The following is a 41,200-nucleotide window of genomic DNA, read 5'->3' as shown; positions in this document are numbered from 1 at the left end:
AAAGCCGTTTGTCTCCACCCGCGTAGCGGGTGGTTTAAAGCTGGCCGCTGCGCGGCCAGCAGACTAAAGTCTTGAAATGAGAGGGCGCTGACCTTCTGGTCGCGCCCTCGAAATTGAACGTCAGATTGGCGTGAATGCGGCCCGCGCAGCGTCGGCAGGTCCGCCGTTCGGCAGAACGGCGGAACGACAACTACTCTACTGTGACGCTCTTAGCGAGGTTACGGGGCTGATCGACGTCGCAGCCGCGCAGGATGGCGACCTCGCGGGCGAGCAGCTGCAGCGGGACGCTCGCCGTGATGGGGCTGAACACGTCGCGGACGGCCGGCACGCGGATGATGCAGTCGGCGATCTTGTTGATCTCCTCGTCGCCCTCGGTGGCAACGACGATGACCTTGGCACCGCGCGCCTTGCACTCCATAAGGTTCGACACGGTCTTGTCGTAGGTGGCGCTCTTGGTGGCCACGGCGATGACGGGGAAGCCCGTATCGATCAGCGCGATGGGGCCGTGCTTCATCTCGCCGGCAGCATACGCCTCGGCATGCAGGTAGCTGACCTCCTTGAGCTTGAGTGCGCCCTCGTAGGAGATGGCAGCACCCATACCGCGGCCCACGAACAGCGCCGACTGCGCATCCTTGCACAGCAGGGCGGCCTCGTGCACGGCCTCGGTCTGCGTGTCCAAAATCCACTGGATCTGCTCGGCCGTATCGGAAAGCTCGCGGAACATCATGCGCGTCTGCTTGGTGGTCAGACGGTACTTGACCTGCGCCAGCAGCAGAGCCAGCAGCGTCAGGCTCACAACCTGGCCGATGAAGCTCTTGGTCGAGGCGACCGCGATCTCCTTGTTGGCCTTGGTGTAGATGACGCCGTCGCTTTCGCGCGCCACCGGGCTGCCCACCACGTTGGTGATGCCAAAGACCTTGGCGCCCTTGATACGCGCGTCGCGAATGGCGGCGAGGGTATCGGCCGTCTCGCCCGACTGGGACACGGCAACGACGAGCGTCGTCGGCGTGATGATGGGGTTGCGATAGCGGAACTCGCTGGCAGCCTCAACCTCGGTGGGAATGCGAGCCCAGCCCTCGATAAGGTTCTTTGCGATGAGGCCGGCGTGATAGCTGGTGCCGCAGGCGATCACGTAGACGCGGTCGATATCGTTGAGCTCCTCGAGCGAAAGACCCAGCTCGTCGATATCGAGCTCACCGGCGGGGGTCATGCGGCCAACCAGGGTATCGCGCACGACGCGAGGCTGCTCGTGGATCTCCTTGAGCATAAAGTCGGGGTAACCGCCCTTTTCGGCCATGTCCAGGTCCCAATCGATATGGGTGATCTTGGGCTCAATCACGTTGCCGGCCTCGTCGGTGTACTCGACGCCCGCAGGCGTAAGCTTGGCAAACTGACCGTCCTCGAGCACCACGACATCGCGGGTGGCATCGATAAGCGCGATCACGTCGGAGGCAACGTAGGAGCCGGTCTCGCCCACGCCGACCACAATCGGAGAGTCCTTGCGGGCCACGGCGATCACGCCGGGCTCGTCGGTGCACATGGCGGCCAAACCATAGGCGCCGACCACGTGGGTGCAAGCCTCGCGCACGGAGGCCATCAGGTCGTGCGTCTCGACATAAGCTTCTTCGATCAGATGCGCGAAGACCTCCGTATCGGTCTCGCTCTTAAAGTGATGGCCGCGGCTCTCCAGCTCCTCGCGCAGCTCGGCGAAGTTCTCGATAATGCCGTTGTGGACGATGGCGATACGACCGTCGCAGCTGGTGTGGGGATGAGCATTAACGACGGAGGGCTTGCCGTGGGTGGCCCAACGGGTGTGACCGATACCGCAGGTTGCGTCGCTATCGATATTGGAAAGCTCGCTCTCCAGACCCGCAACCTTACCCACGCGGCGGATAACGTCGAGGTGCGCCGCGGCGCCCTCGCCCACCTCGAGCGCGACGCCCGAGGAGTCATAGCCGCGATACTCCATGCGCTTAAGGCCTGTGACCAGGATGTTCTTTGCAATATCAGATCCGGTGTAGCCGACAATTCCGCACATAGGATAAATCCCTTCGTTCGCGTGACTGCAAGACGTCCACGCGCAGGGGGCGCTGAGACGTATAACGTTCGAGTATTGTACTCACGCAAGCGCAAGCTGATATACCAGAAGTGGTATCTCAACTTAGATACCACCCGATGCACACATGCCCAAACCATCACGATGGGGACAGGCGCCTTTGCGGTGGCTTGACCGGTTCTAGAGGCGCAGATGACGCTCGAGCCGATTACCCAGGGCAGTGAGCGCCATGACAATGACGTAGTAGACCACGGCCGCCACCAAAAACGGTTCAAAGGCCCGATAGGTGAGCGCTTGCACGCTCTGGGCGGCACACATCATGTCCATCAGGCCGATGGTTGCCACCAGCGAGGAGCTCTTGAGGACCGTGATCACTTCGTTGACCAGGGCGGGGGCAATCGAGCGCATCGCCTGCGGAACAACGATCTTGCGCATCATGGGAACATAGCGAAGCCCGATGGCCCGAGCGGCATCGTCTGACCCCGGTCAACGCCCTCGATACCACCGCGTACCGTCTCGGACACCGTCGCTGAGCCGTTAAGCCCCAGCGTAATGACACCGGCGGCAAACATCGATATTTTAAAACCCGTGAGCTGCGGCGTCGCAAAATACGCCAAAAAGAGCAGCACGATAAGCGGAACGCCGCGAAAGATAGAGGTGTAGAAGCTGAGCACCGCACGCAATGGGCGACAGGGTAAAACCTTGAGCACGGCAATGAGAAAGCCCAGGGCAAGCGCTATAACCAGAGCGGCGGCCGTCACCTGACAGGTCGCGACCAGGCCGCTCATAAACATCGGTATATATGGTTCTAGCAGTTCAAACTTCATCAGCATGCCCTTGGCGCGCGCCGCATCGGCTCGCTATTTTCCGGCAACCGTCGACGTGCCGGAAGCGGAATAGTCGCCGTTCCACATAAAGTCGGCGCCCACATACTGCTTGATATAGCCGTCGATGGTGCCATCCTCGAGCATCTCGCCGATGCACTCGTCAAGCGCCACGACAAAGCCGGCACCCTTCTTGGCCATCAGGCGGTACACGCCCACATGACCGCTCGTCTCGGAACGATCGAGCAGGCCCAGCACCAGGCCCTTGTTCGCATCGCGCATGGACTGGCCCTCGGCGCCGTCGCACAGGTAGGCATCGATGCGCCCGGCGAGCACCTCTTGCAGGCACTGGTCGCCGCCGTCGTACGTGTGAATATCGGCATCGGGCATGACCTTGGCGATGAACTTGTTCTGCACGGTGCCGGTGGTGCAGGCGATGGACTTGCCGGCAAGGTCCTCGACGCGCTTAACAGGATCGCCGCCAAGTGTGAGAACGCCTACGAGCGGCTGATAATAGCCGCGCGTGAAGTCGTACGTCTGCTCGCGCTCTTCGTTGGAGCTCATCGCCATGGTAAAGGCCTTGTCATCGCTCTGCACCGATGCGAGCGTGGCAGCAAAGTCCTGCGGCTCAAAGTCGTAAGAAAAGCCCAGGCGCGAGGCCATCTCATCGGCAATGGCGATATCCAGGCCGACAACCTTCTGCTTGCCATCCGACTGCGTCTCCAGATAGCGATAGGGCGCGAAGGCATCGTCGCCCACAAAGGTGAGCTTGGCGCCTTTGATATCGTCGCCTGCACCCGCAGCAGAACCAGCGGCAGAGCCCTTGTCAGCGCCATTGCCAGCGCAACCGCTCGCCGCAACTAATGCTGTACCGGCAAGCAAACTCAGGAAATCACGACGAGAAACAGAGCGAGTCATACCAAAGCCTTTCAATCTACGTTCAAAACGGCTTCTATTGTAGACACTCCACTGTTGAGCGCGCAGCCCAGCCGCATCAAAACCACTACAAAGGGGGACAGGCACCTTTGTGGTGGTTTTGGCTCCAGCGTTTCCCCAGATAAAACCTGCCAAAATAAACCTGTCCCTCATTGGAAGGTTTTGACACCCTAGGGGCGGGCGATGCTACAATCTGGCTTGTACTTGAAACGCATCAAAGGGGCCGCTATGGCAAAGGTAAAAATCAGCGACGTCGCGCGCGAGGCGGGGGTCTCGCTGGGCACGGTTTCCAACGCGCTCAACCACCCCGAAAAGCTGCGCCCCGAGACCCTCAAGCTCATCAACGAGACCATCAGTCGCCTTGGCTACCTGCCCAACCAAAGCGCCCGTCAGCTCGCGGGCGGCACCACCAAGTCCTTTGGCCTGGTCCTCCCCCGTCTCGACCACGGCTTCTCGCTCCAAATTGCCAGCGGCGCCCATAACGAGGCCCGTAAGCACGGTTACGACCTACTCATCGCCAACGCCGATAACGACGATATTCTCGAGGACCATTACCTGCGCTATTTTATGGGCACACAAATGTCCGGTGTCATGGTTCAGCCCATGGCGTCCCCCGACTGGCACGCCGCCATGGCCAAGATGCCCGTGCCGATCGTCCATCTGGACATCCACTGTTCCGAGCCCGGTTATTACGTGGCCGCCGACAACGAGGCGCAGGGGCGCATTATCGCCGGGCTCGCCATCACCCGCGGCGCACGCCATATCACCGTTGTGGGCAGAGCGGCATTTATGCAGCTCACCCTGCGCGTGCTTGGCATTCACAAGGCCCTTGCCCTGCACCCCGATATCAAAATCGAAGTCATCGACGCCGGCGAATGGAATACCGCTGCCGACGGCTACGGCATTGGCGCTCAGATTGCCGGGCGCCCTGCCGACGAACGTCCCGATTTTGTCGTCGGCCTGACCGACGTGTTGGCCTCGGGCGTTATTTCAGCATTGGTCGACAAAGGCATCTCCGTCCCCGAGCAGATTCGCGTGGCCGGATGCGACGGCAACCCGCTTGCATGGAGTGGGTCGGTCCCCCTCACCACGGTGGCACCCCCGGGCTACGAAATTGGCCGCAAGGGTGTCCAACTGCTGCTGGAGCAAATCGAGAACAAGGTCCCGACAAAGACCAAACATATCCGCGTCGGCTCTGCCGCGCGCCCCGTCACCGCGGTCACGGCCGCCGAGGACATCAACCGCCAAGAACTCGTACGGCCGTTCCTCCTCGAGCGCGCCAGCACCCAGGCAAGCAACCACGCCGAAGCCACCGCCATCAACCTCGGCGCCTACCTGTAGCAAAAAGCGCCGCAGCGGAATCAACCCCGCCGCGGCGCTTTTTCCGGCCCCACGCCCATTAGCCAGGGCTACAGCTAGGGTTATTTATGGAATGCAATCCATATTTTCATGAGTTATTTTGATAAAATGGATTCAATTCCATATTTTTTGTAATTATACATAAATATTGATTTTGTTCCAATATTTTCAGACCCAGGGAGAGGCTTTATGGATTTGATTGACCGCAAACAGTACCTCGACTGGCTCATTTCGTGGAAAGACTCGCATGTTATCAAGGTCGTTTCGGGCGTGCGTAGGTCAGGCAAATCGAAGCTATTCGAGATTTACCGTGGTCATTTGCGCGACCATGGAACCACAGATGCCCAGGTTATATCCCTCAACTTTGAAGATCTGGAGTTCGAGTCTCTTACGTCGTATAGAGCACTCTACGACTACGTTTCCGCCAGACTCGTCCCCGATAAGATGAACTATGTTTTTCTGGACGAGATACAGCATGTCGAGCACTTCGAAAAAGCCGTCGACAGCCTATTTATCAGGGATAATGTCGATCTCTACATAACCGGTTCCAACGCCTATCTGCTCTCGAGCGAGCTGGCAACCTTACTATCCGGTCGCTACGTAGAGCTTAAGATGCTGCCCCTCTCCTTTAAAGAGTTTTGCTCGGCAAAAACCAATGGCGGAAAGGCTCCTACCCAGCTGTTTGACGAGTACATCACCCGGGGCTCCTTTCCCTTTATCGCCGAAACGGGTATCCAGGGCCCCCAGGCGCGTGATTACCTTATGAGTCTCTACGACACCATAGTCATACGCGACGTTATCGAACGCTTGAAGGTCTCGGACGTCTCGACCCTGCGCGATATCACCAAGTTCCTACTCCATAACATCGGAAGCCGAACCTCGGTTAAAAAAATCTCCGACACGCTCTCGTCCAACGGCAACAAAACCGATCAGAAGACCGTCGCCAAGTATCTCAAAGGCTTAACAGACAGTCTCGTACTGTATTCAGCGCCGCGCTACAACGTACGCGGTCGACAGCTTCTAACAACAAACGGCAAATACTACGCCGTTGACCTTGGACTTAGAGGCGCTCTCGTCAAAACTCAGAGCAGCGACATCGGTCATATTCTCGAAAATGTCGTCTATCTCGAGCTTCTACGCCGCGGATACGACGTCTACGTGGGCGATATCGATGATGGGGAGATCGATTTTGTTGCCCTAGGCTCAGACGAGACGGCCTATTTTCAGGTTTCAGCCACTACGCTCGACGAAACCACCCTCAACCGCGAGTTGGCCCCCTTTAAGAAAGTCCGAGACAACTATCCCAAGACGCTTCTTACGCTCGACACGCTATTTGCTGACGCAAACTACGAAGGAGTTCGCAAGCGCAACGTAATCGACTGGCTCTTGGAATAACTCGTAACGTCCAAAGCCCCGCCAACCTCTTGCCAAGGCGGCTGCCTCGATTATTTAAAGCACAAAGCCCCTCTTATCGGCCAAAACTGCAGTCTTGGCCGATAAGAGGGGCTGGCCGTATCAGCGCTTCCGCGCGGGCGCCGCTGTCGTCACCGCTAGCGGCAGACAACGCCCACGGGCGCAATCGGGATCTTGGATATAGATGCGGACACCCAGCTAAGCGGTTGGCCGCATCTTTAAAATGCTATTGAAATGACTCGGGTGCAAACGCTAACGCACGGCCTTGACCGCCGGCGTCAGATCGAACAGCGTATCGAGCACGGCCTCGCAGCCATCCGCCACGTCCTGCGGCAGCGGCACGATATCGGGGACGGCAAAGACGTGGCAGCCGGCCGTGATGCCCGAGACGCAGCCGTTGCGCGAATCCTCGACCACAGCGCATTCCTCGGGGACAAAGCCCGCGCGCTCGCAGGCGAGCAGATACATCTCGGGGTCGGGCTTGCCGTGCACGACGTCCTCGCCACAGGTCACCGTTTCAAACTTGTCAAAGAGACCGACCATCTTAAGGTTGCGCTCGGCCGTGACATGGCGCGATGACGTCGCAAGGCCCACGTGATAGCCCGCAGCCAGCAGCTCATCCAGGCACTCGGCGGCGCCGACCTTAAGCTCCAGATCGGTCTTGACCATCTCGTCGCGAATCTCCTTGTGGCGACGATAGATCGCCTCAGCGGTTTCTCTGCTGCCGTAATGTGCCTCAAGGATGTCCATAACATCGGGCAGCGTGCGACCGATAAACTGATGGATCAGCGCATCATCAATCGCGAGCCCCAGCTCAGCAGCGGGCGCTTTCCATGCCATGATGCCCAGACGCTCAGTATCGACCAGCGTTCCATCCATGTCAAAAATAACAGCCTTGATCATATCGGTCCCCCATCGACTCTCGCTGTCGCATTGCCACAACTCTACCGCATTTGACAACTTGTATATAACGTATATACCATATTGCGCTTTCGTTACATAGGTAGAAATCTTATGACAGGCAGCTCGGTAGGATTATAGTTTTCGACCGAGTACATATTGGTAAGGAACGTTTCATGCTTTCAGACACCACCGCACCTGCAGAGGAGCTTCAAGACAAACTCGCAGCGCTCGAACAGCTGCTTTTGGCATACGGACGCGTCGCCATCGGCTTTTCCGGTGGCGTCGACAGCAGCTTTTTAGCCGCGGTCTGCGCCCGCATCATGCCGGCCAGCACGCTTCTCGTTCACCTCACCACGCCGCTCATCGGCACGCCTGAACAGGCTTCGTTTGAGCGGTCCGTTGACGGGCAAGCCAATGAGGAGCCGCATTTTAAGCTCCCTGTGCTCAATCTTTCGGTCGATCAGTTGCAGCTCCCCCAAGTAGCCTGCAACGATGCCAATCGCTGCTACCACTGTAAGCAGGCCGGCTTTACCGCCATCGTCAACCACGCCAAGTCGCTCGGCTTTTCCACCGTCATCGATGGCAGCAATGCAAGCGATCGCGGTGACTACCGCCCTGGCATGCGCGCCGCAGAAGAGCTCGGCGTACGCTCCCCTCTTATGGAGGTCGGCTTTACCAAGGACGAAGAGCGTGAGCTGTTGCGCGCATGGGGCTATCCCGTTTGGAACCTGCCGGCGGGAGCCTGTCTTGCCACGCGCGTCCCCACGGGCGAGGAGCTTACGCGCGAGAAGGTCTCCCTGATTCGCGTCTGTGAGGATTACCTGCACGATCTCGACCTGGCGCAGGTACGCGCGCGCTTGGTCGGCGGCTGCATGCATATCGAGGCCGCGCCCACAGATGTCGCCAAGATCGCCGCCCTCGGCGGTGCTGCCGTCGACGGCGAGGGCAAGACCCCGTTGCCCGCTGCCATCGAGTCCGCGCTGCGCGAGCTGGGCTGCGCCCACATCTCCCCCGAGGTCACCCCCTACATCCACGGCAACATGAACCAGTAGCGTATCCCGATAAGTTGCGGTGGAATAGTTCCCGTTTTGCGGCCTATCGGGCCAAAACAGGAACTATTCCACCGCAACTCCGTTTGGCGAGCATGGACCCGCAGACCCGCCAAAAAGGACAGGTTTATTTTGGCAGGTTTTATCTGGGGAAACATCGCAAGACAATCGCCCCTCTAGCACCCATCCGACTTCGAGAGACACTAGAGGGGCGACCCGGCTGCATCTACTTCCTCCGATATCGGCGATTGCGGCTCGTCGATGAACCCATTACCTCAATGAGTCCTTTATCTGCCATTTTTGGCAGATGGTAGCTGACGGACGAATTTTGGCATTCCGTCTCTCTAAAACAATAGATTTATCTCTCTAACTTTAGAGAGATAAGCGCCTTGTTTTAGAGAGACATTTAGAGAGATGTATCGAATTCGCTGCTAGATTGCCTAATGCTATCTCTCTAACCAACCTTCTCTTTAGAGAGACATTTAGAGAGACGAGCGCAATCTCTCTAATCAAGGGCTCCACTCTTTAAGGTGCACACTTCCTAACCGCGCCCTAAGTTGCGGTGAAATAACTCACGATTAGCCTGCCAAAAAGGGACAGGTTTATTTTGGCAGGTTTTATCTGGGGAAACGCAAACAGGGCCGCGACACCTATATGGCGTCGCGGCCCTTTTCCTTGGAGAAGGATCGATTGATTGAACGGGATGACCGTCCTAGTCTTCGAGTCCGCTATTGATGAGCTCCGCAATCTCAACGGGATCGGTGCTCGCGCGCACCTTGTCGCGGAAGCCGGCGTCCATCAGCATTACGGCAGCCTTGGAGAGCAGGCGCAGATGCGTGGTTCCAGCCTCGCCGGCAGGCACGTACAGCGCGAGCGCAACATCGACAGGTACCCCATCGAAGCTCGGCCATTCAACGGGCTCGACCAGTTTAAGCACGGCAACGCCCGGCGTATGGATTGCGTCGCTTTTGGCATGCGGAACGGCAAAACCGGCGACAAGGCCGGTCTCGGCCTCGTTCTCGCGAGCAATGAAGGCAGCCTCTACGGCAGATGCGTCATCGGCAAAGCCGAGCTCGATGGCCTGCTCGGACAAATAATGCAGAGCGTCCTCGCGCGAGGCGGCGGTATACCCGATCGTCACTTGGTTGGCAGATACAAATCCCATGGAAACCTTCCTTACAACACGGACCTAACCGCAGCTTCGATGCCGTCGGCGTCCAAACCGTACTTGTGCAGCAAATCGACCGCAGGGCCGGACTCGCCATACACATCGCGCACGCCGACGCGTCGCATCGGCACCGGATGCTGTTCCGCGAGCACCGAGGCCACGGCCTCGCCAAGACCGCCGATAATCGAATGCTCCTCGGCGGTGACCACACGACCAGTCTTCTTGGCGCTGGCAACCACCAGGCGCTCATCAAGCGGCTTGATCGTGTGCATGTTGATGACCTCGGCATCGATACCATCGGCAGCGAGCGCCTCGGCAGCCTCAAGCGCCTCGGCGACCATAAGGCCACAAGCGATGATGGTCACATCGGACCCCTCGCGCACGACCACGCCGCGACCAATCTTGAACTCATAGTCCTCGCGATCGTTGATGACCGGTGTTGCCAGGCGGCCGAAGCGCATGTAGACCGGTCCCTCAAACTCATAGGCGGCGCGCACGCAAGCGCGAGCCTCGATGTCATCGGCGGGAACGATCACCGTCATACCCGGGATCGTGCGCATGAGCGCGATGTCCTCGCAGCACTGATGCGTGGCACCGTCTTCACCGACCGAGATACCCGCATGCGTGGCACCGATTTTGACGTTGAGGTGCGGATAGCCGATGGAATTACGCACTTGTTCGTACGCGCGGCCGGCGGCGAACATGGCAAAGGTGCTCGCAAAGGCGACGTGGCCCGTGGTCGCAATGCCGGCGGCGAGCCCCATCAAGTTGCTCTCGGCAATGCCGGCGTCGTAGAAGCGCTCAGGGTGCGCAGCCTTAAACTTACCGGTCTGCGTTGCGGCGGCCAGGTCGGCATCGAGAACCACAAAGTCATCGCGCTCATTGCCCAGCTCGACAAGTGCCTCGCCATAGCTAACGCGCGTGGCGACTTTCTTGACGTCTGCCATTAGAGCTCCTCCCCTGCTGCTGCGAGCTCGGCCATGGCCTGCTCAAACTGTTCATCGTTGGGCGCCTTGCCGTGCCAGCCCACCTGGTTTTCCATAAAGGAGACGCCCTTGCCCTTCACCGTCTCGGCGATAATGGCCACGGGCGAGTCGCTCACTTTGCGGGCCTCGGCAAAGGCGGCGGCAATCTGCGCCATGTCGTTACCGTCGGCGAGCTCGATCACATGCCACTTAAAGGCGCGGAACTTGTCGGCAAGCGGCATAGCCGAGTTAACTTCATCGATCGTGCCGTCAATCTGCAAGCCGTTGTGGTCGACGACGGCAACAAGATTGTCGAGCGCATGGTTGCCGGCAAACATGGCCGCCTCCCACACCTGGCCTTCCTCGCACTCACCGTCGCCCAGCAACGTGTAGACGCGGTAGCTGTCGCCCCAGTGCTTAGCGGCAAGCGCCATTCCAACTGCAGCAGAGATGCCCTGACCGAGCGAGCCGGTGGACATATCGATGCCCGGGGTGTCGTTCATGTTGGGATGGCCCTGCAGTCGGCTGCCAATATGGCGGAGCGTCTCGAGCTCTTCGACGGGAAAATAGCCGCGATGTGCCAACACCGAATACAGGCCCGGCGCCGCGTGACCCTTGGAGAGCACAAAGCGATCGCGATCGGCCTTGTGAGGGTCGGCAGGATCGATATTCATTTCCTCAAAGTACAGATACGTCATGATGTCGGCAGCACCGAGCGATCCACCCGGATGTCCCGACTTGGCCGCGTGAACCGCAGTCACGACACCCTTCCTGACCTCATTGGCGACCTTCGCCAGCTCCTGGTTGGTCATACGAATTCCTCTCTTGAGAACAACCCCGGCACCGGATGACGCGATGCCGGGGCAATCCACTCGTTAAGCCTGAGCGACGACCTTCTGCCAGTCAGCCTCGAACGAGGCAAGGCCCTGGTCGGTCAGCGGGTGATGCAGGCACTTCTTGAGAGCGGCCATGGGCACGGTCGCGATGTCGGCGCCAAGAAGAGCCGCCTGGGTCACGTGGTTGGGCGTGCGGACCGAAGCAGTGATGATCTCAACGGTGTCGTCGACGTTCTTGCCGGTCCAGTCATAGTTCTTAATGCAGGTCACAACGTTGTCGAGCTGCGAAATACCATCCTCGGCGATGTCGTCGAAGCGTCCCACAAACGGGCTGATGTAGCGGGCGCCGGCGTTGGCGGCCATAAGGGCCTGGGTCGGCGAGAAAACAAGCGTCATGTTGACACGCACGCCCGCATCGGCCAGGGCGCGACAGGCGGCGAGGCCGGCCTCGCACACGGGAAGCTTAACCACGATGTTGGGAGCCAGAGCGGCAAGACGATTGCCCTCCTCGATCATGCCCTCAGCCGTGGTGGCGGTAGACTCGGCGGACACGGGCAGTCCCTCGCAGAGCTCGGCAATCTTGAGCATATGGGGCTCAAAGTCGGCGAGCTTACCGCCAGTCTTGGCGTACAGGGACGGATTGGTGGTAACACCGGCCAGGCAGCCCCAGCTCTTGGCCTCGGCAATCTCGTCAAGGTTGGCGGTATCGATAAAGAACTTCATGGTGCAAACTCCTTCTAAGGAATCCAAAACTCAAAAATAGGACAAAGGGGATGTCCCTTTGTCCTATGTGCCGGGCCCGCAGCTGGGACATGCCCCGGGCCCGGCGTCGTGTAGGAAAAACTACCTAGTCCTCGAGAGCCTTCTCGATGCGGCTCGTGACGCCCTTGAGGTTAAGACCGACGACGTACTGCTTGATCGGGCGCTTGATGTGCTCGATCACAAAGCGCTTGCCGTCGATGTCCTGGGCAGCGAGGTTGCGGTAGAGCTTCTCGACCTGCTCCTTGACCTCGGGGTCGTTGAAGGCGTAGTGACCGGAGACATCCAGAATCTTCAGGCTGAGCTCGTCGTCTGCCAGGATGTCATCAACCTGCAGGTTAACGTCATCGCCGGTCATCCACTTGCGCCAGCGCTCGGTCTTGATAGCCTTGACCAACAACGTGTGGTACAGGTCGGAAGGATCGTCGCACAGGCCGTTGTCGACCAGGATCTGCTCGGTAGCGCAGAGCTTGAGGTAAGCGCGGGTCTCCTCGGTGCCGTACTGAGGGGCGACATTGGAGGCCGTCACGTGAGCCGGGATGTGCTCGAGCAGCGTCGCGTCGTCCAGGTAGTCGGCGTTGTGCTCCTTCAGGCCCACGCCGTAGCGCTTGGCCATGTCGGCGAGCTCGCGGGCATTCTTAAAGTTGTAATGACCGACCTGCTCGGTCCAACGGGTGAGCGTACCGGTCTGACCGACGATAAAGGTGGGCATGGGGCAGCCGCGCTTCTCGAGCTCGGGCTGCAGCTGAGAAATGAACTCCTCGTACTTGTCGGTAGAGGTCAGGCCGCCATTGGTCTCCTCGGTACCGACCTCATAGGCAACCTCGGGCAGGTTATGCTCGCGACGGTACTGCTCAAGGTAGTCGATAAGATCGATCGTGCGGCGAAGCACCACGTCGAGCGGAATAACCTTGCCGATCTGATAGGGGTCCTTGGTGGGGTCGACCATCAGCAGGTCAAAGCCCGCCTCCATGTCGGCGACGAATGACTTGCGAGCGAGCTCCATGGCCTCGTCCTCGGGCAGGTGGGCGTTACGCTCCTCGTCGCGCTGCCACGGACCGCCGTGATCGCGGCACAGGTAGTACGGACCGGTGTAACCCACCTCGTCGGCAACCTTCTTGATGTCGGCGGCAAAGCGCGTCTGGTCCCAACCGTTGACGTAGCCGGCGCCCATCTCGTCCATATCGACCTGGTTGCGGCTGGCGATAAACATGGGTGGGAAATCCTCGTCCTTGGCAAGCTCGAACACGGCCTGAATCAGGTTGGGGCTCATGGGGCCAATGCCGACCATGGTTGCGTGATCGCCGCTATCCTGTAGCTTGAGCATGCCCTGAACGGCCTGGCGGATGGTGAGGTTGGACATTTTGTTCTCCTTCTCCAGAGGATTTTTGACAAAAGTTCCCTGGGACCCAGATGTGGGCCCTATCAGTACGGATGGATTATGTTGTGTAGGGGCGGTTGTGCGGAGTCAAATCCATCCCTCCGCACAACCGGAGTCCTTAAAGGTTTACTTGGCCTGCTTATCGAGCGTGGGCTTCATGGCAATCAGGATTGCAGCGGCGACCAAGGAGCCAATCACGATGTCCAGGCAGAACAGCGCGACGTTGTTGGTGGCCAGGGCGACGATAAAGCCACCATGCGGAACGTAGCAATCGATGCCCTGGAAGGCGGCAAGCGCCGCGCCCACGGCAGAGCCGATGCAGATGCCGGGCAGGGTGTGGCCAAGATCCTTGACCGCGAAGGGGATAGCGCCCTCGGTAATGCCGATGCAGCCCATGAACAGCGCGGAGATGCCCATCTGACGGTCAGCGTCATCGAACTTGTTCTTGGCGATGAGCGCGGCGAGACCACAGGCGATCGGGGGAATGGCGACGGCGACGCGGAACATACCGTTGGGGCCGTAGATACCGGAGGCCATGATGGCCATGGTAAAAGTCGAAGCGGTCTTGTTGATAGGGCCACCCATATCGAAGGCGGTCATAACACCAATGACCAGGCCCAGGACAACGGCGGAGCCGCCCTGCAAGCTACCGAGCACGCTGGTGAGCCAATCCATCACAAAGCCAAGCGGCGTGGCCAGGATGTAGATGTAGGCCATACCCAGGACGAGAGAGGTCAGAATCGGGATGATCAAGATCGGCATGATGGTCTGAATGGTGTTGTTGACCTTCCAGGTCTTCATCCAGCGGACAAAGTAGCCGCAGATAACCGCCATGATCATGGCACCCAAGAAGCCGGTCGAAACGCTGTTGCCGCTCGGGGTGACGACGGCGTTGTTAACCAAGTAGCCCAGGACGAAGCCAGGGGCAAGCGCGGGCTTGCCGGCCATCGAGTAGGAGATGTATGCCGCAAGCACCGGAATCATCATAGAGATGCCGGCCATGCCGATGGTGTTAAGGCTCACCATCAACGGGTTGGTGACCTCCATGCCGCTAGCACCGGCAGTACCGGACGCCAACGAAAAGGCAAGGAACACGCCACCGATAACGACGATGGGGATAAAATAGGAAACGCCGGTATTGAACGCATTGAGCAGCGTCTTGCCAGGATCGGCAAAGATGGACTGCTTGGACGCCGGTGTCGGGGCCTGCGGGGCAGCGGAGACGGCCTTCTTCTCTGCCTTGGCCTCGGCCTTGGGCGCGTAAACTGCGCCACCCGTCGCCTTAATGGTCTCAACGGCCTGGTCGATAATCTTGACCGGATCGGCGATCACATCGGAAGTACCGACCTTGAGGAACTTGCCCTCGGCCATCTTCTGCTCAAAACGATCCTCGTTCTCGACACCCACGTCGACGGACTCGAGCACCAGGTCGGCGGAATCCACGTCTTCCTGCGTCAGCTCGTTCTCGATACCCAGACCACCCTGAGCCTCGACTTTGCACTCGATGCCACGGGCGGCGCATTCATCCTGAATCGCCTTCTGGGCCATATACGTGTGGGCGATACCCACGGTACAGGCGGCAACGCCTACGATCTTCATTGCTTCCCTCTTTTCATAGAGTTGCGTGCGCAAGACACCGTTTGCGGAGGCCTCCGGAGCATCCCCTGCCGTTTGGACTTGCTGTCTTTTCGACAAGACCAATATATGGTGCTGGCATTGATAAAACCAGCTCAATTCGGTAAACGCGCAGGTCAGGGCATTAGTTATGCGATTTAGTTATGCGTTTAACCAAAAATGAATCCTGCGATTTTACCCTCGATTTCAAAAGTCAAGAAGTATTTGATTTTCTCGGTAGACGGCAGATGCGCATGCCGGTCACAAATTTCGACCCCACCCGTATACCGCATTTGTTGCATACTCATATGAAAGGAAAAAGTCGCTCACCGAAGCGCATCCCTCACCAAGACTCAAAGTCATCATGTTGGAAAATGCTCATCTGTCGGAAGGAGTCGCTGTGGCAAAACAGCGCGTTACGATCGCAGACGTCGCTCGAGAGGCGGGAACCTCGACGGCAAGCGTCTCGTATTACCTCAACGACAAACGAGAAAAGCTTAGCGAGAAGACGCAGGCAAAGATTGCGCGCGTCATCAAGGAACTCGGATACGTTCCCAACGCCCAAGCGCAAACGCTCACCGGCAAGCAGACCCACGTCATCGCCATCATCATTTTGGATAACACCAACAAGTGGGCGGGCCTCGTCCTCAACGGCATGGAACAAGTCATGCTCCCCGCGGGCTACCAGACGGTCGTTTGCACCAGCAATTTCGACCCCGAGACCGAGCTCATATATGTCGACAAAATGCTCTCGCTGGGCGTCGATGGTTTTATCATCCAGCCCACGGCAAATTTCAAGGCCGTCCACGACCGCATCAAGCGCGCCGGCAAGCCCGTCGTCTTTTTTGACGCGGCCATCTACAGCCCAGGCACCAGCTGGATCAAAACCAACCTCTACGACGGCGTATACAATGCCACGCAGGCGCTTCTCGATGCCGGCTACGAGGACTTTTTCTCCATTGCCGCCAATATGACCGAAATGCGCACCCGCATGGAACGTTTTCAGGGATATGCCGAGGCATTGGCCGCGAATGGGCAGCTCTACAAAGCCATTCCCATCGATCACAACAAGCCGTCAATCAGCGAGCTCACCGAATACTTAAATACAAGCTCAACCCCGCCAAGCGAACCCTTATCTTCGTGCAAAATCAGTGGGCACTCCCCCGTGTCTACAAGGCCCTCCAGCCCATGGCCCATCTACTTCCGAAGCAAATCGGCCTTTTGGGACTCAACTGCGAAGACTGGACCAACCTCACCACGCCGACCGTCTCCACGATCATCGAGCCCGTCGACCAGGAAGGTCGCGAAGCAGCCGAGATGCTGCTCGCCCTACTTGATGGCAGCAGCGAACCCGGTGAGCAGCGCATTCTCGAATGCAAACTCAATTGGCTCGGTTCCACCTCGATCTAGGCCATACGTCAAATATGAAGCAAATGAACCAGTAGCGTTTGTCCCAAATCTTAAGTATTTGTTCGACAGAACGGCCTCTGCCGGCTCCTGCTAGACTGGTAGATTCCCAACCGTCCATCCAGGAGCCGCAATGTCGCGCAAGTCCGCCTACAAGCAAGTACTTTCCATTGGCACCGCCGTGGTGCTGGGATTTGCGCTGTTCACAGGATCGATCGACGGAGCACCCAAGTTGTTGTCGCCGCAAAGCGATGAGCAGGCGACGGCTCTGGCGGAGAAGCAAAACGAGAATCCCAGCCGTACCGACGACGAGGCAGGCCTGGTTGCCCGGCTCGAATCGGGAACAGCGAGTTCCTCGGACTCCCAACACAGCCAGGACTCCGGCGATGGCTCCGAATCCGCCACGACCGGCACCGCTGACGATGTCTCTTCGAACGCCACCCCCATCGACGAGGTGGAAAACCCCGACCTCAACCGCGCCCGCGGTGTTTATCTCAGCAGCATTCCCGACTACGCCGGCAACCCCTACGTAGCCCTTCGCGCCGACAGCACGCACCCGCTGGGCACGCCGTCGTTCACGCTCGATGAATACGATCGTGCCACCGCAGAGGCCTGCTTTAAGAAATTCTCCAAGCTCGACAGCCTTGGCCGCACCCGCAAGGCGCTCGCCTGCGTGGGCCCCGAATCGCTCGGCCAAGGCAAGCACGGCGATATCTCGCGTATCCATCCTGCCGGTTGGCACCAGCAGCGCTACGACTTTATTCCGAGTCAGAGTCTCTACAACCGCTGCCACCTCATCGCCTGGTCGCTCTGCGGCGAAAACGCCAATCGCAAGAACCTCCTCACCGGCACGCGTTATCTCAACGAGACGGGCATGCTGCCGTTTGAAGAGCAGATCCTCGACTACATCCACGACACGGGCAACCATGTGCTCTACCGCGTCACGCCCATGTACAACGAAGAGGAACTTGTCTGCCGCGGCGTGCGCCTTGAGGCGCAATCGGTCGAGGACCACGGCAAGACGCTGTGCTTCCACGTATACTGCTACAACCTGCAGCCGCATGTGCAGATCGACTACGCCACCGGCCGCAACCAGGCCGCCGGAGAGTAGGTTCAACCGGGGCCACGCCCGCATCGTTTGTCACCGACGCGCACGGGAGGCTAATTCTTGCCTCCTACGGCGCATTTCAGTGACATGGGGCCATCTCTCCAAGATACCCGTATTGTCGATAAGAGTAGAAGGCAAACGCCAGACAGGCAGCCAAAGCAGCAGAAGCCCTACATTAAATACGTGATTTATTCTTTGCAATCACAATCTCGATAAGTTAATCGAAGCAAAACAACGTAAAATGAAAGTAATTTTGCTTCAAAGTAATCAGGAGAAACTGTGACCAATCGCGTCAACAATTCACATATTAAAAAGGATTGTCCCACCCCCATCTATATGCAGGTGGTCGACTATCTGCGCGAGAACATCGCCTCAGGAGCTTGGGAGCAAGCATCCAAAATCCCGTCGGAAGTCGAGCTCATGAGTACGCTCGGCGTCAGCCGCGGCAGCATCAAAAAGGCCATTTCCAAGCTTGTTGATGAGGGCCTGCTTGAGCAAATTCAGGGAAAGGGAACTTACGTTAAGTCAAAAGACATCTCTTTCCCCCTTACAGAGGGTCTTATCTCTTTCTCCGAATCTCTAATCGAGCAAGGCCTTTCTTTCGAAACAAACATTCTCGATTGCGAAATTCGTAAGTCGGACGAAGATATTTCCAGACATCTCGGTATTGTCGAAGGTTCTGACTACCTTCATCTCGAGCGAGTGCGCAGCGTTGAGGGTGAACCTGTGATGTTCATCGAAAACAACATCAATATGGCGCTTGTCCCAGGTATTGAAACAGCCGACTTTGTTAACGAAGGTCTCTTTGCAATAATCGAGCGGCTCTCAGGCCACCAGATCGAATACTCAAAGACCTCCTTTGTGGCAAAGCTCGCGGACACCCAACGCGCGGATGCGCTCGGTCTCTCTACGCAGTCCCCGCTTCTTCAGCAGCTTCAAACAGTCTACTTGGACAATGACTCTGCAATTGAATATGCGCGCGTATGGCTTAAATCCAGCAGGTTCCAGCTTGGCACCGTTTTTCAGCGTCGCCATTAAAGCTCTTGAGAGCGGCGGCATTACGCCAAATATAATTCCAAAACGCAAAAAGGCGAACCCGTGGGTTCGCCTTTTTGTAGACGGTTTTAGTCCAGCGCGTCAAACAGCTCCGTAAGCAACGCTGCCCTGTCATCCGTAATCGCCAGGGCACTCGAAATGCCGGTGCCTTGCGCGCCAAGTCCAATCAAGCGACGAACATCGCCTCCACACCTGATTCCCGCTCCCTCCATGATAACGATGTCGGGATTGATGGACCGTACGGCAGCGATGGTCTCTGCGATATAATCATCGCCGCTTGTATGGCCGGTTCCCACAAGGCTGCTCGGCTCGCAAAGAATCACGTCCGGATCCATCGCCGCAACCGCTTTGGACTCAGTCACGCTATCGGCTGCAACAATGGTTAGAATCTCAAGCTCACGAGCGCGATCGATCGTTGCCGCCAACTTATCAACGGTCAGGGGGTGTGCCGTGTGATTTAGAAAGACAGCTTGAACTCCCGCGCTCTTAAGCGACTCAAGAGGTGTCAGTCCCATTCCTTTTCCGTCACCGATAAGATCGGCATGCTGCGCTGTGGGAATTGCAAATTTCAAATCCTTCGCAACTGCGCAGAGCTCGGGAACGGGAGCAGTCCAAAAAATCGAATGATCTCGATCTTTTGCGATTTCATCCGTAAGATGAGCCGCTGCAATTGAATCGTCCGCAAGCAAATAGGTCTTAGGACTGACCGTGAAAAGTGGCAGTTTTAAATCGGAACGTTTCATGAGAACACGTCCTTTCCGACTAATACATGGCCTGCCATACCGAGCGATTTAGCCGTTGAAGCTAATCTCGATGCCGGTTTCCAGCTTGGGAAGCACGCTTGGTGTCACGAGAACCGTTCCAGGAAGCAGCTCTCGCTCGTCATCGAACGCAATGGTTAGATGACCGAGCCCTCCCATGTTCTCGTTCGCAGCTTCACCAAACTCCTTAATCGTGTAGACCTGATCGCCGATGGAAATGGTGCCGCCCTCAGCAAGCACGTTATCCTCCGTGGGAGTTCCATCGTGAACGACGCAGATGTCGCGCAACTCTGCAGGAGCGGTCGGGCCAAACAGGACCACCATCTTCTCGTTGAGAAGTTCCTCAACAAACGAGCCGATCTCAGTGACCTTAACCTTGTACATTTGATTTCTCCTATCTTTGTTACGCCGCAGGCGCAGTCATTGACCTGTCGATAACACGAATAGCCTGGGCAAAAGCATCGTGATAGCTTTCGTTGGCCAGATGGTCTAGGGCGGTCTCGATATTCAGCCCCAGCATCTCGCTCATCTCCGAAAACTCTGGTTTGAGGGAAAGCCCTTTGAGCTCATAGCAACCGTTAATCACGCCATCATGATCAGTCAGAATCATCACAAACGCCTTTCGGCTAAAACTCACCTTGCACATACCCGTGCCCAAGTATCCCTCATGATCGCGAGCGCGCTCATGGATAAGAATGCGCACCCTCTTCCAGTAGCGATACTGGGTGAATGTTCCTGCAAGCCATACGAGAATAAAGAAGGCTATTGTAATGAGCGCGTTGAGCATAGTGGGCCTTTCCCTCTTAAAGCTTCAGTTTACAGGCCAAAGGACAGTACGTAGGCAAGAATAATCTGAATCGGGGTGGTAATCAGCTTGCCAAACAGGAATGCAGGGTAACCGATTTCGATCGTCTCGGGCTTTGCCTCCATGAGAGTCATGCCAACGGGAGCAAAGTCGGAACCAACCTGGCAGTTGACGGCAAAGAAGCCGGGAAGGGCAAAGTTGGCGGGAATCGTGCCGTTGGCGATTTGGTTGCCAACAAGGACAGAAAGCACAGAAGCGATGATTGCGCCCGGGCAGATCAAAGGCGAAAGGAACGGGATTGAGCAGAACATGCCAATTGCCAGCATACCGGGCAGCGAGCCCGCAAGCGGAGTGAGAACGCCGGCGAGAACGTTCGCGAAACCCGTGTAGTTAATAATGCCGATCAACACCGAGACAAACGCCATAAAGGGGATGATGTTGCGGATAACATCGTTCACGGTATCGCGCGCAGCCTGGTAGATGATGCTGATAACGCGGCCGACACCGGTGCCGATCTTGGAGACAACGTCCATAAACCCGTTAGACTGTTTGGACGCAATCTCGGCACGTCCCTCTGCAATCTTTGCGTGAACGTTTTCCTTCGTCGTCTCCTCGTATGCCTTTTCGGTCTTTACCGGCTCAGCGGGAACATCCGCAGCATCGACAAGAGCGATGCAATCGGGATTGACATCGGACGCAAAGAGATCCTCGGTGATGAACTGTGCCAGAGGGCCAGACGGGGAACCAGGTTTGATGTTCAGCGTCTTAAGGCCCATCTTGGGATAAGTGCCGCAGCGGGCCACGCCAGCGCAGTCGATAACAACAGCGCATGCCTGATCGGTCTCGATCGGGTCCTTAAACTGGTCGTGCGCCTCGGCGCCGGTAAGCTCCGCGATGCGAAGGGCAACCGGGCTGATTCCGCCCAGGGTCACGCTCAGAACATAGGGCTTTTCGGCCGTGGGGGTAATGATAAGGGGTCCGCCCCAACCGTTGGCGCCGTGGGACGCCTTTACGCTTTTGAATTCACTCATGATCTAGACTCTCCTTTTGCGCTGAACTTCTAGGCGGCAAGCTTAGCTTCGTTGCGCTTCTTCATGATGAGGTACAGCTTTTCGGTGACGATGCCCTTGATCAGGCAAACGATCAGGCCAACGACGAGGAAGCGGATAGCAAGCTCAGAGGAGTTCTTTCCCAGTGCCTCGTAGCCAGCCGAGATGCCAAGCCAAACAAAAAGCTCGGACGAGTTGGCGTGCGGGAAAAGACCGACGATGGGATGCATCATGGACACGACTGCATCGTAGAATGCAGGTTTGTAGTCCTCCTCGACAAACACACCAAAGGTGTACGCCATCGGGTTGCAGAGGAAGAAGGTACAAAGGAATGGAATGAGGGTATAGCGGAGAACTGCATATTTGGTGCACTTCTTCATGAACCCATAGACGCGCTCCTCGCCAATCAGCTGGATGATTGCCTTGATCGTAAGGATCAGGCAAATCAGCATGGGGATCATGCCCGTGATAAACGAGGCAAACTGCTCGCCCGCAGCATTAAAAAGGCCGGTAAAGCCCTCCGCAAGGAAGATAAGGAAATCGTTTACTGCTCCCATTTTCATTCTCCTTAATTGATGTTCGTTACTGTTGTCGTCCTACCTGAGCTCCCGCTCCTCCCCTTTCATTTGGCCATATACGCTCATGGTTGTCTACGGTCGTCTATATATTACAAAGTGACTGCCTTCTGAGTTTTGCCCTTGCATTCCTTTCGGTGAATGGTTGGTTTTGTAGGGCAAACGGCTATGCGCTCTTTAGCTCATAGATGTTTTCCAATGCCTTAAATATGCGCATATACCTGTCAAAACGCACATTGTATATCTCGTGGACTTTGTCGCTTTTTTCAACGGAATCTAGCCTTTTGCAGACCCCGGCGGCAACATCGGCCAAATCTTGTCCGCAAGAAGCTGAAAGCACTAGCAATGCCGCGCCCTGACCGGCACCGGACGATTCCATGCGCACTAAATCGATTCCCAACACGTTTGAGAGCGTTTGCGCCCAAAAATCGTTCTTAGCCCCTCCGCCAACAAGCCTGATACCGAACCACTCTTGCGAATGGTTCACGGATTCCTTGAGTTCCCTGAGGGCATATGCCGTGCCCTCCATAAGTGCCCTCTCAAGCTCCGAACGCGTCGTGTCAAGGTCAAGCCCCAAAAAGGCACCTCGAACCGAAGGACAACCGTGCAAGACCTTTTCCCCCGACAGATGCGGATAGAACATGAGGTCCCTCATTTCGTAGAAAGGATCCTCAACGACCTTGTCCTCGAGATCGTAGGAGTCGCTGTCTAGAATCTGCCCGTACCACCACTCCTTAGCTCCGCCACACGACCTAATACTGAGTTGAACTTGCGTCTTAAGGGTATTACCCCATTTAAACAATACGGGCTTACCGACATCTGGAAGTTCAACCCCTTCGGCCGAATACATCAGCACACCGCTTGTGCCAAGCGAAATGGTGGGAATGCCCTCCAGGAGACAGCCCGTACAAATCGCCGCCGCAGGATTATCACCCGTCCCCCTTACAATCGAAGCGTCTGCGGGAATTCCCGTCTCAGCCGACGCCCTTTCGCTAACGACCCCGATAACCTTGTCGGAAGGCTCGACAGCGGGAAGCAACGACTCGGGAACCCCAAAATGCTCGCAAACCTCGTCAATCCAAGTTTGTTTCTTATTATCGAAAAGCCCCGTTGTCGACGCTCCGCAATAGTCCATGCCGGGATATCCGCCAAACTTGAGAGCGATCCAATCCGAAACCGAAAGGAATACCTCGCTCTTGGAAAGAGCCGCTGGGTTGTTTTTAGCCATCCATGCAAGGTTCATTGCCGGAACCCCAGTTGAAAGGAAGCTGGCAACCTGAGGAAGACCTACAGCTAGCGCCCACTGCTTCTCATCAAAAACAGTGTCAATCGTGCGTTGATCATTCCACATTATCGCCGGACATGTCGGAACCCCAGCAGCATCAACCAGCACCGTCGTATGCATTTGCCCGGTGGCTCCAACGCCCTTAATTAGAGACAGGTCGACCTTTTTCCCAAGCAAGGCGCACGCCGAACAGACGGCATCCCACCATATCCCAGGTTCGATCTCTCTCCAACCGGGATGAGGCTCAGAGCATTCGTAAGCCTCGCTTGCAGTTGCGACAACTTTTCCACTTTCATCAATGCACGTAAGCTTCACCGATGACGTGCCAACATCGACACCAAGGTAGAGCGCGCCCATTATCGCCTCATCCATATCCATAATTCCGCTTTACTCAGCGATGCCGTTGATGGCGCGAGTCGTTTTGTAGGCAACGGCCGCAACGGCTTCTCGAGCATCGATTAGCACCTTGGCAAGATTGTGCTCATTGTTGTTTGCCTCATACGCCTTGCCAACAGTTGTGATGTAGGCCTTGCGCAGGTCGCTTGCGATATTGATCTTGGACATCTTGTGCGGCTGCATCGCGTGGATGGTCTCGTAGGGAATTCCCGAGCCGCCATGAAGAACGAGGGGACACGGAGATACCTCTGCAAGCTTCTCAAGCAGCGGCAAATCGATGCGTGGCTCATCTTCGAGGCCATGAACATTACCGATGGACACAGCCAGCAAATCACAGCCCGTGCGCTCTACGAACTCACAAACCTGATCCGGGTCGGTCTTAAGATCCGCCTCGGAAACATGATCGTCCTCCTTGCCCTTGATGGCGCCAAGCTCCGCCTCGACGGGCACGCCATAGCAATGGCAATAGTCGACCGCCTGGCGTGAGAAGCGAATGTTCTCTTCAAAGGAAAGCGCGGCACCGTCGATCATGACAGAGGTAAAGCCGGCCTGGACCGCCTGGCGTACGTCCTCAAGCGTCTTGCCGTGATCAAGATGCAGGCACGTGGGAACGATATAATCCTCCGCCGCGCGCTTTACGATGGATGCGATCATGCCGTAATCGGACAGCTTGACGTTAGTAGGGGCGATCTGGAGAATACCCGGCATCCCGGCCCTCTGCAATCCATCCAGGATACCCAAGGTCATCTCCATGTTCGTCGTGTTATATGCGGGAAGGAGCCATCCGTTCTTGCGTGCAATCTGGATCAGCTCAGTCGAAGTTACAACTGCCATGATTCCTCCAACCGGGTTACGGCAATTCGAGTTGAGTTTTCGTTCCAGATACTTATATAGACGTCTATGTACCTGTTTATAGACGACTATATACCTTTTTGATTTACGCGCAAAGCACTAAATGCATCGAATCGAAAAAAGGGGCTGCCGAGAAGCACTCGACAGCCCCTTTCATTTGGCATGCTCACCCCAACGCCCCATTTGCCAGCATATCGGTAACGTCGTTTAGGCTCGAAACTATTGCCGTGGCCAATCTTTCCATCTCATCTGTCGGCTCAGAGAGATCGGGGACCATGACAGTGCAAAATCCTCCTGCAAATCCCGCGCGCACCCCGTTATAGGAATCCTCTAAAACGAGGGATTTCTGCGGTGAAGCTCCTAGCTCATCCGCCGCTTTCAAAAAGACGTCTGGGTAAGGCTTGGCGTGTTCGACCTCAACACCAGAGACGATCGAATCGAAATAAGAGAGTATTCCTCCCCTTATCAAATTTGCCTCGATCATTTTTCTGCTCGATGATGAAGCAACTGCCATCGGAATTCCCTCAGCCTGAAGATAGTCGAGAAGCCGATCTAATCCGAGTTTCTTCTCTGCGCCCTGAGCCAGCGCTTCATGCGCTATTTCGTAAAAACGGCCAACAAACGCTTGAGAATCGACCTCATCACCATACCACTCGCGAATAATGGACACCGCTTCCGATCCATTGGTGCCACGCATGGCGTCCGCAAGGCCCTCTTTGCATTCAACCTCAAACTCAATTGAGGTTTTAGGCCAGCAGGAAGCCCAAATCGGCTCAGTATCGAACATTAGCCCGTCCATATCGAAGATAACCGCCTCGAACATATTGCCTCCTTGTTCAGATAGACGTCTATATACGTTTATTCTATCAAAGGAGGTCTATCTTTCGCCGCAGCATGAAAGGAGGCGGGTCCCAGTAAAAGCCGGCAGGCACCTCGCCCACCAAAAACCACCACGATGGGGACTATCCCCATCGTGGTGGTTGCCCTACATCGATCTACTTGGCGTGTCACTTCCAGAGCGGCCCTTGCATTGGCACCTTCATTGCAGACAAAACCACACGTTACTTGGCGCGGCCCTCCTCATAGCGCTCGACCAGCTTGGCCTGAACGTCATAAGGCACCTGTTCATAGCCTGCAGGCTTCATGGTAAAGTCGCCCGTGCCGCGCGTGATAGAGCGCAGACGCGTCGAATAATCCGTCAGCTCAGCCAGCGGGGCTTGAGCGATGACCACGGTGTCACCGCGCTCATCGGTCTCCATGCCCGTCACGCGACCGCGCGAGGCCGAGATGTCACCCATCACGGCGCCGGCGTAGCTCTCGGGGATCGTCACCGTGATTTCCTCGATGGGCTCCAGCACCACCGGATCGGCGTCGGCGCATGCCTTGCGCAGGCCAATGCGAGCCGCCGCGCGGAACGCCATCTCGTTGGAGTCGACGCTGTGATACGAGCCGTCGTACACAGCCACGCGAATCCCCGTAAGCGGGTAGCCGGCAATGATGCCGTCCTTCATGGTCTCCTGAACGCCCTTGTCCACGGCGGGGATCAGCGAGCGCGGAATGCGGCCGCCCACGACCTCGTCCACAAACTCATAGCCATCGCTCGTGCCGTCGGGCCCAATGAGCGGCTCCACGCGCAGCCAGCAGTCGCCGTACTGACCGGCGCCGCCGGTCTGCTTCTTGTGGCGACCCTGGGCGCTTGCTGTGCGGCGGATAGTCTCGCGATACGGAATACGAATCGGAACGCTCTTTGCCACAACCTTGGTACGGTCCTCAAGGCGATTGAGCAGCACCGAAACCTGTGCCTCGCCCACCGCCGAGATAATAGTCTGGCCCGTCTCCTCGTCGCGGTCGATGCTCATGGTCGGGTCTGCCTTGCAGGCCTTCTCGATAAACGTGTAGAGCTTCTCCTCGTCGCCGCGGTTCTCGGCCTCGATAGCAATGCGGTACTGCGAGTTGGGGAACTTAAACGCCGCGGCCTCGACCTTGCCGGTAATGGAGAGCGTGTCGCCCGTCTCGGCAGCCAGCTTGGGCGCCACGATGATGTCGCCGGCATAAGCATGCCCGACCTCGGTCATGTCACGACCGCACATTACATACAGGTGAGCCAGACGCTCGCCCTTACGCGTGCGCGCATTGATCAGCTCAAGGCCCGGCTCAAGCGTACCCGTCAGTACCTTGATAAAGCTGATGCGGCCCTGCTGCGGGTCGGCCAGCGTCTTAAACACAAATGCCACCGGACGGTCATCGTCACTCGAGATCTTGAGCGAGTCGCCGTCGATGAGCGGCATCTCGCCGTAGTCCATCGGCGCCGGGAAGTACGTGGCGATATCGTCCATCAGCGAGTTGACGCCCTGCTCCTTAATGCAATCGCCCGCAAAGACCGGCACAAAGATGCGCTCGGCGATCGCCTTCGACAGCAGGCTTTCAAGCTCCTCCTGCGCCAGCGTCTCCTCGCCTTCCAAGTACTTCATCATCAGCTCGTCGTCGGCCTCGGCCACCAACTCGCACAAATGGTCGTGGGCCTCCTCGGCCTGGGCACGATACTCCTCGGGAATCTCCGACTCAACGGCTTCGGTGCCGTTGCAATGGCGCGCCTTCATGCGCACCAGGTCGATGATGCCGTCAAAGCCCTCGCCCTCGCCCCAGCCCAGGGTCACGGCGCCCAAGCGTGTACCAAAGCGCTCCTGCAGCAGTTCCATGGTGGACGCAAAGCTGGCCTCGGGACGCGACAGGCGGTTTACGAACACCGCGCGCGCCAGGCGCAGGTCCTCCGCCGCATACCAAAGCTTAACCGTCGTCGGCTGCGGGCCGGCCTCGGCGTCGACCACAAACAGAGCCGTCTCGCAGACGCTCATCGCGGCAAAGGCGTCGCCGATAAAATCGGGGTAGCACGGGGCATCGAGCACGTTGATGCGGGCGCCCTTCCAGTCGATCGGTGCGATGGTCGTCGAGATGGAAAACGCACGCTTGACCTCTTCGGGGTCATAGTCGAGCGTGGGCTTGGTGCCGTCGTGGCCGCCCAGGCGGGCGGTCTTGCCGGAAAGGTGGAGCATGGCCTCGGCGAGTGAGGTCTTGCCCACCCCGCCTTGGCCTACGAGCACCACGTTCCTTACGTTGCCGGTCTTGGGAGCACCCATGATGACCTCCTTGCAGGGCCGCGCGCGATGCGCGACGCCAACGGGGAGAGTTCGCGGTCGGTGCCGTCCCGGGAGCAGCATGGTCGGCAACCGAGCCGACTCACCCTCCAAATGTCCTATGCCACCACCCTACCCTCACGGGCGACTGTCCATGCACACCTTTCGGCGCACGTATGGATACAGGCGGCGAGAGGAAGGAGAGCGCATGCGAGGCGATTATTGGACCCCGCCGATGCAAATAAAATGTCGCCGCAGGCCATAAGATCTGCGGCGACATCACCTCAATTAATAGTTGAGTAAATAGCTGAGTCTACCCCTCGATACGGCTCAAGAACTCGCGGGTACGCTGCTCGCGCGGATGGTCGATGACCTGCTCGGCAGGACCTTCCTCGACAATACGACCGCCGTCCATAAAGACCACGCGGTCGGCAACATCGCGCGCAAACTGCATCGCGTGGGTCACGATTACCATCGTCATATTCTGCGCTGCCAGGTCCTTAATGACACGCAGCACCTCGGCCGTCAGCTCGGGGTCGAGCGCCGAGGTCGGCTCATCAAAGAACAAGATTTCCGGATCGAGCGCCAGGGCGCGGGCAATACTCACGCGCTGCTGCTGACCGCCCGAAAGCTCACACGGCACCTTGTTCTCGTTACCCGTAAGCCCCATCTGTGCAATAAGCTCGTGTGCGCGGGCCTCCGCCTGCTCGCGCGGGCGCTTAAGCACGCGGATCGGTGCATCGGTGATATTTTTCATCACGGTATAGTGCGGGAACAGATTGTAGTTTTGAAACACCAGACCAAACCGCGAGCGTGCCTGTTTAGGTACATCGCCCTTTGCGTACACTGCGCCCGAACCCGCATCCGTCGCGACGGCAAGGTCGCCAAACGAGAGCGAGCCACCGTCGAGCGTCTCGAGCAGCGTGGCACAGCGCAGCAGCGTGGACTTACCGCCGCCCGAAGGCCCGATAATCGCCACGACCTCGCCACGCTTGACCTCGAGCGAGATATCCTTGAGCACCTCATTGCCGCCAAACGCCTTACGCGCGCTATCGATTTTCATCACTGAGTTAGTCATGATAGTAATCCAATTTTTTCTCCGCGGCGTCCAACAGCATCTCGACCACAAAGTTAAAGACCCAGTAAATCAGCGCCGCGATCGCAAACGGCACCATACTCACTTGCGAGGCAACCAGCGCCTTGGCCGTCGAGAACATCTCCCCCACGCCAATGGCGAACGCCAGCGACGTGTCCTTGACCAGTGTGATGATCTCGTTGCCCATCGCCGGCAAAATGCGCTTGGCGACCTGCGGCATCACGATATACAGAAACGTCTGCATGCGCGAGTAGCCCAGCACCTCGGCAGCCTCGTATTGACCGTGCGGAATGGACTGCAGACCCGAGCGATAAATCTCGGCAAAGTAGCCGGCATAGTTGATGATGAACGCCACGACACACGCCGTCCATTTGGAATCAGGCGTCAGCGAAATGCCAAACACGTAGTACGGGGCAAAGTAGATGGCAAACATCTGTAGCATAAGCGGCGTGCCGCGCATCACCGAAATATAGATGCGCGCGATCCAGCGAAGTGGCGCAATTTTGCTCATGCGCATAAACGCCACGGGGATTCCCAGCGGAATCGACCCCAGCAGCGTCAGCACAAACAGCTGCAAACTGACCAAGAATCCCTGGCCAAGCATCTGCATCATGACCTGAATAGACAACCTAAGCTCTCTTTCGCGACAACAGAACAGCGGGCGTTAATTGAAATAGGCACAGTGCCCAAGATTGCGAGCGACAAGCCCGACGACGCGTACTTTGGTACGCGAGGAGGGTTGGAGCCGCAAGGTTGGGTGCTGTGGCTATTTCAAAACCCAGTTGTCGAAGGACAGACCATAGCTTGAATACTTGTCGCAGAGGTTCTTGACCGTGCCATCCTCGTAGAGTGCCTTGAGTGACTCGGTCACGGCATCGGCTGACTTGGTGTCGCCCTTCTTAAAGCCGACGGCATAGTGCTCGCTGGACAGCGGCTTGTCGAGCTGCGTATAGGCATCGGGCTTGGCGGCAAGCTGATACTGAGCGATCGAGAGGTCACAGGCAACGGCATCGACTGCACCACTCTCGAGCTGCATAAACGCCGTGTTGTACTCACCGATGGTGTCGAGCGTGGCAAACGTCGCGGCCAGATCCTTCTGGTCGCCCTCGAGCACATCCTGTGCGGCGGAATCAGTCTGGGTAATCACGGTCTTGCCGGCAAGATCGTCCCAGCTCTTGATGCCCGCGTCCTTCTTGACCACGAGCACCTGCTCGTTGAGCATGTACGGCTCGGAGAACGTGTAGTCGTCCTCGCGGCCCTCCATGGTAAAGCCGTTCCAGATGCAGTTGATGGCGCCAGAGTTGAGCAGCGTATCCTTGGCATCCCAATCGATGGCCTCGTAATCGACATCCCAGCCCTGCTTATCGGCAACGGCCTTGGCAAGGTCGAGATCAAAGCCCGTGTACTTGCCGTCATCGCCCACAAAGCCGTACGGAGGATAGGACTTGTCAAAGCCCACGACGAGCTTCTTGGACTCTGCAGCTCCCTTCACGTCCTTGGCTGCGGCAGAACCGGCAGCGGAGCCCTTGCCAGCACCACCGCCGCAGCCGACAAGGCCAAGGCCAAGCACCGTGGCGAGCGAGCCGGCTAGACCAACAAACTGACGACGAGACATATCGGTATTCATGGTATTCCCCTTGATGGCACTTTAGTTAGGTAAAGTGAGTCATGTAACGTCCAGAATCATACACTTTAGTGAGATGGAGCACAAGAGAGGGCAACCTTCGTTGAACTTATCACTGACAGGAAATGGGCGCTTGCATATCGCCCGCTAGCTTGGCACGGTACAATGCTTTCAGATTTCAATTTGTAAATTAGTGGGGTTAATTCATGGCAGAATCTCGTGCGGAGCGTAAGGCTCGTCGTGCTTTGATCGAGGCGGCTGAGGGGTCGAAGGAGGCGAAATCTTCTACGAAACCCAAGTCTTCTAAAGCTGCAAAAAGCAAATCGACCAAGCGCAGGGCTAAGGCCAAGCGTTCTGGCTCTCGTCGGAATGGGGATAAGGCGCCTCAGACTCGCTCCAAGCGTCCGCATAAAGGTCCGGTTTCGTCTGCGCGTAAGGCTGTGGACCCCAAGTCTCCCTGTTCGATCATGAAAGCTTGCGGTGGGTGCACGGCGCTCAACCGTCCTTATAAGAAGCAGCTGGCGGCCAAGCAGTCTGCTATGGAGGAGCTGTTTGCTGAGCTCTGTGAGCGCGAGGGTATTGTCGTTGATCCCATTCGCGGTATGGGTGTTACCCTGGGCGACCCGGGCAGGTATCCTGCGCCGCGTGGTTTTCGTCATAAGGCTGCCACTCCGTTTGCTCCCGGTAAGGAGGGCACTGTCCGTTGCGGTTTCTTTGAGCGCGGCACGCACAAGATCGTTGCCGTACCCGGGTGTCCTGTCGAGGCGCCGGGTGCCCGTCAGATTCTCAACGGCATCGCACGCGAAGCTGAGCGGCTGCATATTCCCGCCTTTAATGAGGACAAACATCTCGGTCTGCTTCGCTATGCCGTCGTCCGCTGCGGTTGGCGTACCGACCAGGTCATGGTTACGCTCGTGACCGCCCAGCGTGACTTACCGCATGCGCAGGAGTTCTTTGAGGCTGTCGCGGCGCTCGATCCGCATATCGTCACCGTTGCCCAAAATATCAATGGCCGTCCCGGTAACGCCATCTTGGGTGAGGAGACTCGTATCGTCTATGGCGCCGAGTGCATGCGCGACCAGCTGCTCGGTTGCGAATTCGATATCTCCCCTACCGCGTTCTATCAGACCAATCCGCAGCAGACCGAGCTGCTCTATCAGCTCGCGATTGACGGCATGAACCTGCAGCAGGGTGACATTCTCATGGACGCTTACTGCGGCAGCGGCACCATCGGTCTGTGCGCCGCGAAGGATGCCCAGGACAGAGGTGTCGGCATTATGCTGCTCGGCGTGGAGCGCAACCCGGCGGGCATTGCCGACGCACGTCGCAATGCCGAGCTCAACGGCCTCACCCGCAGCGCTTGGTTTATGGCCGACGACGCCACCGATTACATCCTGGACGCCGCCGATAACAACGAGCGCGTTGACGTTCTCTCCATCGACCCGCCGCGCGCCGGCTCCACGCCCGAGTTTCTTGAAGCCGCCCGCGCACTTAAGCCGCGCCGTATCACCTATATCAGCTGCAATCCCGTGACCCAAGAGCGCGACCTGCACCAGCTCCTCGACGGAGGCTATCGCCTGCTCAAGATCACGCCGGTCGACATGTTCCCTCATACCGACCACACCGAGACTGTCGCGGTCCTCGAGCGTCGCTAATCCACCCCGGTAGATTTTTGGGACATGCCTTAAAATCTACCTTCACCATCGCCAGCAAATAGTAGATTTTAAGGCATGTCCCAAAAATCTACCGGCACAAGAAAGGGACGGCCCGTCTGGACCGCCCCCTTCTTTCGTTGGACATATGAGTCTCGTTACATCCCCTTGCGCAGGTCACACACGCCTGCCGCCGCCATCTCGCGCAGCAGCGTCTCGCGGTCGCGCGTCACGATCAGGTCCAGTGGGAAGTGAATCTCGTCGAGCATCTTGCGCGCCTGGTCGAGTTTGCCAATGGCCATACCAATGTGTGCGTCGGTCGAGACACCGATCCCCACGCCCAGCTCGGCACAGCGCTCGGCAATCTTGCGACACACGTTCCAATGCTCGGCATCCGTGCCATGCTCAAGACTATGGTTGTTGATCTCGATAATCTTGTGCTTGGCCTTGGCTGCCAACAGCACCTCATCGATATCGAACGGCACGCCCGAACGACCCGTATGCCCAAGCATGAACACCTTGGGGTGCTCCAGGGCATTGACATACATCTCAGTCGTCTGGGCGAGCGTCGCGCCTTCGGCAAACTGTGAATTATGCACGCTTGCCACCAAATAATCCAAATTGCGCGACACCAAATCGAACAGCGAATGCTGGTGGCTGTACGAATCACCGGCAATATCGAGCGAAACGGGAATGTCCTCGCCAAACAAGCTTCCGTCCAGTGAAACGATATCGGCCTCGGCGCCGCGAAGCAGCAGCACGCCGCTCCAAATGCGTGGCCAGATACCCTGGTTAATAAAGAACTGGAAACTGCGCAGGTCATTGGGACAAGGCGTAACCATCGAGCTTAAATGATCAGCGGAACCGAGCACCTGCAGGCCGCGCTCTGCCGCCCAATATATGTTCTCCTCGATGGTTGAATACGCATGCGCAGAGAACATCGTATGAGTATGGATATCACAAGAAAGCAGGTAGGGCATCGGGTCTCCTTATCCGGTATGGCCGTCGCGTATATTCATTGTACGCATAGCATTCGATGGTCGTAAAACCGCTCCATTCCAACGACACAAGGTCCATGGCAACGGGGCCTGGCTTAAACCCAAACCCCGTTTCACGTAAAACATTGTAAGCAGAGCGCTTTACTTTGGACGATACTCGTCGGCCAGCCGCTTCCAGGCGGGCAGCGAGTTGACGATAGTCTCGTAGCTCACGCAGTAGCCCAAGCGGAACCAACCCGGCATACCAAAACTGTCCGAGGGAACCGCAAGCAACTCATACTTCTTTGCGCGCTCGCAAAATGCATTCGCATCGGGCTCGAGCGCCTTCACCCACAGGTAGAACGCGCCGTCCGGCTCAACATAGGTATAGCCGTAGTCCGCCAAGGCGTCGATGAGCGCCGTGCGGTTGCGGGCATAGGCCTCGACATCACTCGGCTCATCGATGCAATCGATAATCACGCGCTGGAAGAGCGCCGGCGCGCACACAAAGCCCAGCGTACGGGCGGCACCGGCAACGGCGGGCATCAGACGCGCAGCCTGCGGATTGGTGTTGGGAACCAAGATCCACCCAACGCGCTCGCCCGGTAGCGAAAGCGACTTGGAATACGAGTAGCACACGATGGTGTGCTCGTAGATCGAAGGCACCCAAGGCACCTCGGCGCCATAGACAATCTCGCGATACGGCTCATCCGAGATGAGCGTGATTGGGTTCTCGGGATCGCGCTTGGCGTTGACCTCGCGTAAAACATTGGCCAGTCGCGTCAGGGTATCGCGCGTATACACGGCACCGGTCGGGTTGTTGGGTGAGTCGATAATGACGGCAGCCGTCTTATCGGTAATCGCCCTGAGCACGTTATCCACGCTCAGCTGGAACGTATCTTCATCGGCGAGCGCCTCGACACACGTACAGCCGGCCTTCTCAATCCACACGCGATACTCCGGGAAGTACGGGGCGATAACAATGACCTCGTCACCCGGGTTCGTAACGGCATTGAGCGTGCAGGTGAGCGAAGCCGCCGCGCCCACGGTCATAAAGACATCCTTGCCCTCATAGCTCGTACCGAAGCGACGGTTGAGCGACTCAGCCACAGCGGTACGGCACTGTGGCAGGCCCGGTGCGGGCGTGTATCCGTGCAGCTGTTCACTCGGCAGTTCAAGCGCCTTTTTGATGGACTCTGCGACGGCAGCGGGAGCAGGAACGCTCGGGTTGCCCAGCGAGAAATCGAACACGTTTTCCGCGCCGATTTGCGCCTTGCGCTCAAGTCCATAGCTAAAAATCTCGCGGATGATGGAGCTCTCCGCACCGCGAGCATACATAGTTTCGTTGATCATCTGTTCCCCTTTCGCATAGGCGGTATTGTACGCTTTAGTCGGGCAAAGCGCCGCAGCAATGTTGATTGGGGACAGACTTAAATGCGTGAAAACGCTCATTTAAGTCTGTCCCCAATCAACAAAGGAAAAGCCTCCGCAGGTTTCCCCGCGGAGGCTTTCGCTACAAGAACTATTTGTCGGCGTCGTCGTCGGTGTCGACATCGGCACCGACGACGGCATGGTCATCGTCAGCATCATCGGATGCGGCTTCGGCATCCTCCTGCATGGCCGCCTGCGCAAAGGCCGCGGCATCTGCCGCAAGTTCCTCCTCGCTCATGCGAGGCGCACGCTTCTTGGTCGGCATGCCGGCTGCCTTGGCGTTGCGCTCCTCCTTGGCTGCCAGGACATCGCCCTCGCGCTCAAGGTAGGCATCCCACTCGTTGTCGAGCAGGGCGTTCACGGCGTCGCCTTCGACGGTCTCGCGCTCAAGCAGCACCTTGGCCATCAGATCGAGCTGATCGCGGCGGGCATCCAGGATCTCGACCGCACGGCGATGGGCCTCACGCATAATGCGCTGGACCTCGATATCGATGCGACGCGCCGTCTCCTCGGAGTAATCCTGATGATCGGCATAGTCGCGGCCCAGGAATACCTGATGCTGCGCCTCGCCAAACACTTGCGTGCCGAGTTCCTCGCTCATGCCCAGGCGCGTGACCATCTCGCGCGCCATCTTGGTCGCGCGCTCCAGGTCGTTGCTTGCGCCCGACGTGATGTCGTCGCACATGAGTTCCTCGGCAACGCGACCGCCCAAGAACACGGCGAGCTCGTCAAGCATCTCGTTCTTGGTCTTGAGGAAGTGGTCCTCCTGCGGAAGCTGCAGCGTGTAGCCCAGCGCCTGGCCGCGGCTGACGATCGAAATCTTGTGGACCGGATCGGAATGCTCCAAGATGTGACCCACCAGGGCATGGCCGCTCTCGTGGTAGGCAATCGTGGTGCGCTCGGCTTCGGTCATCACACGACCCTTGCGTTGCGGTCCGGCAATCACGCGCTCCATCGATTCCTCGACCTCGTCCATCGAGATCACGGAACGATGGCGGCGGGCAGCCAGCAGCGCAGACTCGTTGAGCAGATTTGCCAGATCGGCGCCGGTAAAGCCAACGGTCATCTGGGCGAGCTTCTCAAACTTCACGTCCTCGTCCATCGGCTTGTTCTCGGCATGCACGCGCAAGATCTGCTCGCGGCCCTTCACATCCGGACGGTCGACCGTGACCTGACGGTCAAAACGACCGGGACGCAGTAATGCCGGATCCAAGATGTCAGGACGGTTGGTCGCAGCGATCAGGATGACCGACTCGCTCTCCTCAAAACCGTCCATCTCGACCAGCAGCTGGTTGAGCGTCTGCTCGCGCTCGTCGTGACCGCCGCCCAAGCCAGCTCCGCGCTGACGTCCCACGGCATCGATCTCATCGATGAAGATGATCGACGGGGCCTGGGACTTGGCCTCCTTAAAGAGGTCACGCACACGGCTGGCGCCGACACCCACGAACATCTCGACAAAGTCGGAACCAGAGATGCTAAAGAACGGCACGCCCGCCTCGCCGGCAACGGCCTTAGCCAGCAGCGTTTTACCGGTGCCCGGAGGCCCCACCAGCAACACGCCACGCGGGGTCTTGGCGCCCAGTTTGCGATAGCGATCCGGATCGCTCAAAAAGTCACGGATCTCCTCGAGCTCCTCGACTGCCTCGTCCACGCCGGCAACGTCTTCAAACTTGACCTTGGGGCGCGTGGCCTCGTTGGTCTTGGCGTTGGTCTTGCCAAACTGCATGTTCCTGTTGTTGGCGCCCATCATCTGGCGCATAAAGTAGAACATAATGGCGATCAGGGCGATCGTCGGAAGCACGCTCATCGCCAGGTCGCCCCAAAAATCGGGATCGTTGGTGTTGACGATGTACTTGGTATCGGGGTGCTCCGCCATAAGCTCGGCAAGCGAATCGGAGCCGACATAGGTCGAGGAGAAGCTCTTGAGCTCGCTCGTATCGCCCTTGTCCTTCTTCGTCTTCCAGTAATGACCCGTCACGCTTCCGTCTTGAACCGTATAGGTCAGATCTTCGACGCGATCCTGCTTGATGGCGCTCACCATCTCGCTCGTCGCGAGCTTTACGGTATTGCTGGAATTGGCAAAGCCGGAGCCCATGTTAAAGAAGGCGTAGCCCAGGAGCGCGCAAGCCAAAATAAAATACAGCCAGCCCGTACGCGTGGGCTTCCTGCCTCCAGACTCCCCGGGATCTTAGGCTCCCGGGGAGTCTGGGAATTGTTATCGTTACGGTCGTCGGGCATCTTACGAATAAACCTCCGGTTTCAAAATGCCCAGATACGGAAGGTTACGATAGCGCTCGGCATAGTCGAGGCCGTAGCCCACCACAAAGGCATCGGGGCAATGGGTTCCAACATACTTGGGCGTGATGGCCGAGGTACGGTCCTCAACGTCCTTCCACAGGAAGGCGGCGACCTCCAGAGAAGCGGGCTTGCGGCTCTCGAGGTTCTTCATCAGATACTTGAGCGTCAGGCCCGAGTCCAGAATGTCCTCGACGATCAGCACGTCGCGACCGCGGATGTCGATATCCAGGTCCTTAATGATACGCACGATACCCGAGGACTTCACGCCGTCACCATAGCTCGAAACAGCCATGAAATCGATGTTGGTCGGCAGCTCGATCTTGCGCATCAGGTCGCCCATAAAGACCACGGCGCCGCGCAGGACCGCAATCAGCACCAGATCCTTACCCGCGTAATCGCGAGTAATCTGCTCGCCTAGGCGAGAGACGATACCGTCGATATCCTCCTGCGTAAACAGGACCTTCTCGATATCCGGATGTTGAGAAGCCATGACAACCCTTTCTTGTGCTTATCGCCCACACACCGCCGTATGGACGCGAGCTTCACATTCTAGCAGCGCACGGGGTATATTTTCCAGCCCGTACGCCATCAGCGCGGGAATACCGTCAACGTCGCACAGAATAGCTGGCGTGGGACGCTATTCCGCATCGACCACACGAAGCAGATACGCCACGCGCGTTGCGGCCGTGCATTTAAAACGCTCGTCCGTGCGAACGCCTGCGACCCATACCACGGCACCTCCCGGAGCCGTTCTCACCACAGGAACGCCTGCGCGCTCAGAAACGGGAATACGAGCCTCGTTGAGCAGGTCGGATACCTTCTTACTTCGCCCACTCATGCCCAACGGACACATCACATCCCCCGGCACGGGACCGTCTACCCACAGACGCGCCAAACGCGCCTCGGCGGGAATCTCCCCGCGCGAGCCGGCGAGCATCCGTTCGCTATCGCGATCGGCAAAGCCCAGCGTCGCGGCATCCACCATAGCGACCACCCCTCCGGCACCCGCAAGTTCGCGGGCACGGCGCACAATATCACACCCCGGCTCGACGGCTATCGGCTCTGCCACCAGGATGCGGCCCGCCCCCAGCGGCAATCGACCGGGAATGGTGACCCAATCGGCAACTAACCCCTCGCGCGCCGCCGGGGCCTTGAATGACAGCATGCCAAACTCCACGCGCGCATCGATTCCCGCCGGCAGCGTGACCGAACCCGAGCCTTCGGCGACACAGGCAAGCACGCGCTCCACATGCCGCATCTCCGGGCGAGCGTCGGGGTCGATACGCTTAATTGCCAGTCGCACCATACGCCGAGCAATCACCACCTCGGCCGCGGCCAGTCGGCGAGCGTCAAGGACCAGTGCACCCGCCGCCTCCTTACGCAGGCAGCTTCGAAACGCCTGCGCGGAAAGCTGGGAAAGAAATGCGTCCTCATCGCCTAAGATCTCGCAGGCGGCGCCAATCGTCTTACAGACGCTCGCGTTGCGCTGCGCCACCACCGGCATCACTCGATGGCGCACGTAGTTTCGCAGATACGAGATATCCTCATTGCTCTCGTCTTCACGCCACGGCTGACCATGTACCTGTAGATAGCCCACGAGCTCATCATGAGTCAGGTCGAGCAAGGGACGCACCACGATATTCCTCCGGCGAGGAATGCTCGATAGGCCAGCGGGCCCCGAACCCTTAATCGCGTTCATCAAAAACGTTTCCGCGCGATCCGAAGACGTGTGCGCGGTGCAGATACGAGCCGCCGTTCGCGGTGCCCCCGTCTGGGCGCAGAGCTCGCGGACATACCTCCGCGCCGCGGCATAGCGCACCTCGCGGGCAGCCGCCTCGATATTGCCCGATTCATCATCAAAATAGGCATGCTCAACACACAGCGGCAAGCCATATTGTGCGCATAGGCCGCGCACAAAGGCCTCGTCGCCATCGGATGCCTCACCGCGCAGATGATGGTTCACATGCAGCACGTGCAGTCGCTCGCGCGCGATGGGGGCTACACCACGCCCATCCAGAATATCCAACTTTGATGTGCATGCCATAAGGAGCAAAGCCGTCGAGTCCGCACCACCTGATACCATGAGCACCACGGGGGCAGCCGTCTGCCGCGTTGCCAGGGCTTTATCATCGGCCCACGATGCAGCATGGTGTCCATAATGCTGAGATACCGTTGGCATTTGCTTCCTCCTCTATTCGTTCGCACCCATTGTATCCTTTGGAATCTTATGTCTCGCCTGCACCTTCATATCCTCGGCAGCGGCTCAAAAGGCAACTGCGCACTCGTCGAGGGGCCTCAGGGGCTCATCATGATCGATAACGGCCTGTCCCGCCGCGAGACACTTAAACGCATGGCGGAGCTTGGCCTCTCGGCAGACGACGTCGCCGCTCTTGTAATCACTCATGAGCATGGAGACCATATCAAGGGGCTCGATGTATGGTGCAAGCACTGGCATGGTCCCCTCTTTGCCAGTAGGGACACCCTTTCATGCAAAGAAAACCTCGCGCACCTGCCCGTGGAGGAATTTGACCCCGGCGACACACTCCCCATTGCCGGCATCCAGGTACAAACCTACTCAACATCGCACGATGTCATCAATCCTGTCGGCTATCGATTCAATGCTCTCGATGATTCCATTGGGTTTGCCACCGACACCGGAGAGTTGTCGAGCAAGGCCATAGGCATCCTCAAAGACTGTCGAGTTCTCGCGCTCGAAAGCAACCACGATGTAACTATGTTGCGCGAAGGACCGTACCCACGCTTTCTTCAGGAGCGCATCCTGTCCACAAAGGGGCATCTCTCCAACAACCAAGCCGCCGAAGCCGCGCGAGAACTTGTTACCGATCGCACAGAACAGCTCATCGCCATGCACATCAGCCAGGACAATAATCGTCCAAGCCTTACCGTCAAAAGCTATGCCAAAGCTCTAGCCGCAACCCTGGATGACGAGGTCGGCAGCTCCGCCACCCTTCTCCATGGATCGCGAAAACTCTCGATACGCCCCGCCAGCCAGCACCGGCCAGCAACCATTCAATAGACTGTCCTAGACAACAAAAGGGGCCGGGAATCGCTTCCCAGCCCCTTTTGCTGTCTTTAAATAGCGCAGAACACCAACGAAGTTAGTCGATAGAGATCTTCGTGACGTTCTTCTTCTCGACGATCTTAGGAACCGTAACGGTGAGGATGCCGTCAGCATACTTAGCAGAGAGACCCTCGCTCGAAGCGTCCTTCAGATATACGCCACGCGTCGCGCTGTACGAGCTAAACTCCTTCTGCAGGTAGTTCTTGCCCTCGTTCTCCTCGTCCTCCACAACGTTCACGCTAATGGACAGACGGCCTTCATTAAGCTCAACATCGATGTCATCCTTAGCGACACCCGTCAGATAGGCCTTGACCTCATAGCCGTCGCCCTTATCCTCAACGTCAACGGGGAACGCCTTGGAAGCAATCGAGTTGTTTGCAAGGTCGGTCATATCATCAAACAGATCGAACAGCGAGCTAGCAGAAGGACGAACGCCAAAAACCGAACGATAAGGAACCATGCTTGCCATGTTTACCACTCCTTGAAAGGACTGCCGAGCCATCTTCTAGGTGACTGGGACTTCTTTTGACGCTCTTATATATGCCCACACAGTGCTTATATATACATCGACTATAAAGTTTTTTGAGTCCAGTACTATAAGCATATCTAAGTGTATGTGACTCAGGTTTAATAACGTTAAGGTTCTTTGAACCAAAGCTTAAATAACAAGTATGTTCGCAGCTACAAATAACAAGGGGCTTACAATGAGCGCGTACACGTTGTTGGTAACGAGCTAAAGGGCATCATGGACGATCAAAAACAGGACAACACGTTTATGCCGGAGCAGGACGAAGCATCCAGCCCGCAACCGATTCGGTTCCATCGCCCCCACATCTCGCAAGAGCCCATCAATGATCCAGAGCCCAAATATGTGACAAGAAACCGATATCAAACACTCGAAGAGGCACAAACGGGGCGCAAACATATGGGTTTCGCCTCGGGAGACCCTGTATATCTGAAAGACGCACCATTATCTAAAAACAGCGCAGATAGGGATGAGCCGATGAAAGCATCCGCCGCTCATCGACAAAGAGGGCCTCGACCCAAGCAAACCTTGACGCACTCGGCTCGCTATCTCGAAACGCCAAAACAGGGAAAACCAATCTTCGTTTCGTCAAGTAAACGACGCAAGCAACATCGACTGACAATCCTGCTTTTGATCATTGTGGCCATAGCAGTCGCCCTCGTTATTCGATTTATTTTCTTTAAATAAAAGCTCAATACCAAAAACGATAAGATCGTCTGGTGTAATTGAGTCATTTACGCCCCGTAAATCAGAACCACCCTTAAAAAGGGTGGTTTGCTCTTAGGGTATAACCCACGGGCCCCGGGCTCGCGTCTAAAGGCGC

38 protein-coding genes and 1 pseudogene are annotated in these 41,200 nt (G+C 57.5%); 10 read left to right on the top strand and 29 right to left on the bottom strand.

Annotation, left to right across the window (positions count from 1 at the left end):
- Nucleotides 1-190: 190 nt before the first annotated feature.
- The 4 genes from glmS to GT495_RS08070 form a co-directional block, all read right to left on the bottom strand.
- Nucleotides 191-2,038 carry a glutamine--fructose-6-phosphate transaminase (isomerizing) gene (gene glmS, locus GT495_RS08085; protein ID WP_161162235.1) on the bottom strand — a complete coding sequence of 616 codons (1,848 nt, stop codon included), beginning with the start codon at nt 2,036-2,038 and terminating at the stop codon, nt 191-193.
- Between the two features lie 198 nt (nt 2,039-2,236).
- Nucleotides 2,237-2,491, bottom strand: coding sequence for an ABC transporter permease subunit (locus GT495_RS08080; protein ID WP_161162234.1), 255 nt, complete (start codon nt 2,489-2,491; stop codon nt 2,237-2,239).
- Entirely contained in the window at nt 2,491-2,883 is a 393-nt protein-coding gene (locus tag GT495_RS08075) for an ABC transporter permease subunit (protein ID WP_161162696.1), read from the bottom strand. Before GT495_RS08075 ends, GT495_RS08080 begins: the two co-directional genes overlap by 1 nt.
- A gap of 33 nt (nt 2,884-2,916) precedes the next feature.
- A complete protein-coding gene (locus GT495_RS08070) occupies nt 2,917-3,798 on the bottom strand; it encodes an ABC transporter substrate-binding protein (RefSeq protein ID WP_161162232.1) in 882 nt (293 codons plus the stop codon).
- A 246-nt stretch (nt 3,799-4,044) separates the two neighbouring features.
- Here GT495_RS08070 and GT495_RS08065 point away from each other — a divergent pair, with 246 nt between their 5' ends.
- Together GT495_RS08065 and GT495_RS08060 are read left to right on the top strand one after the other, a co-directional pair.
- Nucleotides 4,045-5,157 carry a LacI family DNA-binding transcriptional regulator gene (locus GT495_RS08065; protein ID WP_161162231.1) on the top strand — a complete coding sequence of 371 codons (1,113 nt, stop codon included), beginning with the start codon at nt 4,045-4,047 and terminating at the stop codon, nt 5,155-5,157.
- A 207-nt stretch (nt 5,158-5,364) separates the two neighbouring features.
- Nucleotides 5,365-6,570 (top strand): ATP-binding protein, encoded by a 1,206-nt coding sequence (locus tag GT495_RS08060; protein WP_161162230.1) that lies wholly within the window; start codon nt 5,365-5,367, stop codon nt 6,568-6,570.
- 270 nt (nt 6,571-6,840) lie between these two features.
- On the opposite strand, the gene GT495_RS08055 is transcribed toward GT495_RS08060, so the two are convergent.
- Nucleotides 6,841-7,491: an HAD family phosphatase gene (locus GT495_RS08055; RefSeq protein WP_161162229.1), complete on the bottom strand. Its 651-nt coding sequence runs from the start codon at nt 7,489-7,491 to the stop codon at nt 6,841-6,843.
- Between the two features lie 173 nt (nt 7,492-7,664).
- Here GT495_RS08055 and GT495_RS08050 point away from each other — a divergent pair, with 173 nt between their 5' ends.
- Entirely contained in the window at nt 7,665-8,543 is an 879-nt protein-coding gene (locus tag GT495_RS08050; protein ID WP_161162228.1) for an ATP-dependent sacrificial sulfur transferase LarE, read from the top strand.
- 709 nt (nt 8,544-9,252) lie between these two features.
- Here GT495_RS08050 and GT495_RS08045 read toward each other — a convergent pair.
- From GT495_RS08045 to GT495_RS08020, 6 genes are all read right to left on the bottom strand, one after another.
- On the bottom strand, nt 9,253-9,705 hold the full coding sequence (locus GT495_RS08045) for a PTS sugar transporter subunit IIA (protein WP_161162227.1): 453 nt from the start codon (nt 9,703-9,705) through the stop codon (nt 9,253-9,255).
- 11 nt (nt 9,706-9,716) lie between these two features.
- Nucleotides 9,717-10,655, bottom strand: a complete 939-nt coding sequence (locus GT495_RS08040; RefSeq protein ID WP_161162226.1) for a transketolase family protein — start codon at nt 10,653-10,655, stop codon at nt 9,717-9,719.
- Entirely contained in the window at nt 10,655-11,485 is an 831-nt protein-coding gene (locus GT495_RS08035; protein ID WP_161162225.1) for a transketolase, read from the bottom strand. The genes GT495_RS08040 and GT495_RS08035 overlap by 1 nt, the downstream gene beginning before the upstream one ends.
- 63 nt (nt 11,486-11,548) lie before the next feature.
- Nucleotides 11,549-12,232, bottom strand: coding sequence for a fructose-6-phosphate aldolase (fsa, locus tag GT495_RS08030; RefSeq protein ID WP_161162224.1), 684 nt, complete (start codon nt 12,230-12,232; stop codon nt 11,549-11,551).
- Between the two features lie 124 nt (nt 12,233-12,356).
- Nucleotides 12,357-13,631, bottom strand: a complete 1,275-nt coding sequence (locus tag GT495_RS08025) for a class II D-tagatose-bisphosphate aldolase non-catalytic subunit (RefSeq protein ID WP_006235615.1) — start codon at nt 13,629-13,631, stop codon at nt 12,357-12,359.
- Between the two features lie 144 nt (nt 13,632-13,775).
- The gene (locus tag GT495_RS08020; protein WP_156599829.1) at nt 13,776-15,248 is read right to left on the bottom strand and encodes a PTS fructose transporter subunit IIC; all 1,473 of its coding nucleotides are present in this window, start codon (nt 15,246-15,248) and stop codon (nt 13,776-13,778) included.
- A gap of 379 nt (nt 15,249-15,627) precedes the next feature.
- Here GT495_RS08020 and GT495_RS11145 point away from each other — a divergent pair.
- The 4 genes and pseudogenes from GT495_RS11145 to GT495_RS08005 all read left to right on the top strand — a co-directional run.
- Nucleotides 15,628-16,260: pseudogene (locus GT495_RS11145) on the top strand (LacI family DNA-binding transcriptional regulator); the annotation flags it as partial.
- Nucleotides 16,170-16,673 carry a substrate-binding domain-containing protein gene (locus GT495_RS11140; RefSeq protein WP_370457625.1) on the top strand — a complete coding sequence of 168 codons (504 nt, stop codon included), beginning with the start codon at nt 16,170-16,172 and terminating at the stop codon, nt 16,671-16,673. The pseudogene GT495_RS11145 and the gene GT495_RS11140, both read left to right, overlap by 91 nt.
- Before the next feature lie 130 nt (nt 16,674-16,803).
- Entirely contained in the window at nt 16,804-17,781 is a 978-nt protein-coding gene (locus tag GT495_RS08010; RefSeq protein WP_161162222.1) for a DNA/RNA non-specific endonuclease, read from the top strand.
- A gap of 276 nt (nt 17,782-18,057) precedes the next feature.
- Nucleotides 18,058-18,816 (top strand): GntR family transcriptional regulator, encoded by a 759-nt coding sequence (locus tag GT495_RS08005; RefSeq protein ID WP_199409608.1) that lies wholly within the window; start codon nt 18,058-18,060, stop codon nt 18,814-18,816.
- Nucleotides 18,817-18,902: 86 nt separating this feature from the next.
- Here GT495_RS08005 and GT495_RS08000 read toward each other — a convergent pair whose 3' ends face one another.
- From GT495_RS08000 to GT495_RS07945, 12 genes are all read right to left on the bottom strand, one after another.
- Nucleotides 18,903-19,577 (bottom strand): triose-phosphate isomerase, encoded by a 675-nt coding sequence (locus tag GT495_RS08000; RefSeq protein WP_117640460.1) that lies wholly within the window; start codon nt 19,575-19,577, stop codon nt 18,903-18,905.
- Between the two features lie 48 nt (nt 19,578-19,625).
- Nucleotides 19,626-19,979, bottom strand: a complete 354-nt coding sequence (locus GT495_RS07995; protein ID WP_117640461.1) for a PTS glucitol/sorbitol transporter subunit IIA — start codon at nt 19,977-19,979, stop codon at nt 19,626-19,628.
- Between the two features lie 19 nt (nt 19,980-19,998).
- Entirely contained in the window at nt 19,999-20,382 is a 384-nt protein-coding gene (locus GT495_RS07990) for a transcriptional regulator GutM (RefSeq protein WP_117640462.1), read from the bottom strand.
- Nucleotides 20,383-20,411: 29 nt separating this feature from the next.
- The gene (locus GT495_RS07985) at nt 20,412-21,431 is read right to left on the bottom strand and encodes a PTS glucitol/sorbitol transporter subunit IIB (protein ID WP_161162221.1); all 1,020 of its coding nucleotides are present in this window, start codon (nt 21,429-21,431) and stop codon (nt 20,412-20,414) included.
- 29 nt (nt 21,432-21,460) lie between these two features.
- Entirely contained in the window at nt 21,461-22,006 is a 546-nt protein-coding gene (locus GT495_RS07980) for a PTS glucitol/sorbitol transporter subunit IIC (RefSeq protein WP_152076179.1), read from the bottom strand.
- 184 nt (nt 22,007-22,190) lie between these two features.
- Nucleotides 22,191-23,687, bottom strand: a complete 1,497-nt coding sequence (locus GT495_RS07975; protein WP_161162220.1) for a xylulokinase — start codon at nt 23,685-23,687, stop codon at nt 22,191-22,193.
- 9 nt (nt 23,688-23,696) lie between these two features.
- Nucleotides 23,697-24,539 carry a class II aldolase gene (locus GT495_RS07970; RefSeq protein WP_156599803.1) on the bottom strand — a complete coding sequence of 281 codons (843 nt, stop codon included), beginning with the start codon at nt 24,537-24,539 and terminating at the stop codon, nt 23,697-23,699.
- A gap of 184 nt (nt 24,540-24,723) precedes the next feature.
- A complete protein-coding gene (locus tag GT495_RS07965; protein WP_161162219.1) occupies nt 24,724-25,380 on the bottom strand; it encodes an HAD family phosphatase in 657 nt (218 codons plus the stop codon).
- Between the two features lie 238 nt (nt 25,381-25,618).
- A complete protein-coding gene (locus GT495_RS07960) occupies nt 25,619-27,694 on the bottom strand; it encodes a translation factor GTPase family protein (RefSeq protein WP_161162218.1) in 2,076 nt (691 codons plus the stop codon).
- Between the two features lie 310 nt (nt 27,695-28,004).
- Nucleotides 28,005-28,769 carry an amino acid ABC transporter ATP-binding protein gene (locus GT495_RS07955; protein WP_161162217.1) on the bottom strand — a complete coding sequence of 255 codons (765 nt, stop codon included), beginning with the start codon at nt 28,767-28,769 and terminating at the stop codon, nt 28,005-28,007.
- Complete coding sequence (locus tag GT495_RS07950) at nt 28,762-29,415, bottom strand: amino acid ABC transporter permease (RefSeq protein ID WP_240128146.1); 654 nt, start codon at nt 29,413-29,415, stop codon at nt 28,762-28,764. Before GT495_RS07950 ends, GT495_RS07955 begins: the two co-directional genes overlap by 8 nt.
- 138 nt (nt 29,416-29,553) lie before the next feature.
- Entirely contained in the window at nt 29,554-30,414 is an 861-nt protein-coding gene (locus GT495_RS07945) for a transporter substrate-binding domain-containing protein (protein WP_161162216.1), read from the bottom strand.
- Between the two features lie 203 nt (nt 30,415-30,617).
- Between GT495_RS07945 and rlmD the strand changes: the two genes are divergently transcribed.
- Nucleotides 30,618-32,066 carry a 23S rRNA (uracil(1939)-C(5))-methyltransferase RlmD gene (rlmD, locus tag GT495_RS07940; protein WP_161162215.1) on the top strand — a complete coding sequence of 483 codons (1,449 nt, stop codon included), beginning with the start codon at nt 30,618-30,620 and terminating at the stop codon, nt 32,064-32,066.
- A 155-nt stretch (nt 32,067-32,221) separates the two neighbouring features.
- Here rlmD and GT495_RS07935 read toward each other — a convergent pair whose 3' ends face one another.
- The 5 genes from GT495_RS07935 to tilS all read right to left on the bottom strand — a co-directional run bounded on the left by GT495_RS07935 (nt 32,222) and on the right by tilS (nt 38,948).
- Complete coding sequence (locus GT495_RS07935; RefSeq protein ID WP_161162214.1) at nt 32,222-33,043, bottom strand: PHP domain-containing protein; 822 nt, start codon at nt 33,041-33,043, stop codon at nt 32,222-32,224.
- Between the two features lie 159 nt (nt 33,044-33,202).
- A complete protein-coding gene (locus GT495_RS07930; RefSeq protein WP_161162213.1) occupies nt 33,203-34,393 on the bottom strand; it encodes a pyridoxal phosphate-dependent aminotransferase in 1,191 nt (396 codons plus the stop codon).
- 169 nt (nt 34,394-34,562) lie between these two features.
- Nucleotides 34,563-36,566: an ATP-dependent zinc metalloprotease FtsH gene (gene ftsH, locus GT495_RS07925; RefSeq protein WP_240128148.1), complete on the bottom strand. Its 2,004-nt coding sequence runs from the start codon at nt 36,564-36,566 to the stop codon at nt 34,563-34,565.
- Nucleotides 36,567-36,710: 144 nt separating this feature from the next.
- Entirely contained in the window at nt 36,711-37,259 is a 549-nt protein-coding gene (hpt, locus tag GT495_RS07920) for a hypoxanthine phosphoribosyltransferase (RefSeq protein ID WP_117774133.1), read from the bottom strand.
- 147 nt (nt 37,260-37,406) lie between these two features.
- On the bottom strand, nt 37,407-38,948 hold the full coding sequence (gene tilS / locus GT495_RS07915; protein ID WP_192924177.1) for a tRNA lysidine(34) synthetase TilS: 1,542 nt from the start codon (nt 38,946-38,948) through the stop codon (nt 37,407-37,409).
- 48 nt (nt 38,949-38,996) lie between these two features.
- On the opposite strand from tilS, the gene GT495_RS07910 reads away from it, so the two are divergent.
- The gene (locus tag GT495_RS07910; protein WP_161162212.1) at nt 38,997-39,806 is read left to right on the top strand and encodes an MBL fold metallo-hydrolase; all 810 of its coding nucleotides are present in this window, start codon (nt 38,997-38,999) and stop codon (nt 39,804-39,806) included.
- 82 nt (nt 39,807-39,888) lie between these two features.
- Here the strand turns inward: GT495_RS07910 and GT495_RS07905 are convergent, their stop codons facing one another.
- Nucleotides 39,889-40,320: an Hsp20/alpha crystallin family protein gene (locus GT495_RS07905; protein ID WP_118289496.1), complete on the bottom strand. Its 432-nt coding sequence runs from the start codon at nt 40,318-40,320 to the stop codon at nt 39,889-39,891.
- A 276-nt stretch (nt 40,321-40,596) separates the two neighbouring features.
- Here GT495_RS07905 and GT495_RS07900 point away from each other — a divergent pair, with 276 nt between their 5' ends.
- The gene (locus GT495_RS07900; protein ID WP_161162211.1) at nt 40,597-41,064 is read left to right on the top strand and encodes a hypothetical protein; all 468 of its coding nucleotides are present in this window, start codon (nt 40,597-40,599) and stop codon (nt 41,062-41,064) included.
- Nucleotides 41,065-41,200: the final 136 nt, after the last annotated feature.

The sequence above is a fragment of the Collinsella sp. BIOML-A6 genome (genome assembly GCF_009875845.1).
Taxonomy (GTDB): domain Bacteria; phylum Actinomycetota; class Coriobacteriia; order Coriobacteriales; family Coriobacteriaceae; genus Collinsella; species Collinsella aerofaciens_H.
The sequence above is the reverse complement of the archived record's forward strand: the minus strand, read 5'-3'. Positions and strand labels throughout refer to the sequence as shown.

What these genes read in the sequence shown, in the direction of transcription:
- glmS (WP_161162235.1), bottom strand. Translation starts at nt 2,038, where the DNA reads ATGTGCGGAATTGTCGGCTACACCGGATCTGATATTGCAAAGAACATC.
- GT495_RS08080 (WP_161162234.1), bottom strand. Translation starts at nt 2,491, where the DNA reads ATGCGCAAGATCGTTGTTCCGCAGGCGATGCGCTCGATTGCCCCCGCC.
- GT495_RS08075 (WP_161162696.1), bottom strand. Translation starts at nt 2,883, where the DNA reads ATGAAGTTTGAACTGCTAGAACCATATATACCGATGTTTATGAGCGGC.
- GT495_RS08070 (WP_161162232.1), bottom strand. Translation starts at nt 3,798, where the DNA reads ATGACTCGCTCTGTTTCTCGTCGTGATTTCCTGAGTTTGCTTGCCGGT.
- GT495_RS08065 (WP_161162231.1), top strand. Translation starts at nt 4,045, where the DNA reads ATGGCAAAGGTAAAAATCAGCGACGTCGCGCGCGAGGCGGGGGTCTCG.
- GT495_RS08060 (WP_161162230.1), top strand. Translation starts at nt 5,365, where the DNA reads ATGGATTTGATTGACCGCAAACAGTACCTCGACTGGCTCATTTCGTGG.
- GT495_RS08055 (WP_161162229.1), bottom strand. Translation starts at nt 7,491, where the DNA reads ATGATCAAGGCTGTTATTTTTGACATGGATGGAACGCTGGTCGATACT.
- GT495_RS08050 (WP_161162228.1), top strand. Translation starts at nt 7,665, where the DNA reads ATGCTTTCAGACACCACCGCACCTGCAGAGGAGCTTCAAGACAAACTC.
- GT495_RS08045 (WP_161162227.1), bottom strand. Translation starts at nt 9,705, where the DNA reads ATGGGATTTGTATCTGCCAACCAAGTGACGATCGGGTATACCGCCGCC.
- GT495_RS08040 (WP_161162226.1), bottom strand. Translation starts at nt 10,655, where the DNA reads ATGGCAGACGTCAAGAAAGTCGCCACGCGCGTTAGCTATGGCGAGGCA.
- GT495_RS08035 (WP_161162225.1), bottom strand. Translation starts at nt 11,485, where the DNA reads ATGACCAACCAGGAGCTGGCGAAGGTCGCCAATGAGGTCAGGAAGGGT.
- fsa (WP_161162224.1), bottom strand. Translation starts at nt 12,232, where the DNA reads ATGAAGTTCTTTATCGATACCGCCAACCTTGACGAGATTGCCGAGGCC.
- GT495_RS08025 (WP_006235615.1), bottom strand. Translation starts at nt 13,631, where the DNA reads ATGTCCAACCTCACCATCCGCCAGGCCGTTCAGGGCATGCTCAAGCTA.
- GT495_RS08020 (WP_156599829.1), bottom strand. Translation starts at nt 15,248, where the DNA reads ATGAAGATCGTAGGCGTTGCCGCCTGTACCGTGGGTATCGCCCACACG.
- GT495_RS08010 (WP_161162222.1), top strand. Translation starts at nt 16,804, where the DNA reads ATGTCGCGCAAGTCCGCCTACAAGCAAGTACTTTCCATTGGCACCGCC.
- GT495_RS08000 (WP_117640460.1), bottom strand. Translation starts at nt 19,577, where the DNA reads ATGAAACGTTCCGATTTAAAACTGCCACTTTTCACGGTCAGTCCTAAG.
- GT495_RS07995 (WP_117640461.1), bottom strand. Translation starts at nt 19,979, where the DNA reads ATGTACAAGGTTAAGGTCACTGAGATCGGCTCGTTTGTTGAGGAACTT.
- GT495_RS07990 (WP_117640462.1), bottom strand. Translation starts at nt 20,382, where the DNA reads ATGCTCAACGCGCTCATTACAATAGCCTTCTTTATTCTCGTATGGCTT.
- GT495_RS07985 (WP_161162221.1), bottom strand. Translation starts at nt 21,431, where the DNA reads ATGAGTGAATTCAAAAGCGTAAAGGCGTCCCACGGCGCCAACGGTTGG.
- GT495_RS07980 (WP_152076179.1), bottom strand. Translation starts at nt 22,006, where the DNA reads ATGGGAGCAGTAAACGATTTCCTTATCTTCCTTGCGGAGGGCTTTACC.
- GT495_RS07975 (WP_161162220.1), bottom strand. Translation starts at nt 23,687, where the DNA reads ATGGATATGGATGAGGCGATAATGGGCGCGCTCTACCTTGGTGTCGAT.
- GT495_RS07970 (WP_156599803.1), bottom strand. Translation starts at nt 24,539, where the DNA reads ATGGCAGTTGTAACTTCGACTGAGCTGATCCAGATTGCACGCAAGAAC.
- GT495_RS07965 (WP_161162219.1), bottom strand. Translation starts at nt 25,380, where the DNA reads ATGTTCGAGGCGGTTATCTTCGATATGGACGGGCTAATGTTCGATACT.
- GT495_RS07960 (WP_161162218.1), bottom strand. Translation starts at nt 27,694, where the DNA reads ATGGGTGCTCCCAAGACCGGCAACGTAAGGAACGTGGTGCTCGTAGGC.
- GT495_RS07955 (WP_161162217.1), bottom strand. Translation starts at nt 28,769, where the DNA reads ATGACTAACTCAGTGATGAAAATCGATAGCGCGCGTAAGGCGTTTGGC.
- GT495_RS07945 (WP_161162216.1), bottom strand. Translation starts at nt 30,414, where the DNA reads ATGAATACCGATATGTCTCGTCGTCAGTTTGTTGGTCTAGCCGGCTCG.
- rlmD (WP_161162215.1), top strand. Translation starts at nt 30,618, where the DNA reads ATGGCAGAATCTCGTGCGGAGCGTAAGGCTCGTCGTGCTTTGATCGAG.
- GT495_RS07935 (WP_161162214.1), bottom strand. Translation starts at nt 33,043, where the DNA reads ATGCCCTACCTGCTTTCTTGTGATATCCATACTCATACGATGTTCTCT.
- GT495_RS07930 (WP_161162213.1), bottom strand. Translation starts at nt 34,393, where the DNA reads ATGATCAACGAAACTATGTATGCTCGCGGTGCGGAGAGCTCCATCATC.
- ftsH (WP_240128148.1), bottom strand. Translation starts at nt 36,566, where the DNA reads ATGGGCTCCGGCTTTGCCAATTCCAGCAATACCGTAAAGCTCGCGACG.
- hpt (WP_117774133.1), bottom strand. Translation starts at nt 37,259, where the DNA reads ATGGCTTCTCAACATCCGGATATCGAGAAGGTCCTGTTTACGCAGGAG.
- tilS (WP_192924177.1), bottom strand. Translation starts at nt 38,948, where the DNA reads ATGCCAACGGTATCTCAGCATTATGGACACCATGCTGCATCGTGGGCC.
- GT495_RS07910 (WP_161162212.1), top strand. Translation starts at nt 38,997, where the DNA reads ATGTCTCGCCTGCACCTTCATATCCTCGGCAGCGGCTCAAAAGGCAAC.
- GT495_RS07905 (WP_118289496.1), bottom strand. Translation starts at nt 40,320, where the DNA reads ATGGCAAGCATGGTTCCTTATCGTTCGGTTTTTGGCGTTCGTCCTTCT.
- GT495_RS07900 (WP_161162211.1), top strand. Translation starts at nt 40,597, where the DNA reads ATGGACGATCAAAAACAGGACAACACGTTTATGCCGGAGCAGGACGAA.